Annotated in this window: 45 protein-coding genes; 22 read left to right on the top strand and 23 right to left on the bottom strand. The window is 71.5% G+C overall.

Going from position 1 to position 44,415, the window contains the following annotated elements; all coding sequences use genetic code 11:
* Positions 1-174 precede the first annotated feature (174 nt).
* From lptG to GXW76_RS14185, 3 genes are all read right to left on the bottom strand, one after another.
* The gene (lptG, locus tag GXW76_RS14195; RefSeq protein ID WP_211862737.1) at positions 175-1,299 is read right to left on the bottom strand and encodes an LPS export ABC transporter permease LptG; all 1,125 of its coding nucleotides are present in this window, start codon (positions 1,297-1,299) and stop codon (positions 175-177) included.
* Positions 1,296-2,447 (bottom strand): LPS export ABC transporter permease LptF, encoded by a 1,152-nt coding sequence (gene lptF / locus GXW76_RS14190; protein WP_211862736.1) that lies wholly within the window; start codon positions 2,445-2,447, stop codon positions 1,296-1,298. Before lptF ends, lptG begins: the two co-directional genes overlap by 4 nt.
* Before the next feature lie 99 nt (positions 2,448-2,546).
* On the bottom strand, positions 2,547-3,962 hold the full coding sequence (locus tag GXW76_RS14185) for an FAD-binding oxidoreductase (RefSeq protein WP_211862735.1): 1,416 nt from the start codon (positions 3,960-3,962) through the stop codon (positions 2,547-2,549).
* Positions 3,963-4,084: 122 nt separating this feature from the next.
* Here GXW76_RS14185 and GXW76_RS14180 point away from each other — a divergent pair, with 122 nt between their 5' ends.
* Positions 4,085-4,495 carry a hypothetical protein gene (locus tag GXW76_RS14180; RefSeq protein WP_211862734.1) on the top strand — a complete coding sequence of 137 codons (411 nt, stop codon included), beginning with the start codon at positions 4,085-4,087 and terminating at the stop codon, positions 4,493-4,495.
* A 16-nt stretch (positions 4,496-4,511) separates the two neighbouring features.
* Here the strand turns inward: GXW76_RS14180 and GXW76_RS14175 are convergent, their stop codons facing one another.
* The 3 genes from GXW76_RS14175 to GXW76_RS14165 form a co-directional block, all read right to left on the bottom strand.
* Positions 4,512-4,832 carry a hypothetical protein gene (locus GXW76_RS14175; protein ID WP_211862733.1) on the bottom strand — a complete coding sequence of 107 codons (321 nt, stop codon included), beginning with the start codon at positions 4,830-4,832 and terminating at the stop codon, positions 4,512-4,514.
* 69 nt (positions 4,833-4,901) lie between these two features.
* Complete coding sequence (locus GXW76_RS14170; RefSeq protein ID WP_211862732.1) at positions 4,902-5,426, bottom strand: chromate transporter; 525 nt, start codon at positions 5,424-5,426, stop codon at positions 4,902-4,904.
* On the bottom strand, positions 5,423-5,983 hold the full coding sequence (locus GXW76_RS14165) for a chromate transporter (protein WP_211862731.1): 561 nt from the start codon (positions 5,981-5,983) through the stop codon (positions 5,423-5,425). The genes GXW76_RS14170 and GXW76_RS14165 overlap by 4 nt, the downstream gene beginning before the upstream one ends.
* Positions 5,984-6,131: 148 nt before the next feature.
* On the opposite strand from GXW76_RS14165, the gene GXW76_RS14160 reads away from it, so the two are divergent.
* Entirely contained in the window at positions 6,132-7,112 is a 981-nt protein-coding gene (locus tag GXW76_RS14160; protein WP_211862730.1) for a Bug family tripartite tricarboxylate transporter substrate binding protein, read from the top strand.
* Between the two features lie 78 nt (positions 7,113-7,190).
* Here GXW76_RS14160 and GXW76_RS14155 read toward each other — a convergent pair whose 3' ends face one another.
* Entirely contained in the window at positions 7,191-8,774 is a 1,584-nt protein-coding gene (locus GXW76_RS14155) for an ABC transporter substrate-binding protein (RefSeq protein WP_211862729.1), read from the bottom strand.
* 266 nt (positions 8,775-9,040) lie between these two features.
* On the opposite strand from GXW76_RS14155, the gene GXW76_RS14150 reads away from it, so the two are divergent.
* From GXW76_RS14150 to mltG, 3 genes are read left to right on the top strand one after another with little or no spacing between them, the layout of a single operon-like run.
* Positions 9,041-9,280, top strand: coding sequence for an acyl carrier protein (locus GXW76_RS14150; RefSeq protein ID WP_211845163.1), 240 nt, complete (start codon positions 9,041-9,043; stop codon positions 9,278-9,280).
* 36 nt (positions 9,281-9,316) lie between these two features.
* Entirely contained in the window at positions 9,317-10,600 is a 1,284-nt protein-coding gene (gene fabF / locus GXW76_RS14145; protein ID WP_211862728.1) for a beta-ketoacyl-ACP synthase II, read from the top strand.
* Positions 10,601-10,627: 27 nt separating this feature from the next.
* Positions 10,628-11,635: an endolytic transglycosylase MltG gene (mltG, locus tag GXW76_RS14140; RefSeq protein ID WP_211862727.1), complete on the top strand. Its 1,008-nt coding sequence runs from the start codon at positions 10,628-10,630 to the stop codon at positions 11,633-11,635.
* 137 nt (positions 11,636-11,772) lie between these two features.
* Here mltG and GXW76_RS14135 read toward each other — a convergent pair whose 3' ends face one another.
* The 7 genes from GXW76_RS14135 to GXW76_RS14105 all read right to left on the bottom strand — a co-directional run bounded on the left by GXW76_RS14135 (position 11,773) and on the right by GXW76_RS14105 (position 17,233).
* Positions 11,773-12,573, bottom strand: a complete 801-nt coding sequence (locus GXW76_RS14135; RefSeq protein WP_211862726.1) for a YdcF family protein — start codon at positions 12,571-12,573, stop codon at positions 11,773-11,775.
* An 84-nt stretch (positions 12,574-12,657) separates the two neighbouring features.
* Positions 12,658-13,515: a LysR family transcriptional regulator gene (locus tag GXW76_RS14130; protein ID WP_211862725.1), complete on the bottom strand. Its 858-nt coding sequence runs from the start codon at positions 13,513-13,515 to the stop codon at positions 12,658-12,660.
* 250 nt (positions 13,516-13,765) lie between these two features.
* Positions 13,766-14,539: a DUF2076 domain-containing protein gene (locus GXW76_RS14125; RefSeq protein ID WP_211862724.1), complete on the bottom strand. Its 774-nt coding sequence runs from the start codon at positions 14,537-14,539 to the stop codon at positions 13,766-13,768.
* Between the two features lie 140 nt (positions 14,540-14,679).
* Positions 14,680-15,336, bottom strand: coding sequence for a hypothetical protein (locus tag GXW76_RS14120; RefSeq protein WP_211862723.1), 657 nt, complete (start codon positions 15,334-15,336; stop codon positions 14,680-14,682).
* A gap of 129 nt (positions 15,337-15,465) precedes the next feature.
* Positions 15,466-15,894 carry a CoA-binding protein gene (locus tag GXW76_RS14115; RefSeq protein WP_211862722.1) on the bottom strand — a complete coding sequence of 143 codons (429 nt, stop codon included), beginning with the start codon at positions 15,892-15,894 and terminating at the stop codon, positions 15,466-15,468.
* Positions 15,891-16,400, bottom strand: a complete 510-nt coding sequence (locus GXW76_RS14110; RefSeq protein WP_211862721.1) for a GNAT family N-acetyltransferase — start codon at positions 16,398-16,400, stop codon at positions 15,891-15,893. The genes GXW76_RS14115 and GXW76_RS14110 overlap by 4 nt, the downstream gene beginning before the upstream one ends.
* Positions 16,400-17,233, bottom strand: a complete 834-nt coding sequence (locus tag GXW76_RS14105) for a maleate cis-trans isomerase family protein (protein WP_338150963.1) — start codon at positions 17,231-17,233, stop codon at positions 16,400-16,402. The genes GXW76_RS14110 and GXW76_RS14105 overlap by 1 nt, the downstream gene beginning before the upstream one ends.
* Before the next feature lie 40 nt (positions 17,234-17,273).
* Here GXW76_RS14105 and GXW76_RS14100 point away from each other — a divergent pair, with 40 nt between their 5' ends.
* Positions 17,274-18,245, top strand: coding sequence for a Bug family tripartite tricarboxylate transporter substrate binding protein (locus tag GXW76_RS14100; RefSeq protein WP_211862720.1), 972 nt, complete (start codon positions 17,274-17,276; stop codon positions 18,243-18,245).
* A 196-nt stretch (positions 18,246-18,441) separates the two neighbouring features.
* On the opposite strand, the gene GXW76_RS14095 is transcribed toward GXW76_RS14100, so the two are convergent.
* Together GXW76_RS14095 and GXW76_RS14090 are read right to left on the bottom strand one after the other, a co-directional pair.
* Entirely contained in the window at positions 18,442-19,221 is a 780-nt protein-coding gene (locus tag GXW76_RS14095) for a hypothetical protein (protein ID WP_211862719.1), read from the bottom strand.
* Positions 19,218-19,850 carry an isochorismatase family protein gene (locus GXW76_RS14090; RefSeq protein WP_211862718.1) on the bottom strand — a complete coding sequence of 211 codons (633 nt, stop codon included), beginning with the start codon at positions 19,848-19,850 and terminating at the stop codon, positions 19,218-19,220. The genes GXW76_RS14095 and GXW76_RS14090 overlap by 4 nt, the downstream gene beginning before the upstream one ends.
* A gap of 214 nt (positions 19,851-20,064) precedes the next feature.
* Between GXW76_RS14090 and GXW76_RS14085 the strand changes: the two genes are divergently transcribed.
* On the top strand, positions 20,065-20,691 hold the full coding sequence (locus GXW76_RS14085) for a hypothetical protein (protein ID WP_211862717.1): 627 nt from the start codon (positions 20,065-20,067) through the stop codon (positions 20,689-20,691).
* Positions 20,692-20,712: 21 nt separating this feature from the next.
* On the opposite strand, the gene GXW76_RS14080 is transcribed toward GXW76_RS14085, so the two are convergent.
* The gene (locus tag GXW76_RS14080; protein WP_211862716.1) at positions 20,713-21,909 is read right to left on the bottom strand and encodes an FAD-dependent oxidoreductase; all 1,197 of its coding nucleotides are present in this window, start codon (positions 21,907-21,909) and stop codon (positions 20,713-20,715) included.
* Between the two features lie 76 nt (positions 21,910-21,985).
* On the opposite strand from GXW76_RS14080, the gene GXW76_RS14075 reads away from it, so the two are divergent.
* On the top strand, positions 21,986-22,801 hold the full coding sequence (locus GXW76_RS14075) for a S49 family peptidase (protein WP_211862715.1): 816 nt from the start codon (positions 21,986-21,988) through the stop codon (positions 22,799-22,801).
* Here the strand turns inward: GXW76_RS14075 and GXW76_RS14070 are convergent.
* Both GXW76_RS14070 and GXW76_RS14065 read right to left on the bottom strand, forming a co-directional pair.
* Complete coding sequence (locus GXW76_RS14070) at positions 22,752-23,930, bottom strand: M20 family metallopeptidase (protein ID WP_211862714.1); 1,179 nt, start codon at positions 23,928-23,930, stop codon at positions 22,752-22,754. The genes GXW76_RS14075 and GXW76_RS14070 overlap by 50 nt on opposite strands.
* Before the next feature lie 129 nt (positions 23,931-24,059).
* Positions 24,060-24,473: a ketosteroid isomerase-related protein gene (locus GXW76_RS14065; RefSeq protein ID WP_408904356.1), complete on the bottom strand. Its 414-nt coding sequence runs from the start codon at positions 24,471-24,473 to the stop codon at positions 24,060-24,062.
* A 79-nt stretch (positions 24,474-24,552) separates the two neighbouring features.
* On the opposite strand from GXW76_RS14065, the gene GXW76_RS14060 reads away from it, so the two are divergent.
* The 3 genes from GXW76_RS14060 to ppdK are packed head-to-tail and all read left to right on the top strand — an operon-like array spanning position 24,553 to position 30,560.
* Entirely contained in the window at positions 24,553-25,422 is an 870-nt protein-coding gene (locus GXW76_RS14060; RefSeq protein WP_211862713.1) for a glycine--tRNA ligase subunit alpha, read from the top strand.
* On the top strand, positions 25,415-27,874 hold the full coding sequence (gene glyS, locus GXW76_RS25730; protein ID WP_338150962.1) for a glycine--tRNA ligase subunit beta: 2,460 nt from the start codon (positions 25,415-25,417) through the stop codon (positions 27,872-27,874). Before GXW76_RS14060 ends, glyS begins: the two co-directional genes overlap by 8 nt.
* A 13-nt stretch (positions 27,875-27,887) precedes the next feature.
* Positions 27,888-30,560 carry a pyruvate, phosphate dikinase gene (gene ppdK, locus GXW76_RS14045; protein WP_211862712.1) on the top strand — a complete coding sequence of 891 codons (2,673 nt, stop codon included), beginning with the start codon at positions 27,888-27,890 and terminating at the stop codon, positions 30,558-30,560.
* A gap of 346 nt (positions 30,561-30,906) precedes the next feature.
* On the opposite strand, the gene GXW76_RS14040 is transcribed toward ppdK, so the two are convergent.
* On the bottom strand, positions 30,907-31,677 hold the full coding sequence (locus tag GXW76_RS14040; protein WP_211862711.1) for a polysaccharide deacetylase family protein: 771 nt from the start codon (positions 31,675-31,677) through the stop codon (positions 30,907-30,909).
* 88 nt (positions 31,678-31,765) lie between these two features.
* Here GXW76_RS14040 and GXW76_RS14035 point away from each other — a divergent pair, with 88 nt between their 5' ends.
* Positions 31,766-32,197, top strand: a complete 432-nt coding sequence (locus tag GXW76_RS14035) for a GNAT family N-acetyltransferase (RefSeq protein ID WP_246514301.1) — start codon at positions 31,766-31,768, stop codon at positions 32,195-32,197.
* Here the strand turns inward: GXW76_RS14035 and GXW76_RS14030 are convergent.
* Both GXW76_RS14030 and ygfZ read right to left on the bottom strand, forming a co-directional pair.
* Positions 32,194-32,649, bottom strand: a complete 456-nt coding sequence (locus tag GXW76_RS14030; RefSeq protein WP_211862710.1) for a methyltransferase family protein — start codon at positions 32,647-32,649, stop codon at positions 32,194-32,196. The two genes, GXW76_RS14035 and GXW76_RS14030, sit on opposite strands and share 4 nt — an antisense overlap.
* Positions 32,646-33,470, bottom strand: a complete 825-nt coding sequence (gene ygfZ, locus GXW76_RS14025) for a CAF17-like 4Fe-4S cluster assembly/insertion protein YgfZ (RefSeq protein ID WP_211862709.1) — start codon at positions 33,468-33,470, stop codon at positions 32,646-32,648. The genes GXW76_RS14030 and ygfZ overlap by 4 nt, the downstream gene beginning before the upstream one ends.
* A 204-nt stretch (positions 33,471-33,674) precedes the next feature.
* Here ygfZ and GXW76_RS14020 point away from each other — a divergent pair, with 204 nt between their 5' ends.
* The 9 genes from GXW76_RS14020 to GXW76_RS13980 all read left to right on the top strand — a co-directional run bounded on the left by GXW76_RS14020 (position 33,675) and on the right by GXW76_RS13980 (position 42,952).
* Positions 33,675-34,613 (top strand): glycosyltransferase family 9 protein, encoded by a 939-nt coding sequence (locus tag GXW76_RS14020; RefSeq protein WP_211862708.1) that lies wholly within the window; start codon positions 33,675-33,677, stop codon positions 34,611-34,613.
* 148 nt (positions 34,614-34,761) lie between these two features.
* Positions 34,762-35,541 (top strand): glycosyltransferase family 2 protein, encoded by a 780-nt coding sequence (locus GXW76_RS14015; RefSeq protein ID WP_211862707.1) that lies wholly within the window; start codon positions 34,762-34,764, stop codon positions 35,539-35,541.
* A gap of 14 nt (positions 35,542-35,555) precedes the next feature.
* On the top strand, positions 35,556-36,569 hold the full coding sequence (locus GXW76_RS14010) for a glycosyltransferase (protein ID WP_211862738.1): 1,014 nt from the start codon (positions 35,556-35,558) through the stop codon (positions 36,567-36,569).
* Positions 36,570-36,573: 4 nt separating this feature from the next.
* A complete protein-coding gene (gene asnB, locus GXW76_RS14005; RefSeq protein WP_211862706.1) occupies positions 36,574-38,331 on the top strand; it encodes an asparagine synthase (glutamine-hydrolyzing) in 1,758 nt (585 codons plus the stop codon).
* Between the two features lie 5 nt (positions 38,332-38,336).
* Positions 38,337-38,591, top strand: coding sequence for a hypothetical protein (locus GXW76_RS14000; RefSeq protein WP_211862705.1), 255 nt, complete (start codon positions 38,337-38,339; stop codon positions 38,589-38,591).
* A gap of 1 nt (position 38,592) precedes the next feature.
* On the top strand, positions 38,593-40,002 hold the full coding sequence (gene radA, locus GXW76_RS13995) for a DNA repair protein RadA (protein WP_211862704.1): 1,410 nt from the start codon (positions 38,593-38,595) through the stop codon (positions 40,000-40,002).
* A 33-nt stretch (positions 40,003-40,035) separates the two neighbouring features.
* The gene (locus GXW76_RS13990) at positions 40,036-40,596 is read left to right on the top strand and encodes a CvpA family protein (RefSeq protein WP_211862703.1); all 561 of its coding nucleotides are present in this window, start codon (positions 40,036-40,038) and stop codon (positions 40,594-40,596) included.
* Positions 40,597-40,604: 8 nt separating this feature from the next.
* Complete coding sequence (gene purF / locus GXW76_RS13985; protein WP_211862702.1) at positions 40,605-42,065, top strand: amidophosphoribosyltransferase; 1,461 nt, start codon at positions 40,605-40,607, stop codon at positions 42,063-42,065.
* A 173-nt stretch (positions 42,066-42,238) separates the two neighbouring features.
* A complete protein-coding gene (locus GXW76_RS13980) occupies positions 42,239-42,952 on the top strand; it encodes an SDR family NAD(P)-dependent oxidoreductase (RefSeq protein ID WP_211862701.1) in 714 nt (237 codons plus the stop codon).
* Here GXW76_RS13980 and GXW76_RS13975 read toward each other — a convergent pair.
* The gene (locus tag GXW76_RS13975; protein ID WP_211862700.1) at positions 42,890-43,468 is read right to left on the bottom strand and encodes a hypothetical protein; all 579 of its coding nucleotides are present in this window, start codon (positions 43,466-43,468) and stop codon (positions 42,890-42,892) included. The two genes, GXW76_RS13980 and GXW76_RS13975, sit on opposite strands and share 63 nt — an antisense overlap.
* A 106-nt stretch (positions 43,469-43,574) precedes the next feature.
* Here GXW76_RS13975 and GXW76_RS13970 point away from each other — a divergent pair, with 106 nt between their 5' ends.
* The gene (locus GXW76_RS13970; RefSeq protein WP_211862699.1) at positions 43,575-44,225 is read left to right on the top strand and encodes a tetratricopeptide repeat protein; all 651 of its coding nucleotides are present in this window, start codon (positions 43,575-43,577) and stop codon (positions 44,223-44,225) included.
* Positions 44,226-44,415 lie beyond the last annotated feature (190 nt).

The following is a 44,415-nucleotide window of genomic DNA, read 5'->3' as shown; positions in this document are numbered from 1 at the left end:
GGGCGCACCGGCCGGCGCCGCCCCGGCGGCCGGCGGCTGGCCGGGCACGACCGGCGCGCTCGGCGTCGGCATGGTGATCGGCGGCAAGGCTCCGGTCTGGGCCAGCGCGGGTGTCGCGACGAGGGCCAGCAGGGCGGCAAGGCGGGGCAGCGTCGGTGTCATCGGCATGCGCGCTCAGCCGTCCTCAAGATGCAGCAGCAATGCGGTGGCGAGCAGGAAGCCTGCGGCGGCCGGCGCCCAGGCGGCGAAGACCACGGGCAGGGTGCCCGCCTCCCCGAATTCGCCCGTGACCTTGTCGATCACGAACAGCGCGAAGCCGGCGGCGACGCCTCCGCCGATCATCTGCGCGACGCCTCCGCGCCGTGAGGACCGCATGGAGAAGCCCGCCGCGAGCAGCGCCATCGCCGCGGCAAGCAGAGGCAGCGCCAGCAGGGACTGGAAGTGCAGCCGGTGCCGCACGGCGGAGAAGCCCGCCTGCTCGAGTACCTCGATGAAGTCCGGCAGAAGCCAGAAGGACAGCGTGTCGGGGCTGGCGAAGGAATCCTGGATGCGGACCGGCGTCAGGTCGGTGGGCAGTTCCAGCCGTTGTGCCGCGGTCGGCGTACGGTCCGCGCCGAAGACCACGGCCTCGGGGATCACCCAGCGGCCGGGAGCCAGCACCGCGGAGGGCGCCTCCACCCGCGCGAGCGGCCGGTCGTCGGCCGACAGGCGCCACAGGCTGATGTCGTCGAGGCGAAAGGCCTCCCCCGGCCGGAGGTCGCGCAGCGCCACGGGCCGGCCCGAGAGGATGGCGACGCCGCGCGCGTCGAGCCCAGCATCGGCCTGGCGCAGCCAGAGCCGGCCGCCGGCCAGCGCCGATATGCCGCTGGTGTTGCGCAGGTACTGCGCGTCGAGCCGTTCGGCGCGCGCCAGCATGGCGGAGGAAAGCGGCGAGATGCCCGTGGTCGCGATCGCGCCGAGCAGCACCGCCACCCCTACCGGCCCGGCCAGGAACCCCCAGGCCGAGATGCCCGCCGCCCGCGCCACCACCAGTTCCGAGGAGCGCGTGAGGCGCCAGAAGGCGATGATGCCGCCCAGCAGGATGGCGAAGGGCAGGATCTGCATCGCCATGAAGGGCAGGCGCAGGGCCGCGATCTGGGAGACCAGGCCGAAGGTCACGTCCTGGCGCGTCGCCCCCCGGCGCAGCAATTCGATGAGGTCGAAGAGCGAAACCAGCCCGGCGAGCGCCGCCAGCATCGCGAGCGTCATCGTGGCGAAGCGCCGCGCGACGTAGATCATCAGGGTGCGGGCGATGGTCATGGCGTGGCCGGCACCGGCTGGCGCGGGCGGCGCAGCCCGCTCCCGCCGAATCCGATCCACCAGGCGGCGATGACGGCAGGCAGCAGCGCCTGGACCCAGATCAGCGGCACCCAGGCATTATTGCGCTGCGCGAGGTTGCCCGTGGTCAGGCCGAAGGCGAGCAGCCCGACGACCAGCGAGATGCCGACCGCGATCCTCAGCCCCCCGCCATGGCGGCGGAATTCCCCGGTGAGCGCCACGGCGAGCCCGACCAGCGCGAAGGAGAGCGTGGTGAAGGGGCCAGCGAGGCGCTGATGCGCCTCCGCCCGGAAGCGGCGGATCTCGCGGTCGCGCAGGCCCTCGGTGGGGTCGGGGTCGAGCAGTTCCTCGATCGATCGCTCGCGCGAATCGCGGCTGCGCACCTCCTCCCCGCGTGTTGCGCGGGCAAGATCGACACTGTTCTCGCTGAAGGAGAGGGTGTTGAGGCGCAGCGGCGGCGTGCCCGGCGCCGCATTGGCCGGCGCGCGGTCCACCTGCTGGCGCACCCCGTTCACCAGGGTGACGCGCGGTCCGGACGGGGTGACGGTGATGCGGCCGGCCTCGGCGAGGATCGTCACCGGCGCGCCCGAGTCGCGTTGGTCGTGCACCAGGATGCCGCGCAGGGTGCCGTCCGGATCCCGGTAGCGCGCATAGACGGTCAGGTCGTTGCCGACCTGGGAGAAGACACCTTCCTGCACCAGCACGCCGACCAACTGGTTGCGGATCTCGAACTGCCATTGCCGGAAGGCGGTGTGCGAGACCGGCACGAGCCAGAGGTTGAGCACGAAGCAGGCACCCGTCGCCAGGACCGCGAGCGCGACCGCCGGGCGCGAGAGGCTCCATTGGGACAGCCCGGCCGCACGCATCACCACCAGTTCCCGGTCCGCGGCGAGCCGGACGTAAATGAACAGCACCACGACGAAGGTCGTGATGGGCAGGATGACCGCGAAGAAGGAAGGCAGCATCAGGCTGGTCAGTTCGACGAAGACCAGCAGCGACAGTCCACGATCGAGCACCAGCTCGATGAAGCGGAGCGACTGGGTCAGCCAGACGAGCGCCGCCAGCCCCACCGTCACGGCAATGAGGGCGAGCGAGAGCTGACGAAAGAGATAGCGGTCGATGCGGGTCATGGAGCCGGGGGCAACCTAAAGGGTTCCCCCCCGTGCCGAAAGCCTTGCGGCGCCGGGCCCGGGCGCCCAGATGCGCGGGTCACTTTAGCGCGAGCGGCCTCAGGGCAGGACCTTGCCGGGATTCATCAGCCCGGCGGGGTCGAGCGCCGACTTGATGCGCTTCATCGCATCGAGTTCCGCCCCGCCGCGCCAGGCCTCCATCATGTCGGTCTTGAGACGTCCGATCCCGTGCTCGGCGGAGAAGGAACCGTCGAGGTCGCGGACCACCTCGTTCACCGTGTCCATGATGTCGTGACTGCGGGCGAGGAAGTCTTCCGGCGCCATGCCGACCGGCTGCTCGAGGTTCATGTGGATGTTTCCGTCGCCCATGTGGCCGAAGGGCACGGGCCGGGTACCGGGGATCAGCGCGGCGCAGGCGGCCGAGGCGCGGCGGATCAGTTCCGGCACCTTGGAGACCGGCACCGAGACATCGTTCTTCACCGAGGCGCCTTCCTTGCGCTGGGCCTCCGGGTGTTCTTCCCGGATGCGCCAGATAGCCGTGCGCTTCGCCTCGCTGCCGCCGATGACGGCGTCGAGCACCTCCCCTTCCTCCAGGGCGGCGCCGAGGACCTGCTCGGCCAGGCCCTGCAGGTCGGCATCGGCGCGGGTCGAGGCGAGGTCCACGAGGATGTAGTGATCCGCCCGCTCGGCCAGCGGCAGGGTGACGCCGGGGATGTGCTTCACGGCGAAATCGACGCCGAGGCCGGACATGTATTCGAAGGCGCGGATGGCGGTCTCGTCGGCCTCGCGGAAGCGGCGGAAGACGGCGAGCGCGGCGTCCTCGTCACGCACCGAGCAGAACAGGACCTCATTGGCCCGCGGGCGGGCGAACAGGCGCAGCGTCGCGGCGGTGACGATGCCGAGCGTGCCCTCCGCGCCCACGAACAGATGGCGCAGCGCGTAGCCGGTGTTGTCCTTGCGGAGCCGGCGCAGGCCGTTCCAGACCTGCCCGTCAGGCAGGACCACCTCCAGGCCGAGCATCAGTTCGCGCGCGTTGCCGTAGCGGACGGTGGTGTTGCCGCCGGCATTGGTGGACAGCACGCCGCCGATGGTCGCCGTGCCCTCGGCGCCCAGGCTGAGGGGGAAAAGGCAGCCGCTGTCGGCTGCCGCGTCCTGGGCGGTCTTCAGCACGACGCCCGCCTCGGCCGTCATGGTCATGTCCACCGGGTCGAGGTCGCGGATGCGGTTCATGCGGGCGAGCGAGAGCACGACCGAGCGGCCCTGCCCTTCCGGCGTCGCGCCGCCGACCATGGAGGTGTTGCCACCCTGCGGCACGATGGCGATGCCGGCGGCGGCGCAGATCCGCACGCAGGCGGCGACTTCCTCGGTCGAGGCCGGGCGTAGCACGGCGAGCGCCGTGCCCTGGTAGAGGCCGCGCCAATCCGCCAGCGCCGGGGCAATGTCGGCCGGGTCGGTGATCAGGCCCGAGGGGCCGAGCAGGGTCGCGAGGGCGGCAGGTAGCGCGGTGTCGGTCATGGCGGGCGGAAACTCCCCGCCCGCAGCCTCCGGGTCAAGCGAAGCGATGGCCACTTCCCGGTAGACCGTCGGGCACGACCCCGTCGATCATCGGCGGCAACGGACCGGGACATGACAACAGAATGTTGGATTCGAGCGTATTCCAGAACGCCGAGAAGCGGATCGAAAAGATCGAAGCCGGGCTTCAGCGCCAAATTGGCTGGAACCCGGTGCGTGATGCGCAACTCCCTAGTCTTGCCCAGGAGACGGCGCGCCTGCGGCAGCAACTCGCAGAAGCGCGCGCCGCCTGGGCGGTCGCACCCGAACGGCGAAACTTTCGTGTCGTTGGAATCATCTTCGGGATCTGCGCCCTTGCCGCCGCCCTGCTTGGCTACTTCGGCCTGATCCCGGCCTTCGCCGGCGTCGCGCTCGGCTTCGCGCTGCGGGGATCGATCGAGGCGAATCGCCGCCTGAAACCACTGCACGATGCGATGCTCGAACTGGAAGGCAGGGTCTTCATCACCGTGGAGGTCGTGCAGCCGAACGCGGCGTGACGGTGACTGGCGGGCGTCACCCTTTCCCTGTCATCCGCGCGAAGACCATCCGGTCGCGGTTTTCCTGCATCAGCATGGACAGGCTGGGGATCTTCTCCAGGCCGAGGCCCTGGGGCGGACCGCCCTCGGGGTCGGCTTCGACCTTGCCGTAGGGCTCGCTCGCGACCTTTTCCCACTTCCCGGCAGGCTTCTTCACCTCGATGGTGACGACGGTCGCCTTCAGCAGCATCCGCACGATCGCCTCCTTGGGGGAGGACGGCTTGGTCAGGCTCGGATTCCCGCCGATCGTCTGCCAGCCATTGGCGAGCGCCCAGGCGGCCAGCGCATCCTTGTCCATCTCGGCGATCCTTCGCGTTGCGCGGGACCTATGGGCCGGGCGGGCGGCGGGGGCAATGCGCCCGCACCGTCAGAGGAAGGCCAGCCCCACGATGGCACCCGCGCCAAGCACCCAGAGCGGCGAATAGTCCGTCCGCCAGACGAAGACGGTCGAGGCCGCCGTCACCGCGAGCGGCAGCCACCCCGTCCCCGTCCCCTGCGCCAGGATGATGCCCGAGGCCGCGATCAGCCCGACCGCGATGGGCACCAGCCCGCGCTCGACGATCCTGAGCCACATCCTGCCGGCCAGCCGCGCCCGCAGGCGGGAGAAGCCGAAGGCCATGAAAGAGGTCGGCAACGTCATCGCCAGCACGGCCGTCAGCATCCCGAGGATGCCGCCGACATGCCAGCCGAACAGCCCCACCACCAGCACGTTCGGCCCCGGCGCCGCCTGCGCCAGGGCGAATCGGCGGGCGAAATCGGCGCTGTCCATCCAGCCATGCACCTCGACCACCAGGCGGTGCATCTCCGGCAGCACGGCGATGCCGCCGCCCACCGAGACCAGCGAGATCGCGCCGAAGCCGAGGACCAGTTGCCAGAAGATGGCGGGCGTCATGGCGTGCGGTTCGCCCACCAGGCGGCCCAGATGCCGAAGGGCGCGAGGCCCAGCACCGTGTAGGGCAGCGGCACCCTGAACACCCCCGCCGCGACCAGCGCCGTGAGCCCGACGGCGAGCAGCATGGGCGGCGGCTTCAGCTTCTGCGTCATCTTCGCCGCTGTGCCGAGCACCATCCCCGCCGCCGCCGCCCCCACGCCCGCCAGCACGGCGCGCATGGTCGGCAGTTCCCCATAGGCGTCGTAGAGCATGGCCAGCCCCGCCAGCAGGACCAGCGGCCCGCCGAACATCGCCCCCGGCGCCGCGATCGCGCCCGCAGTGCCGTGAAATCGGTCCCCCACCATGATGGCGGCGTTGAGCGCATTCGGCCCGGGCAGCACCTGTCCGAGGCCGAGGGTCTCGGCATATTCCTGGTCGGTCAGCCAGCGCTTTTCCTCGACCAGGACGCGCCGCGCCCAGGCGTTGATGCCGCCGAAGCCGATCAGGCCGATCTTCCCGTAGGTGAGGAAAAGGTCGAGCAGCGTCGGCACGGGGCGGGGCAAGTCAGTCTCGGTCATGTCGCAGCAGGGGACCCCGCCCCGCGGGCGGGATCAATCCCCCCGCCGCGAGTCGCGCCATCCGGCTTCACCCGCGCGGCGCAACGGCCTAGATGGGCGGACGCCCTCGCCGGGTCACGCCCCGGCCCAGAACAAGGCCAGCCAGACGATGACCACCCGCCGGACCCTGCTCGGTGCTCTCGCCACCGCCCCTGTACTGGCCACCCTGCCCGCCGCGGCGCAGGACGGGCCCTTCCCCAACCGCCCGATCCGCATCCTGCTGGCCTTCGCGCCGGGCGGCGGCACCGACCTGATCGCGCGCACGGTCGCCACGGCGATGCAGGGCGTGCTCGGCCAGCCGGTGGTGGTCGAGAACCGCCCCGGCGCCGGCGGCAACATCGCCACCGAGGCGGCGGCGACCTCCCGCCCCGACGGCTACACGGTGCTGATGGGCAATCACGGCCCGATGAGCGTGAACGTCTCCCTGTTCCGCAACATGCGCATCGATCCCGAGCGGGCGCTGGAGCCGATCGGGCTGGTGGCGGATGCGCCGCTCGTCGTCGTGGTGGGGCCGAAGTCCCGCGCACAGAACCTGCAGGAACTGCTGGCCGAGATCCGCGCGGGGAACGGGCAGACGACCTATGGCTCGGCCTCCAACGGCTCGGCGAGCCACCTGGCCGCGGCGCTGATGCTGCAGATGGCCGGGCTGCAGGCGGAGCACGTGCCCTTCCGCGGCGCCGGCCCGGCGCTGACGGACGTGGTCGCCGGGCATCTGCACTTCATGATCACGACGCTGCCGTCCGTGGTGGGCCTGATCAATGGCGGGCAGGTGCGGCCGATCGCGGTGACGGGCGAGACGCGCATCGCCGTGCTGCCCGAGGTTCCCACGGTCGCCGAGGCCGGGGTGCCCGGCTACAAGGCCACCGCCTGGTACGGGCTGCTGGTGCCGCGCGGCACGCCGGAGCCGGTGCGGGCCCGGCTGTTCGCCGCGATGCGGGAGGCGCTGGCGAACCCGGACGTCATTCGCCGCCTGCGCGACGAGGGTGCCGAGCCTTCGAACCTCGACGGCGAAGGCTTCGCCCGCCTGATCCGCTGGGAGCGCGAGCGCTGGGCCCAGGTGATCCGCCAGGCCAACATCACGGTGGACTGACCATCACGGTCGTCCCCCAATCCCAAAGAAGGTTGAGGGGGCGCGGGGGAGAAGTTCCCTTCTCCCCCGCTTCTTCTTTCAGCCCTTCCGCACGTTCCACATGAACGGCACCGGGCTCGGCAGGATGTCCTGCACGTTCCGGCGGAAGGCGGTCGGCTGCCACATCTGGCCGACGGTCACATGGGGCACGAACTCCATCGCGCGGGCCTGGATCAGCCCGGCGATGCGCTTCTGCTCCTGTTCGTTCGGCGCGTTGAGGAACTGCTCGCGCAGCCCCTCGAGCCCCTCATCGGTCGGCCAGCCGACCCAGGCGGCCGCGCCGTTGGTGCGCAGCGGCGCGTGCAGCGCCGGGTTGGCGAGGTCCGGCCCCACCCACCAGGTATGGAAGATCGACCAGCCGCCCTGGGCCGGCGCGTTGCGGCTGGCGCGGCGGGCGAGCACCGTGCCCCAGTCCGTCGCCACCAGTTCCACGTTCATGCCCAGCCGCTTCAGCAGGTCCTGCGTCACCAGGCACTGGGCGTGGTTCACCGGGATGTCGGTGGGCGAGATGATGACCACCGGCTCATTGGCATATCCGGCTTCCCGCAGCATCTGCTTCGCGCGGTCGAGGTTGCCGGCCATGCGGTCGGTGCCCTCCCCCGACGCGAGCGGCGTGCCGCAGGAGAACACCGACTTGCATTCCCGGTAGTAGCGGTTGTTGCCCACCACGGCGTCCAGGTAGTCGGTCTGGTTCACCGCCATCTGCACCGCGCGGCGGACGCCCGGGTTGTTGAAGGGCGCGTGCAGGTGGTTGAAGCGCATCATCAGGATGGAGCCGACCGGGTCGATCTGCTCGATGCGGATGTCGCGGGAGCGCGAGATCAGCGGCAGCAGGTCGAAGGCCGGCTGCTCGTACCAGTCCACTTCCCCGGTCTGCAGGGCGGCGGCGGCGGTGGAGGCGTCGGGGATGATGCGCCACTCCACCCGCTCGACATGCACGCGCTTGGCGCCGGCGGCGGAGGAGGAAGGCTCGTTGCGGGAGACGTAGCCCGCGAACTTCTCATAGACCGCCTGGCTGCCGGGCACCCACTGGTCGCGCAGGAAGCGGAAGGGGCCGGAGCCGATCGCCTCCGGCACCGGGAGATTCGGGTCGAGCGTCGCGAAACGCTCCGGCATGATGAACGGCACCAGGGAGGAGAGCTTCCCGATCGCATCCACCAGCAGCGGGAAGGGCCGGCTCAGGCGGATGCGGAAGGTGCGGTCGTCCAGCGCCGTCATCTCGGCGACCGCGGCCATCAGGGCCTGGCCGAAGGAATCGCGGGCGCCCCAGCGGCGCAGGCTCGCGATGACGTCCCGCGCCCGGACGGGCTCATTGTCGTGGAACTTCAGCCCCTCGCGCAGCCTGAAGGTCCAGGCCAGGTCGGTGCCCGAGCCTTCCCAGGATTCGACCATCTGCGGGCGGATGCGGAACTCGGCATCGGTCGCGAAGAGCGTGTCATAGACCATGTAGCCATGGTTGCGGGCGACGTAGCCCGTGGTGACGATCGGATCGATGGTCGAGAGGTTGGCGTGGGGCACGAAGCGCAGCACGTTGCGCGCGGCGCCCTGGGCGACGGCCGGGCTGGACAGGCCGGCGGCGGCGGTGGCGGCACCGGCGGCCAGGGCGGAACGGCGGGTCAGCATGGGTTCCCGGAGTCTCCATATGATGATTCGTTGCGCCCTGGATGCCCGCGCCCAGGGCCGGGCGCAAGGCCCGCCGCCGGGCGGGGCGCCGGCCTCACCGAACGGGGCCTTGACCGGGACCGCAGGGACCGCCTAGGCCCCGCTCCACTTCCATGTTAAGCGCCGGGCTCCGCGGGGGCCCGGGGCGCGAGTCCGGCCGGCACCGGGCGGAACGCAGTCGGCATTCAGGTACGGGTCAGGCCCGGCAGAACGGAGATAGTTACGCGATGAGCGACACCGCCGAGAAGGTCAAGAAGATCGTCGTCGAGCACCTCGGCGTCGAGGAAGCGAAGGTGACGCCCGAGGCGTCCTTCATCGACGACCTGGGCGCGGACAGCCTCGACACCGTCGAGCTGGTCATGGCCTTCGAGGAGGCCTTCGGCGTGGAGATCCCGGACGACGCGGCCGAGAAGATCACGACCGTGAAGGACGCGATCGAATACATCGAGAAGCACAAGGGCGAGTAATAGCCTTCGATAGACCGGGGTTGGGGGGTAGAGCGCGTGTTCCAGAACGGTTTCTCGCCGCGACGCGTCGTCGTGACCGGCATGGGCATCGCCTGCCCGCTCGGCCTCGGTGTCGAGCATGTGTGGAAGCGCATGCTTGCCGGCGAGTCCGGCATCGGCAGCATCCAGTCCTTCGATGTCTCCACGCTGCCCGCGAAGATCGCAGGTCAGATTCCGACCGGCGTGAAGGCGGATGGCCGTCTCGACATCAACGAATGGATCCCGATCAAGGACCAGAAGAAGATGGACCGCTTCATCCAGTTCGCGCTCGTCGCGGCTGAGGAAGCGGTCGCCGATTCCGGCTGGGTCCCGCCGGATGAGGAAGCGCGCTGCCGCACCGGCGTGATGATCGGCTCGGGCATCGGCGGGCTGGAGACGATCCACGAGGCGGCGACGCTCGCCGTGCAGGGCAAGATCAAGCGCATCTCGCCCTTCTTCATCCCCTCGGCGCTGATCAACCTCGCCTCCGGGCAGGTCTCGATCAAGTACGGCTTCAAGGGGCCGAACCACTCGGTCGTCACCGCCTGCGCCACCGGCGTGCATGCGCTGGGCGACGCGGCGCGGCTCATCGCGCTCGGCGACGCCGACGTGATGGTGGCCGGCGGGGCGGAAGCGGCCGTGTGCGAACTCGGCGTCGCCGGGTTCTGCGCGGCGCGCGCGCTCTCCACCGGCTTCAACGACACGCCGCAGAAGGCCTCCCGCCCCTGGGACGAGGGCCGCGACGGCTTCGTCATGGGCGAGGGCTCGGGCGTCCTGGTGCTCGAGGAATACGAGCACGCCAAGGCGCGCGGCGCGAAGATCTATGCCGAGGTCATCGGCTACGGCATGTCGGGCGACGCCTACCACATCACCGCCCCGGCCGAGGGCCATGAAGGCGCCTTCCGCGCCATGACGGCGGCGCTGCGCAGCGCCGGCGTCACCCCGGCGGAGGTTCAGTACGTCAACGCCCACGGCACCTCGACGCCGCTCGGCGACGACCTGGAGCTTGAAGCGGTGGAGCGCCTGTGGGGCGATGCCGGCAAGGGCCTGGCGATGTCCTCCACCAAGTCGGCGGTCGGGCACCTGCTCGGCGCGGCGGGCGCGGTGGAAGGGATCTTCTCGATCCTCGCCATCCGCGACAACGTCGCGCCGCCGACGCTGAACCTGGAAAAGCCGTCCCGCGAGAGCGTCATCGACCGCGTCGCGCTGCAGGCGCAGCCGCGGAAGATCGAGGTGGCGCTGTCCAACTCCTTCGGCTTCGGCGGGACCAACGCCAGCATCGTCTTTCGCGCGGCCGCCTGAGTCGCGCGCCATGGCGCGCGGCACCGCATGAGCGGGGAGACGCCGGGGCGGGGACCGCGCACACGCCGGGCGGCGATCGCGCTGGCGGTGCTTGTCGTCCTGCTCGGCGCCGCCGGCTGGGCGGCGCGGGCCGTCCAGCGCGCCTGGTCGGGGCCGGGGCCGCTGGCCGAACCGGCCCAGATCGTCATCCCGCGTGGCGGCACCGAGACCATCGCCGCCACGCTGCTTGAACGCGGGGTCATCCGCGACCCGCGCGCCTTCGCCGTCGCCGCCTGGATCACCCGAGACCGCGGGCCGCTGCGCGCGGCCGAATTCGCCTTCCCCGCCGCCGCCCCGCTGTCGGAGGTGCTCCGCATCCTGCGCGAGGAACGCCCCGTGCAGCGCCGCCTGACCATCGCGGAAGGCCTGACGGCGCACCAGATCCGCGCCCTGATCGAGCGCACCGAGGGCCTGGCGGGGGAACTCCCGCAGATCGGCGAGGGCGAACTGCTGCCCGAGACCTACGCCTTCGAATGGGGCGAAACGCGATCTGCGATCGCCCGCCGCGCCACGGCCGCCATGGACCGCGCGCTGGCCGAGGCCTGGGCCGCACGCACCCCCGACCTGCCGCTCGCCTCCCCGCGGGAGGCGCTGGTGCTGGCGTCGATCGTCGAGCGCGAAACCGGGCGGCCGGACGAACGCGCGAAGGTCGCCGGCGTCTTCGTGAATCGTCTGCGGCGCGGCATGCCGCTGCAGTCGGACCCCACCGTCGCCTATGCCGCGACCGGCGGGGCACCGATGGACCGCGCCATCGGCCGGACGGACCTCGACCGCGACCACCCGTTCAACACCTACCGCAACCGCGGCCTGCCACCAGGGCCGATCGCCAGCCCGGGGCGCGCCTCACTGGCCGCGACGACGCGGCCGGAAGCGACGGACGCACTGTATTTCGTGGCGGACGGGACGGGCGGGCACGCCTTCGCGCGGACGCTGGAAGAGCACAACAGGAACGTGGCGCGGTGGCGAGAGGTCGAGCGGCGGAGCATCGCCAGGTGAAGGACGGGGGGAGAAGAGAACTTCTCCCCCCGTGCCCCCCTCAACCTTCTTTGTCCTTTGGAGACTGACTTCCGAGGCCGGTTCCCAATTGACAAAGAAGGGAGGGGGTTCGGGGGAGGTTCCCCTCCCCCGACCTTCTACCTCGCCGGCAGCACGCTCTCGGTCCGCCCCATCAGGTAGTACGCCACCAGCCCGAGCCACTCGCGGAACGCCCATTCGAACTGCCCGAGCCGTTCGGGGAAGGGCGCATCGTACCAGACGGTCCAGCTGTGTCCGGTGCGGTAGTTGACCGGCCAGGGAACGATGCCGCGCCATCCCGCGCCGCGGAACACTGCCACCGATCGCGGCATGTGCGCCGCCGATGTCACCAGCAGCCAGACCTCGCCCGGCTTCGGGTTCACCAGGCGATGGGTGAAGACCGCGTTCTCATGCGTGTTGCGCGCGGCATCCTCGTAGACCACGCGCTCGGGCGGGATGCCCATGGAGGTCCAGAGCATGCGCGCGACGTCGGCCTCGGTGATCTGGCCATGCACGAACGACCCCTGCCCGCCACTGAAGACCAGCCGCGCATCGGGATAGCGGCGCGCGAGGATGACGCCCTCCGTCATGCGCTCCGCCGCCCCGTTCAGCGAGGGGATGCCGCGCGCCTCGGTGATGTTCTGGTCCACCGCGCCGCCGAGCACGATGATGCCGTCCACATGCTCCGGCGCCTGCGCAGGGCGCGGGAAGCGGTCCTCCAGCGGCAGCATCAGCCACTGGTTGGCAGGCGTGGCGACCAGCATCAGGAAGAAGCCGAGGGAGGCGAGCACCAGCCAGCGCCCGCCCCGCCGCCCGCGCCAGAGCAGGAACAGCCCGATGAACCCCACGATCAGCGCGAAATGCCCCGGCCGCGCCGGGAACCACAGGATCTTGGAGAACGCGAAGAGGATGTCGGTCATGGGCCCCTGTGTCCGCCGCGGAGGCGTCGTTTCTGTGGCCGCCGCATAGCATGGCCGAAGGACTACGGCCGGCGCAGCTTCGAGTCAGGCCGGCGCAGCCTCGAGACTGTCCCGGATGAAGCCGACCAGCGGATCGACCAGGGCGGAGCGCCCCTCGGCATCGCCGAAGAGGCACATCTCCGCCGTGCCGCAGGCGGGCAGGCCCGGCCGTTCCACAAGCCCCGGCGGCAATCCGGTGCGGCCGAGCACCGTCGCCGCGAAGCCCGCCTGCGCGGCGGCCGCAACGCCAAGCAACGAGGCGGAGGTGTAGAGCACCTCGAAGGCAATACCCGCACGCGCGAGCGCGGCCAGCGCGCGGTCGCGGAACATGCAGCCCTGCGGCAGCATGGCGATGGGCAGGGGCCGGTCCGCCGGTGGTTCCCAGCCGGGAGCGGCGACCCAGACGATGGTCTCGGTGAAGACCGGCCGGCCCTCCGTCTCGCCATCCCGCCGCTTGCCGAGCACCAGGTCCAGCGCGCCGTCGGTCATTGCCGCGCGGAGTTCGTGGCTGCGCCCGACCTCCACCTCCAGCCGCACCTCGGGGTAGGTCTGGGTGAAGCGGGCCAGCACCGGGGCCAGGTTGCGCGGAATGAAATGGTCCGCCACGCCGAGCCGCAGGCGCCCCGCGACCGGCGGCGCGATCATGCGGCGCACCGCTTCATCGTTCAGCGCGAGCATGCGGCGGGCATAGGCGAGCAGCGTCTCCCCTTCCCGCGTCAGTGCCACCGCGCGGCCACCACGCTCCAGCACACGCTTGCCGAGGATGTCCTCGAGCCGCTTCACCTTCAGGCTGATCGCCGACTGCGTCAGGCCGAGGGCATTGCCGGCTGCGGTGAAGCCGCCGCGCTCCGCCACCGTGACGAAGCCGCGCAACAGGTCGAGATCGAGATCGGGGACGCGCATGGCATGAGTGATCATCATGCCGCCCCGCGCGTCAATGAGGCATGCCAATGAGTCCGTCGCGCCGCCCCTGCCCCGACGACAGGAGGCGTTCCGGGGCAAAGTCTCGGGGCGGGACCGCAAGGCACGATGGCGGGCTGCCGCCCACCGGCACCGCTGCGCCATTCCAGCGTGAAGAAGAAGCACCGGACGGCGGCCGCCCGGTGCCCGAAGACTGGAAGGAAGCGACCGCGGCTGGCAGCCGCTGCCGCGCTCAGATCTCTTCGTCGCCGCCCCAGTCGCCGCCGTCGTCCTGGGCGCCCCAGGCATCCTGGTCCTGGTCGGCCGCCGCGGCGTCCTGCTGGCCCCAACCGCTGTCCGCCGGAGCCTTTGCCCCGCCGTCCGAGGCCGCCGTCGCGCCGGGGTCGGTCCAGGGGGAGGAGACGGGTGCCGCATCCGCCCCGCCGGTGCCAAAGGGGCTGGCCGCCTGCGCGGCACCACCGCTACCGCCGAAGGCGCTCGTCAGCATGTTGCCGAGCAGCATGCCGCCCGCCACGCCCGCCGCGGCAGCGGCCGCGGTGCCGAGGAAGCCCATGCCGCCGCGGGACTGCTGCTGCAGCGCGGCCGGGTTGTAGCCCGCCGGGTATTGCGGCTGCGGGCGGGGCGGCATCGGCGGCGGCATCGGCGCGTTCGAACGCCCGCCGAACAGCCCGCCGAACATGCCCCCGCCGCCAGCCTGCGCGGCCGTCGCCTGGCCCTGGCGGCGTGCATTCTCGACTTCCCACTCCAGTTGCTGGATGCGGTTGTTCGCCTCGATCAGCGCCGCCTCCTGCACGAAGGCCGTCTGGGTGATGCGGTAGCGGGCCTCCGGGTGCCGGGCGAAGAGGTCTGCGATCAGGCGGTCGGCGTCCTGGTCCACCGGCGGAAGGTTCGGCAGTTGCGGGGCGGGTGCGGCGCCCCAGGGGCCGCTCGGCGCCTGCGGCACAGCCGCCGCCCCGCTGATCCGCTCCACGAAGGCGGTGATGATCCGCCGTTCCTCGTCCGTCATTCCTCGATCCTCTCCCGGCATGGCACTGGGGCGCGGCCCTCGACCGGGCGCGCCGCCCCGATGCGCGGCGACTTGGCCCCGCAGCGGGACGGTTTCAATACGCGCCACGGAAGCTTCGCCGAACGCCTCCCTGCCTTCGTTCAATCCGATGCGAGGAGCATGAAGATCTCGACATCGCTCAGCGCCTGGTCGCCGTAGTTGGCGAGATGGAGCGGCAGCATCTCGGGCTCGACCCTTTCCATGTGGTCGATCTCGGCGCCGTCCTGCAGGCAGAGGCGCTTGATGTTGCCCAGGTCGAGATTGAGCATGCTGTAGCCGAGACCGAGCGTCTTCAGCACCATCCCGCCTCGCCCGCCGGTGCTGCCCGAGACACCTTCCGCCACCGCCATCGGCAGTGGCGACATCAGGTCGAAATAGTCCGACGTCTTGATCAGCGCCTCGGGCACGAATTGCGCATCCGGATTCGTCGCGCGGAAATGGTCCCGCCGGCCGATGAGGGAGGCCATCACTAGATAGGAGGTGAGCCCGCTATAGGCGAAGGCCTTGAGAGATCCGCCGCCGCCCAGGCAACCGAAGAACAGCGCCGCGCTGCCGAAGGCGGCCTCCTGGCCCGAGTTCCTGCCCTCCCGGTAGTCCTGCACCTGGTTGAAGATGCCGAACGCGGCGGTGCCGGTGGACGCGAAGGTAAGCGCCTTGCCGAATCCCTTGGCGAAACCGCCACCGCCCATCGGGCGGAGCAGATTGTAGAAGGCGCGGTTTCCCGCACCGAAGAAGAACTTGCCGGACGTACCCGACATGCAGCGGCCTCCGAATCACGCACGCAGAACGCGCGACACCACAGGCCTGGGCGAAGCGCCCGGCCCGACAGACATCACGCAATGACGCGGGTTACCGGACCACCAATGCGCGGACAGCCAACAGGTCGATCAATTGTGCCCGGGGATGCGGGGCGGCAGGTCCAGCCTCCGCCACTCGATCGCCGGGCAGCGATCCATCACCGCGATGAGCCCGGCGGCGCGGGCGCGGGCGGCGGCCGCCTCGTCGATCACGCCGAGTTGCAGCCAGACGGCGCGTGCGCCGAGGCGGATCGCCTCGTCCACCACCGCGCCCGCTTCGGCGCTGCGGCGGAACACATCCACCATGTCGAGCGGTGCCGCCTCCGCGAGCGTCGCGACCGAGCGGATGCCGTGCACCGCGCGCCCGGACAGCGCCGGGTTCACCGGCACCGCGTCGTAGCCGCGGTCGAGCAGGAAGCGGAATACGCCATGGCTCGGACGCCCCGGCCGGTCGGAGGCGCCGACCACGGCGATGCGGCGCGTGCTCAGCAGCAGGTCGCGGATCTCGGCGTCGGTCATCGCGGCGCTCCCGGCGCGTCGAGGAATTTCTGCATCAGTTCCAGGTCCAGCCAGCGGCCGAACTTGCGCCCGACCTCGCGCAGCACGGCGCCGCGCTCGAAGCCGAGGCGCTGGTGCATTCGGATCGAGCCTTCGTTCGCCGCGTCCACGCCCGCGATCATCACATGCTTGCCGAGCGCGAGCGCGGGTTCGAACAGCGCCGCCACCAATGCGCTGCCGAGGCCCCGGCCCCTCGCATCCGCACGCACGTGCACGGAATGCTCGACCGTGTGTCGGTAGCCGGGGAAGGCCCGGAAATCGCCGAACGTGGACAGACCGAGCACCTCCCCGCCTTCCTCCGCCACCAACACCGGATAGCCCGCGGCGCGCCGTGCGGAGAGCCAGGCGCGGCGGTCCTCGATGGTCAGCGGGTCGTCGGCGTAGATGGCGGTCGAGGTCGCGATCACCTGGTTGTAGATGGCGGTGATCGCTGGCAGGTCGGCCTCGGTCGCGGCACGGATGGGCATCAGAATTCCTCGAGCAGGCGCCCGCAGCCTTCGACCTTGTCCATGATCCCATTGGCGCGCAGCGCATGCCAGTAGGTCGCGGTGTTGATCGCGATCACAGGCTTGCCAAGCCAGAGTTCCGCCATCGCGGCGAGCCTCACCATCGAGAGATTCGTGCCCACCTGCACGATCGCATCCACGTCATCGCCATCGAGACGCCTGAGCGCGTCCACGCACTGCTTCGGCGCCACCTGCGCGATGCCGGTCCAGGACCGGCATTGCAGCGCGATGTCGCGCACCACCTTGAAGCCCATGTCGCCGAAGTAGCGCGCCACTTCGGTGTTCATCGCCGGCCAATAGGGCGAGAGCACCGCGAGCCGCTTCACCCCGCCATAGGCGTTCAGCGCCGCCGTGCAGGCATGGCTGCCGACGGAGATGTCGAGGCCCGAAACCTCCTTCACCTGCCTGATGAAGCGGTCCGCCCCCTTGGCGCCGTCGAAGAAGGTGACGGCGGACATGCCCATCACCAGGTAGTCCGGGCCGCAGGTCATCACGCTGCGCACGGCGTCGAGCGTATTCGCGCCGATCAGTTCGGCACCGGCGCGGAAGGTCTCGTTGGACACGGCGTCGGCATTCGGCGTGTAGATGCGGGAATAGTGGTTGGTGACGCCGGCCGGCCGCATCATGTCGAAGTCCGGCTGCACGACGGTGTTGGTGGAAGGACCCATCACGCCGAGGAGTTTCCTCCAGCCCAGCACGTCCCTGCCCATCGCGGACCTCCCTGCGTCGATACCGGCGGGCGCAGCCTGCCACAGGCGCGCCGCCGCGCCAGCCCTTGCCATCGTTTCGCTCACGCGGAACACTCGTTGCGCTTCACGCCGGAGAAGGATGGGGATGAACGGTGTGCTCCGCCGCGCGCTGCTTGGCGCGCCCGTGCTGGCCCTGCCGGCCGTCGCGCGCGCGCAACCGGCCTGGCCCGACCGGCCGGTGCGATGGATCAACCCCGGCCCGGCGGGCGGCGCGGGGGACGTGCTGTCCCGCCTGGTCGCCGACCGCGTCTCCGCGCGCATCGGCCAGCCCGTGGTGGTCGAGAACCGGCCGGGTGCGGGCACCAATATCGGCATGACCGCGGTCGCGCGCAGCGCGCCGGACGGCTACACGGTGGGGCTCGCCTCCATCGCCTCCAACGCCGCGAACAGGTGGCTCTACGCCAACATGCCCTTCGATGCAGAGAAGGACTTCGCCGCCGTCGGGCTGATCGCGCTGGTGCCGAACATCGTCGTCGTGCCGCCGCAGAACCCGCCGCGGACGCTGCAGGACTTCATCGCCTGGGCGAAGGCGCTCGGGCGGCCGCTGAACTTCGGCTCGGTGGGCATCGGATCGTCGCAGCACCTCGCCGCCGCGCAGTTCGGCCGGATCACCGGCATCGAGATCATCCACGCGCCCTACAACCAGGCCGGCCAGATGAACACGGACCTGATCGAGGGCCGGCTCGACGTGCTGTTCCAGTCGATCTCCGCCGTCGCGGCGATGGCGCAGGGCGGGCGCATGCGGCCGATCGCCGTCAGCGGACCGGATCGGGTGCCCGCCTTCCCGGATCTGCCGACCATGCGCGAGCAGGGCGTGGACGTGACCACCACGGGCTGGTTCGGCCTGGTGACGCCGGCGGGCGTGCCGGAACCGATCCTCGCGCGGCTGGACGAGGTGCTGGCCGCCTGCCTCGATGAACCGGCGCTGCGCGACCGGATCGGCGCCGGCGGATCCATCCCGCGGGTCATGCGGCGCGCCGATTTCGCGCGCTTCATGAGCGAGGAAAGCGAGCGGGTCGGCGCCATCATCCGCGCCACCGGAGCGAGGCTTCAGTAGCCCCCGCTGTCCGCACCGCGGCTTCCGTCGCCGCGGCTGCGCCTTCCTGATGCGCTTCGGCGACGCGCAGCAGGAGATGCGAATCGCGGTGCCGCGCCCGGCCCGCGGTGCGGAGCGCGCGGGGTCCGGATGCATGGCAGCGACTCGCGTGCCGGATGCAGGGACGCCCTGCCGGCTCCGGCGTTTCTCGCGGCCGTCATCGCCCTCCGGCGAAGGCCCGCCGCAGGGCGAGGCCGACCGGGACCATGCCGGGGATGACCTCGCGGGTGAACAGCGCCAGCGTCGGCAGGAAGACGGCGAGCGCTTCCGGCGCCGGCGGCGCGGCGCCAAGCGCGGCGATCAGACCGGGTGCCTCGGCCTCGGCGGCGGCCACGGCGGCATCGCGCGCGGTGACGAGGCCCCCGCCCGCGAACAGCGGTGCGAGCAGCGCCGGCAGGGCGCCAAGCACCACGGGCCACTGCGCGAGATGCAAATAGAGGCTCGGCACCACCGAGGCATCCGACAGCCCGTGCCGCGCCGCCAGCGAGCGCACCGCATCGGCGAGCGGCGCGGGCAATTCCGCGAGGCGCGGCAGCGGCGGTGGCTCGGGCAGCATCGTCCCGACCTCCGCCGCGGCGCCCGCCACGCCCGGCACGACGCCGGCCGCGCGCAGCCGCACCGCCGTCAGCACCGCGAGGTTCGTCAGGTTGCCGCGGTTGTAGGTCTCGACCAGCGCGGCGACATCCGGCGGCGCATCCGCACGCGGCATCGCCGGCAGCGGCACGTGCGCGGCGATGCGGTCCCGCGCGCCCGCAGCGGCGCCGCTTTCCAAGGCCGGCCGCACCTGCGACCAGAGCCAGTCCAGCACGCCAGGCAACGCCGCGGCATGGCGCCAGATCAGGTTCACCTGCGCCACGCCCACGCCGGCGCGCAGCCCGGCATAGACCGTGGCAACCTCGGGCGAGGCCTCGGCCTCGCGGATCTCGGGCAGGCTCACAGCCGCGACATCCAGACCGCTTCGAGTTCCGCCCGCGTCATCAGGTCCGCATACTTCTGGCCAATGTCGAAGAGGTTGGCCTCGTGCGGCGCGATGGCGCGGTCGCCGACGCAGTCCGTCACGCAGACGGTGCGGAGATTGTGCTGCATGGAATCCACCACCGTCGCGCGCACGCAGCCCGATGTCGTGCAGCCCGCCACCGCGAGCGTGTCCGCGCGGCGGAAGACGAGCCAGCCCGCCAGGTTGGTGTCGAAGAAGGCCGAGGCGCCCTGCTTGCGCACGACCAGTTCGCCCGGCAGCGGCGCGAGTTGCGGCACGATCTGCGACAGCGGGCTCGTCTCGGTCAGCTTGCGCAGGCTCGGCGCCTTCATGGTGAAGACGCCAGCGTCGGAACCGTCCTCGGCATAGACCACGCGGGTATGCGCGACCGACCAATGCTGACGGCGGGCGAAGGCGAGCAGCCTGACCGTCTCCTCGATCGCCGGGCCGATGTTCCCGCCGCCGAAATGCGCCGGGTCGCTGAAGCCCACCACGAAATCGACGATGACGAGGGCCGGCCTGTCGCCAATGCCCGACAGGTTCCCCATCCCCTGGCGATGATAGATGTCGGCTTCGGGGTGTCCGCTCATGCGGGGTCTCCTGGCGGCATGGCTGGGGGCTGACGTCCGTGCCGTGAAGCATCGGCGGGGCGGCGGCCCGTCGCAAGCCGCCTCCGCGAGATACCGTCGCGCCGCGCAACGCTGATCGTAACGTAAATGTTACGAGATCCTCCCCGGCCCGCAATACAGAATTCGTGCCTCCCGCGAACCATAGGCAAGGCACCGGCTCGGTGGAGGGACTCTCATGCCGCTGTTCCAGCACGACCAGAACGGGATCACCCAGACCCAGCAGAATCTCGGCATCAACGGCGACAAGGCCTGCGGGGCGTCGTGCATCCTGTGTTCCGCCGCGGAGTTCGGGACCTATGCCGGCCAGCCGAACGATTCCGATGCGAAGGATGTCTACCAGCGCATCTGGCGCGGCCAGAACGACGAGTCCGAAGTGTCCAAGATCGTCGGCATCCTCTCGGGCGACTTCAAACTGAAGGCGGCGCTCATCGAGGATCGTTCGAAGACGGGAAAGTCCGGGCTGCGCGCGCTGTCCAGCGACTTCGACAACGCCTACCTCGCCTACAAATCCGACGTGCAGGGCCTTCCGCGCGACCGGCGGGCGGCGACGGACCCGTTCACCGAGGCGGATTTCGACGGCGACGCGCGCCTCATGCTCGTGGTGGTGCTGCCCAATGGCCTGACGCACTGGGTCCTGGCGCGCCGCTGGAACGGGAGCATCAGCGTCATGAACCCCGACGGCGGCAGCGAGGACACGTTGCCGGGCCTGGTCGCGTGGATGAACGCGCCCTTCGGCACGACGCAGACGATCGGCGCCGTGGACTACAACTTCGCCGGCATTGTCCTGCGGGTCACGCAGTAGGCCCAGGCCGGCCGCGTGTGGTCACGCCACCGCCTCCAGATCGCGCAGGGACTGGATCATCGAGCTGCGCAGCAGGAATGCGCGGTGCTTCGCAGGATCGGCGGCGGTCGCGCGAAGGTCGTCATGGTAGGCGCGGCGGATCCCGGGATCGCGCTGGTTCAGGATCTGACGGTTCCGCAGCGCGGTGGCCTGCACCGTCTCCAGCGCCACTTTCCTGCGCTGGCGGGAATAGCGTTCCATCAGCGCGGGGTCGGCGCCGCGCCAGACCTGCGCCAGCTTCTCCGCCAGGTTGAAGGCGTCGTGCACGCCGCCGTTCATGCCCATGCCGCCGAGCGGGTTGTTGATGTGCGCCGCATCGCCCGCGAGGAAGCAGCGGCCCTTCGCATAGGTGTCGGCGACGCGCTCGTGCACGCGGTAGGCAGTGCGGTGGCGCACCTCGTAGCCTGCCGGGTTGGGCACCACTGATTGCAGGCGCCGCTCGATGCGCGCGGGGTCGAGCATCGTCTCCTCCGACTCGCCCGGATCGGTCGGGAAGAGCACGCGCCAGAGCGAGGCCGTGCGCAGCAGCACGAACCATTCCTCCGGGTCGGAGATGTAGGCGATGTTCGTGAGGTCCGCGATCGCCTCATGGAAGGGGAAGGTGGTGGAGAGCGTCAGGAATATCTCCGGGATGGTCATCCCGTCGAAGCCGACGCCGAGCGACTTGCGCACCACGGACGACGCGCCGTCGGCGCCGATCAGGTAGCGGCCGCGCAGCGGCTCGCACGAGCCGTCGGGGCGCTCGACGGTCAGCGTCACGCCGTCCGTATCCTGCGCCACCTCGACCGCGCGCGCGTCGTAGAGGAAGACCACGTCCGGGTTCGCCGCCAGCCGGTCGCGCAGCATGCGCGTCAGCCGCCACTGCTCGCATTGCAGCCGGTAGGGGTGGCGCGTGTCGTCCTTCAGGTGGCCGAGGTCGAAGGTGGCGATGACGCCCGCGTGCCGGTCGCGGAACTGCCAGGTCGGGCAGATGAGCCCCTGCTCGATCATCGCCCCGGTCACGCCGAAGCGGTCGAGCATGTCGAGCGTCGGCGGGTGGAAGGTGGAGGCGCGCAAATCATCCGGCAGGTCCCGCGCCTGCTCGACGATCAGGACGGGAATGCCTTCCTCGGCGAGGGCGGCGGCGGCAACCAGCCCGGCGGGCCCGGCGCCGGCAATCAGGACGCGGTCAGGGGTCATGGCGGGGATTGCAGCGCGGGTGGCGGCCCCCGGCAAGGCGACTTGATGCCGGGGCGCGGCACGGCATTTATGGTCCATGGCATTCTTCCTCTTCGACCGCGCGCCGCGCGTGGCGCTGGTGCGCCTCTCCGGCCTCATCGCCGCCCGGCCCGACCCGCTGTCGGGCGGGCTGAACGCCGCCGCGACCGGGCCGCTGCTGGACCGGGCCTTCGGGATCAAGCGGCTCGCGGCGGTGATGCTGGTGGTGAATTCGCCGGGTGGGTCGCCGGTGCAGTCCTCCCTGATCGCCCAGCGCATCCGTCGCCTGTCGGATGAGAAGAAGGTTCCGGCCATCGCGGTGGTCGAGGATGCCGCGGCCTCCGGCGGCTACTGGATCGCCTGCGCGGCGGAGGAGATCGTGGCCGAACCGGCCTCGATCCTCGGTTCCATCGGGGTCATCAGCGCCGGATTCGGCTTCGACCAGGCGATCGCCCGGCTCGGCGTGGAGCGGCGGCTGCGCACGGCGGGCGCGGAAAAATCCTTCCTCGATCCCTTCCGGCCGGAGCGCGAGCAGGATGTCGCGCGGCTGGAGGACCTGCTCGGCAAGCTGCACGAGGAATTCAAGGCCTGGGTCCGCGCCCGCCGTGGGGATCGGCTGAAAGCGGCGCAGGAAGCGCTGTTCACCGGGCGCTTCTGGACCGGGCGCGAGGCGGTCGAACTCGGCCTGGCCGACCGGCTCGGCGACGCGGAAGGCGAGGCGAAGCGCCGCTTCGGGGAGAAGGTGAAGATCCTCCGCCTCGGCCCGCGGAAGCGGCCCTTCCCCTGGCGGCTGGTCCCCGGCGTGCGGGAGGGTGTCGAGGCCCTTAGCCACACGGCCGAGGAACGCGCGGCCTGGGCGCGGCTCGGCCTATAGCCCCGGCCGTCCCCGGCCCCAGCGTCTCGAACAGCCGCGCCAGCAGCCGCGTGCGCGGGACCAGGCAGTCGATGTCGAGGAATTCCTCGAGCGTATGCGGCCCGCCGCCGATGACGCCGAGGCCGTCCAGCGTCGGCACCCCCAGGGCGCCGGTGAAGTTGCCGTCGCTGCCGCCGCCGGCGACGCGCTCGCCGGCCACCTCGAAGCCGATCTCGCGCGCCAGCGCCGCTGCGTGGTCGTAGAGCGCCTGGATCGCCGACGTCTTGGAGAATGGCGGGCGGCCGAGGCCTTCGGTCACCTCGGTACGCACGTCCGGATCGTGCTGCGGCAGGGCATGGACGGCGTCACGCAGTTCCTTCTGCTCGGCCGCCGTCGGCACCAGCGCGTAACAGATGGCGCGGCATTCGGCGGGCACCATGTTCTCATGCGTGCCGCCCTGCAGGATGCCGATGTTGACGTAGAAGTTGCGCGGATGGTCGGTCAGCGCCTCGAGCGCCAGGATGTGGTGCGCCATCTCCCGCACCGCGCTGCGGCCTTCGGCGTGGTAGGCGCCGGCATGCGCGGGGCGGCCCAGCGTGCGCAGGTGCCAGCGCGCGATGCCGTGGCGGGCGATGGTCAGCTTCCCGCCCTCGCCTGACGGCTCGACCACCAGCGCCGCGCGGTGCCTGGCCGCCTCGGCCTCGATGGCGGCGCGGGAGGAAGGGCTGCCCACCTCCTCGTCCGGGATCATCATCACGCTGACCGGAAGGCGCGGGCGGCGGCCCATCGCGTGCAGGTGCTGCAGCGCGGCGAGCGCGATCGCGTTGCCCCCCTTCATGTCGTAGATGCCCGGGCCATAGGCGCGGCCGCCCTCGACGCGATACGCGAAGGTTCCGCGCTGGTGCACCGTGTCCATGTGGCCGAGCAGCAGCAGGCCGGGGCCGGCTTCCTCCCCCGGCACGCGGCCGATCAGGATATCGCCGAAGCCGTCCCGGCCCGGGGTGCGCTCGATGGTGGCGCCAAGGCCGCGCAGGAGGCCCTCCGCATGGTCCGCCACGCGGTTGACGCCGGCGGCGTCCTGCGTCGGGCTTTCGATGTCCACCCAGGCGCGGACGGTGGAGAGAAGGGCATCTGAGGTCAGGGTCTGCATGGCGTCCGGTGGAACAAGGTCGGGGGAAGATGAACCTCCCCCGAACCCCCTCCCTTCTTTGTCTTTTGGAGACTGACTTCCGAAGTCAGTTCCCAAGGACTCAAAGAAGGAGGGGGGATCGGGGGGAGTTCACTCCCCCCGACCTTCCACCTGCCTGACCCAATCCTGCAAATTGTAGAACATCGTCACTCGGGCGATCCGCCCTCCGCGGATCTCGTAGAAGGCGCCGGCCGGCAGCCGGTAGCGCTGGCCGGTCGCGGGCGGCAGGCCCTCGTCGGTGGCGAGGTATTCGCCTTCCACCACGAATTCCGCCGCGGCGCGGGACCCGCCTGTCTCCATCATCACCACGATGTCCACCAGGCGTTCCCGGTAGCAGCGATCCATCCGGGCCATGAAGGCGGCGAAGGCATCGCGGCCCGTTTCGCGGCCGCCCTGATTGATGTCGTGGGCGACGTCCTCGGTCAGCAGGGCCAGCATCGCGGGGCGGTCCGCCCGGTTGAAGGCATCGAGGTAGGAGCGGATCAGGTCTGCGGCGGTATTCAAGGCGGTTTCCTTGCCGGGTCCGGGTCTGGCCCGTATAGGTGCGCTGCAACACAGACAAGCGCCAGACCCCGGACCGCCCATGCCGCAGAAGCCCCCGAGCTTCCAGGACATCATCCTGCGCCTGCACCGTTTCTGGTCCGAGCAGGGATGCGTGATTCTCCAGCCCTATGACATGGAGGTCGGCGCCGGCACCTTCCATCCGGCCACCACGCTCCGCGCCCTGGGTCCCAAGCCGTGGAAGGCGGCCTATGTGCAGCCCTCCCGCCGGCCGGCAGACGGCCGTTACGGCGAAAACCCGAACCGGCTGCAGCACTATTACCAATACCAGGTGATCCTGAAGCCATCCCCGGCCGACCCGCAGGCGCTGCTGATCGAATCCTACCGCGCGCTCGGCATCGACCCCGCCCTGCACGACATCCGCTTCGTCGAGGACGACTGGGAAAGCCCGACGCTGGGCGCCTGGGGCCTGGGCTGGGAGGTCTGGTGCGACGGGATGGAGGTGACGCAGTTCACCTACTTCCAGCAGGTCGGCGGCATCGCCTGCGAGAGGCCTTCCGCGGAACTGACCTACGGCCTCGAACGGCTCGCGATGTACATCCAGGGCGTGGAGAACGTGTACGACCTCGCCTTCAACGACGATGGCGTGAAGTACGGCGAGGTCTTCCTCCGCGCCGAGAAGGAATACTCCGCCCATAATTTCGAGCACGCCGACGTGGCGATGCTGTTCCGCCACTTCGAGGACGCGGAGAAGGAATGCGCCGCGCTGCTGGAACGCGGCCTCGCCCTGCCGGCCTATGACCAGTGCATCAAGGCGAGCCACCGCTTCAACCTGCTCGACGCCCGCGGCGCGATCAGCGTGACGGAGCGCGCGGCCTATATCGGCCGTGTGCGCAACCTGGCGAAGGGCTGCTGCGAGGCCTGGCTCGCGGGGGAGACGGCGCGTGGCTGAACTGCTTCTCGAACTCTTCTCCGAGGAGATCCCGGCGCGCATGCAGGCGCGCGCGGCGGAGGACCTGGTTCGCCTGTTCTCCGAACGCTGTGCCGCGCTGCTGGACGGCGCGCCGCGTGGCTTCTCCGGCCCGCGCCGCGTCGGCCTGACGGCGAGCCTGCGCGCAAGCGTGACGACCGAGGGCAAGGAGGAACGCGGCCCGCGCGTCGGCGCGCCCGAGCAGGCGCTGGACGGATTCCTCCGCAAGCACGGCGCGACGCGCGATGCGCTGAAGCAGGAAGGCCAGTTCTGGGTGCTGGCGAAGCCGGGCGAGACGGTGGAGGCGCGCGCGCTCGTCGCGGCTGCGGTCCCCGCCGTGATCCGCGCCTTCCCCTGGCCCAAGTCGATGCGCTGGGGTGGACGTTCCAGCATGGCCTGGGTGCGGCCGCTGAAGCGCATCCTCTGCGTGCTGGACGGCGAGGTCGTGCCCTTCGACCTGCGCGCGAACGAGGATGACGGCCACGGGCTGGCTTCCGGCACCGAAACCGAGGGCCACCGCATCATGGCGCCCGGCGCCTTCGCGGTGCGTGGCTTCATCGACTACGAGGCCGGGCTGCGCGAGCGGAAGGTGGTGCTGGACGGCGCCGAGCGCGCCGCGCTGATCCGCGACGGCATCGCTGCGCTCGCTTCCACCGAGGGCCTGACCGTGGTCCCGGACGAAGGCCTGGTGGCCGAGGTCGCGGGGCTGGTGGAATGGCCGGTGCCGCTGCTCGGCCGCATCGACGACGCCTTCATGGACCTGCCGCCCGAGGTCATGCGCACGACGATGCGCGTGAACCAGCGGTATTTCGCGCTGCGGCGCGCGGACGGGTCCGCCGCGCCGCGCTTCGCGCTGGTGTCGAACATCGCCGCACCCGACGGCGGCGCGGCCATCGTCGCGGGCAATGAGCGCGTGCTGCGCGCGCGGCTGGCGGATGCGCGGTTCTTCTGGGACCTCGACCGCAAGCAGTCGCTGGAATCCTTCCTGCCCAAGCTCGATTCCGTGGTGTTCCACGCGAAGCTCGGCACCCAGGGCCAGCGCGTCGCGCGGCTCGAACGGCTGGCGCGGCTGATCGGGGAGAAGGTCGGCGCGGAACCGGCGCTGGCCGCGCGCGCGGCGCGGCTGGCGAAGGCCGACCTCGCTTCCGGGATGGTGGGCGAGTTCCCCGAGTTGCAGGGCGTGATGGGGCGCTACTACGCGCTCGCTCAGGGGGAGAACCCACGCGTGGCGGAAGCCATCGCCGCGCATTACCGGCCGCTCGGCCCGCAGGACGAGGTGCCGTCCGAGGCCGTGGCGATCGCGGTGGCGCTGGCGGATAAGCTGGACCAGCTCGCGGGCTTCTTTGCTGTGGGCGAGAAGCCAACCGGCTCGGGCGATCCCTTCGCGCTGCGGCGGGCGGCACTGGGCGTCATCCGCATCGTGCGGGAGAATGGGCTGCGGCTGAGCCTGCAGTCAGTACTCTTTGAGGCCGTGCGCCTGCTGGCTGAGTCTCTTGCTGGTTCCCAGTTCAAGCTCATGGACGACTTGAGCCGTGCGCTCAATGAGGGAACTGTTACGCCGGGCCAGGAAGTCCTCGCCACGCTACGGACGTCACCAGCTGCCATTCTCGCAAATGCCGACGGCCTACTCGATCGAGCGATTGCCGATACCAATAATGCCGACGCCTTGAACGAGATTGCAGCGCGCTTGTCGCGGTTCAACGATCTCAATCCGAAGTCGTGGATCTATAGCGAGAACCCGGTTGACGATCTCGTGCAGGCGCCATCTGACCAAGTTTTCGCATGGGCTGCGAACGTGCTTGCAGAGCACGGTGTCGATGAAGGCGACCTTCCGTTCGCGATCGACACGCGCATGATGTACGTGCGAGCGGTGAAGATTGCCCACGAACTCTTGGCAAAGCCGACTGCCGCAGCAGTCCTCGACTTCCTCACCGACCGCCTCCGCGTCCAGCTCCGCGCCGACGGCCTGCGCCACGACGTCGTCACCGCCGTTCTCGGCGCCGCCCCGGACGACGACCTCAACCGGCTGCTGCGCCGCGCCGACGCCGTCCGCGCCTTCGTGGAATCGGAGGACGGCGCCGACCTCCTCACCGCCCATCGCCGCGCCGCGAACATCCTCCGCATCGAGGAAAAGCGCGACGGCCACGCCTACGACACCGGCTATGAGCGCCACCTGCTCAAGGCGCATGAGGAAGAAGCCCTCGCCGCCGCGCTGGAAGCCGCCGCCGCCCGCATCGAACTCGACATCTCGGCCGAGGATTTCGAGCGTGCGATGGAAGCCATGGCCACCCTGCGCGCACCGGTGGACGCCTTCTTCGACAAGGTGATCGTCAACGATCCCGCGCCGGAACTCCGCCGCAATCGTTTGAAACTACTCGCCCGCCTTCGTGCCACAATGGACGCGGTGGCGGATTTCTCGAAGATCGAAGCCTGAGGGGGAGCCCCCGATGACGCAGTGGGTCTATTCATTCGGTGCCGGCCGCAACGAGGGTCGCGCCGACATGCGCAATCTCCTCGGCGGCAAGGGCGCGAACCTGGCCGAGATGGCCTCCATCGGCCTGCCGGTCCCGCCGGGGTTCACCATCACGACCGAGGTCTGCACCTGGTACTACCAGCATGAGCGGCAGTACCCCGCCGACCTGGAAGCGCAGGTGCAGCAGGGCCTCGCCCGCGTCGAGGAAGCCGTCGGCACCCGCTTCGGCGACAACCACAGGCCGCTGCTGGTCTCGGTGCGCTCCGGCGCCCGCGTCTCCATGCCGGGCATGATGGACACGGTGCTCAACCTCGGCCTGAACGACGCCACCGTCGAGGGCCTGGTCACCGCATCCGGCGACGCCCGCTTCGCGTGGGATTCCTACCGCCGCTTCATCCAGATGTACGGCTCGGTCGTGCTCGGCGTGGATCACCACCGGTTCGAGGAAATCATCGAGCACGTGAAGCTCGATACCGGGAAGTTCGAGGACACCGAGCTTACCGCCTCCGAATGGCATCGCGTGGTCGATGGCTACAAGGAGATGGTCCGCGAGGTCACCGGCAAGCCCTTCCCGCAGGATCCGTGGGAGCAGCTCTGGGGCGCGGTCGGCGCGGTGTTCGGCTCCTGGCAGAACCAGCGCGCCGTCACCTATCGCCGCCTGCACGACATCCCGGCCGAATGGGGCACGGCGGTGAACGTCCAGGCGATGGTCTTCGGCAACATGGGCCAGGACTGCGCGACCGGCGTCTGCTTCACCCGCGACCCGTCCACCGGCGAGAACATCTTCTACGGCGAGTACCTGATCAACGCGCAGGGCGAGGACGTCGTCGCCGGCATCCGCACCCCGCAGCCCATGTCCATGGCGCGCTCGAAGGTGGGTGAGCGCAGCATGGAAGAGGCCATGCCCGCCGCCTACGCGGAACTCGTAAAGGTGCGCGAGACGCTCGAGCGCCACTACGCCGACATGCAGGACATCGAGTTCACGGTCCAGTCGAACAAGCTCTACATGCTGCAGACGCGCAACGGGAAGCGCACCGCTGCGGCCTCGCTCAAGATCGCCGTGGACATGGCGCGCGAGGGGCTGATCGACCACGCGGAAGCCGTGAAGCGCGTGAACCCCGCCGCGCTCGACCAGTTGCTGCATCCGACGCTCGACCCGAAGGCGCCGCGCAAGGTGCTGGCGAAGGGCCTGCCGGCCTCGCCCGGCGCGGCCTGCGGCATCGTCGTGTTCTCAGCGGATGAGGCCGAGGCGCGCGCGCAGAAGGGTGAGTCCGTCATCCTCGTGCGCATCGAGACGTCCCCCGAGGACATCCACGGCATGCATGCCGCCAAGGGCATCCTGACCACGCGCGGCGGCATGACCAGCCACGCCGCCGTCGTCGCCCGCGGCATGGGCCGCCCCTGCGTCGCCGGCTGCGGCGGCATCTCGGTGGACTACAACAACCAGGTGCTCTCCTCCGGCGGCGTCCAGGTGCGCGGCGGCGAAGTGCTGACCATCGACGGTGGCACCGGCGAAGTCTTCGTCGGCTCCGTCGCCATGGTCGAGCCGCAGCTCTCCGGCGACTTCTCGACGCTGATGGGCTGGGCGGACGAGGTGCGGCGCCTGCGGGTGCGCGCCAACGCCGAGACCCCGCTGGATGCCGAGACGGCGCGCAAGTTCGGCGCCGAGGGCATCGGCCTCTGCCGTACCGAGCACATGTTCTTCGACCCCGAGCGCATCGGCGCGGTGCGCCAGATGATCATGGCGGAGACGGAGTCCGGCCGCCGTGCGGCGCTCGGCCGCCTGCTGCCGTTCCAGCGGCAGGATTTCGTGGACCTGTTCCGCATCATGGCGGGGTTGCCGGTCACCATCCGCCTGCTCGACCCGCCGCTGCACGAATTCCTGCCGCACACGGATTTCGAGATTGCAGAGGTGGCGAAGTCCCTCGGCGCGGATGTCGAGGCGATGCACCGCCGCGCGCAGGAACTCGGCGAAGCGAACCCGATGCTCGGCCACCGCGGCTGCCGCCTCGGCATCTCCTACCCCGAGATCTACGAGATGCAGGCCCGCGCGATCTTCGAGGCCGCCTGCCAGATCGGCAAGGAAACCCACAAGGCGCCGCACCCGGAGGTCATGATCCCGCTGGTGGCCACCCGCCGCGAGCTCGAGATCACGCGCGCCCTGGTCGACCGCGTGGCGCAGGAAGTCTTCGCCGAGACGAAGTACCATGTGGAATACAGCGTCGGCACGATGATCGAACTGCCGCGCGCGGCCCTGACGGCCGACGCGATCGCGGAAGCGGCCGACTTCTTCTCCTTCGGCACCAATGACCTGACGCAGACCACCTTCGGCCTGTCCCGCGACGACGCCGGCAAGTTCCTGCCGCTCTACGTCGAGAAGGGCATCTTCCCGAAGGATCCGTTCGTGTCGATCGACCCGGACGGCGTCGGCGAACTGGTCAGGATCGCGGCCGAGAAGGGCCGCCGCGTGAAGTCCACGCTCAAGCTCGGCATCTGCGGCGAGCACGGTGGCGACCCGTCCTCGATCGCCTTCTGCGAGAGCGTCGGGCTCGATTACGTGTCCTGCTCGCCCTACCGCGTGCCGGTGGCCCGGCTTGCCGCGGCGCAGGCGGCGCTGGCAGGCGGAGGGACGGATCGCACGGCGTAGGGCGTGCGACGGGAAGGGCCGAGGGACGGCGTAAAGCCTATGTCGTCGGCCCTGCCCACCGCGCCATCATCCCGCGCCCCGCCTTCACGCTGACAAAGGCGACCTCGGCGGAGCCGCGCAGGCGCTGTTCCACGCTTTCGAAGACGGCCCGCCGGGCGGCGGTCAACGGCGCGTCCGGTGGACCAGGCAGCGTGTCAGCGCCTGCTTGAAGTCCAAATGCTTCTGCACGCGTGCGGGCGCGACGCCCGGGACCGGCGGATCGGCCAAGGGCTGGGCGGCCGGGCTGGTCATGGCCGGCACGCCGTGTCGGGCAAACGTCACCGGTCGATAAACTGGGCGGGGTGGCCTACGCCTCGACCATGGCCTCCCCGTCCAGCCAGGCGAAGGCGGTGCCCCGCGCCTGGAGCATCGCGGCGCCTTCCACCACGCCCGGCCCGCTCGGGCGGTCGGGGCGATTGGTGTGGGCGATGATGACATCACCGTCGCGGGCCGCGGCGATCCGGCGCGCCACCTGCGCCGCCGGCAGCGACGCCCCCTGGTCGGCGTTCACCGAGAAGCCCGCGACACGCAGCCCCATGCCGCGGATCTCGGCGAGCGCGGCAGGGCTGTAGAGCGCCGTGGCGCCGCGATACCACCCCGGCGCCGGCGCGCCGGCGGCGACGATGGCCGCGGCCCCGCCCTCCACCTCCCGCCGCACCCCCTCGAGCGTGCCGGCGACCGGCTGTCCGAAGAGCCGCCCCGCCCCCAGCACGGCGGCGACGTGCCGCTCGCCGTGGTTCTGCAAGGCAAAGAGGTCCTGCCGTTCCCGCAGCAGCGCGACCGTGCCGGGGTTCGCGCGCAGCCAGCGGGCGGTGACGAAGACCGTCGCCCGGACGCCCAGCCGCATCAGGCCGCCGAGGACGCGCATGTCGGCCGCGCCGGCGCAGGCATCCAGCGTCAGCGCCACCCTCGCGCGCCCCGCAGGGGCGGCCGCCAGGTGCAGGCGCGGCGCGACATGATCGTCGGCCCTCGCTTCGGGGGCCGCCAGGCCGGCGGGCGCCAGGGCGGCGGCCAGCAGCAAGCGGTGGACGTCGCGGCGGCCGGGCAGAGGCGGGATGGAGGGACAGCACCGGCACATGGGATGGCGCCTCCGGCGTCATGCGGTGGACGGGGGCGCGTAGCATCCGGCGGCGCCATGGTCGATGATCCGTTTCAGGATGACAGGCATGGACGAAGACTGGCCGGCGGGCCTCGCGATGACGCTGGACCCGGATCCCGACCCCGGCTTCCGCGCGGAACTCGGCCGCCGGATCAACGCGTTCCACGGCGAGACGGTGCCGCACGCGGCCAGCCGCTTCGGGATCGCGCTGCGGGATGCGGAGGACCGGCTGCTCGCCGGCCTGTCCGGCGTGATGTCCTGGGGCTGGCTCTTCATCGAGGCGGTATGGGTGGATGCCTCCCTGCGCGGCCGCGGTGCCGGGCGCCGTCTGATGGCGCAGGCCGAGGCGCATGCCGCGGCGGCAGGCTGCCACGCCGCCTGGCTCGACACCTTCCAGGCCGAGGCCTTCTACCTCGCCCTCGGCTACGAAAGGTTCGGCGTGCTCGAGGACTACCCGGCGGGCCAGCGGCGCTCCTTCCTGCGCAAGCGGCTTGGCTAGAGCCAGCGACGGACGCGGCGGCGATAGCCCTCGTAGGCGGGTCCGAAGCGGGTGGCGAGGTAGGCTTCCTCCTTCGCCACCACCAGGCGGTCGAGCATCAGGTGGCTCGCGATCACCGCCAGCCAGCCCCAGAGGTCCCCCCAGCGCAGCGCGAAGCCCACCGCCGCGACCAGGAAGCCGAGGTAGATCGGATTGCGGCTGAAGCGGTAGGGCCCAGCCTCGACCAGCGCGGTGTCGGGCTTGTCCGGGCGGGGATCGTTGCCGGCCTTCATCATCACCAGCACCGCCATCCCGATCAGCGCCAGGGCGGCGAAGACGACGAGCAGGCCGAGTTCCGGAAGCGGCGGGCCGAGCGGCACCGGCACCACCCGATGCAGCCCCCAGGCAGCAATGAGCGCCCCCGCCACCAGGGCCGGCGGCGGGATGCGCACGCCCGGGCCGTGGTCGCTCATGCTTCCTCGCGCGCGGGCAGGCGCATCCAGGCGGGGATGCGGGGCGTCAGCATGGCTTCGCCGGCGCGGAACGGCGCGCGGTCGAAGGCATTGAGCCGGACCAGCGCAAGGCCCAGCCCGTCGCGCCCGGAGCGCATCTCGCCAGCCTCGGCCCCGTCGGGACCGGCAAGGATTGTGCCGCGAACGGGCAGCGGCCCGTCCACCGCCACAGGCACCAGGCGCCGCTTCACCAGGCCGCGGTAGCGCGTCCGTGCCGTCAGTTCCTGGCCCATGTAGCAGCCCTTGGACCAGGAGACGCCGTTGAGTTCGTCGAAGCCGGCCTCGAGCAGCACCGACTTCTCGCTCTCCATGTCCTTCGACCCGTCGGGCAGGCCGAGGGCCAAGCGATGGAGGTCGTAGTCCTCGGCCGACGCATCCGAGGCCAGCGGCGCGGGGTCCAGGACGCGCCAGCCGGCCTCGGGAAGGCGCGGGTCGGGGATGACCAGACCCTCGGCCGGCGGCGCGCCGCCCCAGGCGGCGTGGACATGCCAGTCCTCGGAGGCGTCGCGCAGCGTCACCTTCGACCGCAGCCGGAAGCGCGTCAGCCGCTGGACGAGGCCCGGCACCTGAGCGCGCTCGGCGTCGAGCAGCAGGGCGTCGCCGGCCGGGATGACGAAGAAATCCGCCAGCCACTTGCCCTGGGGCGTGAGCAGGGCCGCCCACACCGCCTGGCCGGGGGCGATGCCGGTGACGTCGTTGGAGACGAGGCCCTGCAGGAAGGCGGCCCGATCCGGGCCGGCCACCTCCAGCACGCCCCGATCGGGGAGGTAGGCGAGGCTCATGCCGTATCAGGTGTGCCGGATGGGGCGGCAGTGCAACCTCCCCCCGCGCGGGCGAGGCGTGGCCGCCGCCGCCGCGACGCGGGAATTGCGCCCGGGGAGTGCAACCTCGCCCCCACGCGGGCGGGGCGTGGGGCAGGCTGCCGATCCCCACTCCGAGATCCACGCAACCTCCCCCGCGCGGGCGGGGCGTGGTAAGCGCGGCGCGTGCACATCCTCTTCATCACCTCGACCCGGATCGGCGATGCCGTGCTGTCCACCGGGCTGCTCGACCACCTGATGCATGCCCATCCGCAGGCCCGCTTCACCGTCGCGGTCGGGCGCGTGGCGGAAGGCGTGTTCCGCCGGATGCCGGCGCTCGAGCGCATCATCCCGATCGAGAAGAAGCGGTTCGGCCTGCACTGGCTGGGGCTGTGGTCGCAGGTGGCGTTCCGGCGCTGGGACCTGGTGGTGGACCTGCGCGGTTCGGCCATCGCCTGGCTGCTGGCGGCGCGGCGGCGCGCGGTGATGCGCGGCGGGCGGCGGCCCGGGCACCGGCTGCTGCACATCGCCCAGACCCTTGGCGTCAGCCCGGCACCGCGCCCGGTCGCCTGGTTCGGGCCGGAGGAGGCGGCGCGCGCCGAAACGCTGGTCCCGCCCGGCGGCCCGGTCTTGGCGCTCGGGCCGACGGCGAACTGGGCGCGCAAGGTGTGGCCGGCGGACCGCTTCCTGACGCTGGCCCGGCTGCTGACCGGGCCGGGCGGTGCATTGGAAGGCGCGCGCATCGTGGTCCTCGGCGGCCCCGGGGAGCAGGAGCGCGCCATGGCCGCACCCGTGCTCGAGGGCCTGCTGGGCGCGGTGGACCTGGTCGGCGCGCTGGACCTGCCGGAGGCCGCGGCCGTCCTCGCCCGCTGCGCGCTGTTCGTGGGCAATGATTCCGGCCTGATGCATCTCTCGGCCGCGACGGGCACGCCGACCATCGGGCTGTTCGGGCCGACCCCGGCCTCGGAATACGCGCCGGTGGGGATGCGGGCGCTGGCCGTCCTGGCCAAGGGCCCGCGGGGTGCGGCGCCGATGGGGTCGCTGTCGGCGACGCGGGTGGCGGAGGAAGCCACGGCGTTGCTCGCACGGCCCGAACCGGTGCCGCTCGGGGAGGTCGCCGCATGACCGCGCGCGGAGTGCCGGCGCATCGCGCCCCCCTCGCCCCCGAGCCGAACGGCAACCCAACGTCGGGAGCGGGCCTCATGTATCGGTTCCCAAAGGCCTTTCGGCCTTTGGCGGGAGGGCGGCGGCGCCCTCCCCGGAGCGTCGCGCCGTGACCGCCCCTCGCCTCTCCGCCCTGATCGTCGCCCGCAACGAGCAGGAGCGCCTGCCCGACTGCCTCGCCTCCGTCGCCTTCGCGGATGAGGTGGTGGTGGTCCTCGACCGCAGCACCGATGCCAGCGCCGAGATCGCGCGCGCCACCGGCGCGAAGGTGGTCGAAGGCGCCTGGGAACTGGAAGGCGAGCGCCGCAACACCGGCATCGCGGCCTGCACCGGCGACTGGGTCCTGGAAGTGGACGCGGACGAACGGGTGGACGCCGCGCTGGCGCGGGCCGTGCGCGCGACCATCGCGACCAGCACCTTCGCCTGGCACCAGGTGCCGGTGGACAACTACGTCGGCGGGCGGCTCATCCGGTATGGCTGGGCGGGGTCCTTCGGCACCACCTCGGTGCCGCGGCTGTTCCTGCGCGGCGCCAAGAAGTGGCGGGCGCAGCGGGTGCATCCGGGCCTCGACTGGACCGGCAAGGAAGGGCCCAAGGTCACCGAGGGCGCGCTGGTGCACCTGGTGGACCGCGACATCTCCGACATGCTGCGGCGGCTGGACAAGTATTCGAACGCCAAGGCGGCGGACCTGCTCGCGAGCGGCAACATCGGCTCGCTGGCGTCGAACGTGCGGCGGTTCTTCTCGCGCGGGTTCAAGTCCTACGTCTCGCGCAAGGGCTACCGGGAAGGCGGCTGGGGCGTGCTGCTGGCGCTCTGCACCGGGGCATTCCCGCTGCTGTCCTACCTCAAGGCGAAGCTGGAGCCGGAGAAGCACGGGGGCGCCCGGTGAAGGTCGCGCAGGTCATGGCCGGCGCGCATCACGGCGGGGCGGAAGGCTTCTACGAACGGCTTTGCCTCGCGCTGCATGCAGCCGGCGAGGAGGTGCTGCCCGTCATCCGCCGCGATGCCGAGCGCGCGGCCCGGCTGCGCGCGGGCGGGCTCGCGCCGGTGGAACTCGGCTTCGGCGGCGCGCTCGACCTGCTGACCGGGCCACGGCTGCGCGGCGCGCTGAACGCCTTCGGCCCCGCCGTGACCGTCGCCTGGATGAACCGCGCCGCGCGCTTCGCGCCGAAGGGGCCGTGGACGCTGGTCGGGCGGCTGGGCGGCTACTACGACCTGAAATACTACCGGCGCTGCGACCACCTGGTCGGCAATACCCGCGGCATCGTGCGCTGGATCGCCGAGCAGGGCTGGCCCGCCGCGCGCGCCCACTACCTGCCGAACTTCGTCGAGGACCTGGCCGGCGCCGCCCCCGCCGCCCTGCCCGCGCCGCCCGGTGCGCGGCGGCTGCTCGCCATGGGGCGGCTGCACCGCAACAAGGGCTTCGACATCGCGCTGCGCGCGCTGGCGCAGATCCCGGCCGCCCACCTGTCCATCGCCGGCGAGGGTCCCGAGCGCGCGGCGCTGGAAGCGCTCGCGCGCGAACTCGGCGTGGCGGACCGCGTCGCCTTCCTGGGATGGCGGCGTGACACCGGCGCACTGCTTGCGGGCTGCGAAGCCTTCGTCTGCTCATCCCGCCACGAGCCGCTGGGCAACATCGTGCTGGAGGCCTGGTCGGCCGGCCGGCCGGTGGTGGCGATCGCCTCGCAGGGGCCGGGCGAACTGATGACCGACGGTCGCGACGGCGTGCTGGTGCCGGACCAGGACCCCGCCGCGCTCGCCGCCGCCGTGGCCCGGCTGCTGGATGACCCGTCGCGCGCCGAGGCGCTCGGCCATGCCGGCCGCGCCGCCTACGAAGGCGGCTTCACCGAGGCCGCCGTGGTGGCGCGCTGGCGGGACTTCCTCGCCGCCGTCGCGCCGCAGCGGCAGGCGGCCTGACGCCATGTGCGGCATCGCCGGACTCGCGCTGAAGCCCGGGGAGGTGCCCTCCCCCGCCGTGCTGGACGCCCTGGCCCGGGCGCTGGCGCATCGCGGACCCGACGGGCACGGGCACCATGTGCAGGGCAATGTCGCGCTGTCGCATGCGCGGCTCGCCATCATCGACCTGACGACCGGCGATCAGCCGCTGCATTCGGGCGCCGCCAGCCTGGTCGGCAACGGGGAAGTCTACAACTACCGCGAGCTGCGGGCGGAGAACGCGCTCGACTGCGTCACGCAGTCGGATTGCGAGCCGCCGCTGCATCTCTTCCGCCGCGATGGCGCGGCCTTCGCCGACAGCCTGCGCGGGATGTATGCGCTGGCGATCCATGACCGCGCCTCCCATCACGTCGTGCTGGCGCGCGACCCCTTCGGCATCAAGCCGCTGTATCTCGCCGAGACCGGGCAGGGCATCGCCTTCGCCTCGGAGCCGCAGGCCCTGATCGCCGCCGGCCTGGTCACGCCGCGGCTGCGCGAGCCGGCGCTGCATGAACTGCTGCAACTGCAGTTCACCACCGGGGCCGAGACGATCTTCGAGGGCATCACCCGCCTGCTGCCCGGCGAAACCATCGTCATCTCCGACGGCGCCATCGTCGAGCGCCACCGCCGCGCCGCCCTGCCCGAAGGCGGGCCCGAGAGCATCACGGAGGAGGCCGCGCTGGCCCGCCTCGACGCCGCGCTGGCCGAGAGCGTGGACCTGCACCAGCGCAGCGACGTGCCCTACGGCATGTTCCTCTCGGGCGGGACGGATTCTGCCGCGATACTCGCGATGATGGCGCGGCTGAACGAGAAGCCTGTGCTCGCCTTCACCGCCGGCTTCGACGTGCCCGGCGCGGCCGACGAGCGCGAGGCCGCCGCCCGCGCCGCCCAGGCAGCGGGCGCGAAGCACGTCACGCTGAACGTCACGCGGCAGGAGGTGTTCCGCCACCTGCCCGAGATCGTCGCCTGCATGGACGACCCGGCGGCGGACTACGCCATCATCCCGACCTGGTTCCTGGCGCAGCGGGCGCGGCAGGAGGTGAAGGTCGTGCTCTCCGGCGAGGGCGGGGACGAGATCTTCGGCGGCTACGGCCGCTATCGCTCGGCCATGAAGCCCTGGTGGCTCGGCGGCAAGGCGATGCGCGCGCACGGCGCCTTCGACCGGCTGGACGTGCTGCGGGAGGCACCGCGCGGCTGGCGCGACGGGATCGAGGCCGCCTCGGCCGCCGCCGCCACCCCCGGCCGCACGCGATTGCAGGCCGCGCAGGCGCTCGACGTCGCGGACTGGCTGCCGAACGACCTGCTGACCAAGTTGGACCGCTGCCTGATGGCCCATGCGGTGGAAGGGCGCACGCCCTTCCTCGATGCCGGCGTCGCCGCCGCCGCCTTCCGCCTGCCGGATGCGATGAAGGTGCGCAACGGTCAGGGCAAGTGGATCCTGCGGCAATGGCTGGCGAGGCACTTCCCGGCCTCCGAGCCCTTCCGGAAGAAGCAGGGCTTCACCGTGCCGGTCGGCGCCTGGATCGCCGAGGCGGCCGACCGCCTCGCGCCGCTGGTCGCCGCCCAGCCGGGCGTCGCGGCGATCGCGAAGCCCGACCGCATCCTGCCGCTGTTCCGCGCCGCCGCCGGCAAGCGGGAGGGCTTCGCCGCCTGGCACCTGCTGTTCCACGCGCTGTGGCACCGCCGCCATGTCGAGGGGCGGCGGGCGGAAGGCGACGTCTTCGCCTTCCTCGGCCAGGGGTGACCGCGATGCGCGCCATGCTCGTCCTTGCCACGCTGTGCCTCGCCGCCCCGGCTACGGCGCAGACCGGCGCCGACGCCTTCGCGCGCGGTTGCGGCGGCGGGTGCCACCATTCGGAAACCCGCGTGCTGCGTGCCATCCCGCGCGGCACCGATGCCGAGCGCCGCGCCTGGATCGAGGCCTTCATGGCCCGCCACCCCTGCCATAGCGACAACATGAAGCCCGCCATCCTCGACTACCTGACCGAACGGACCCGCCGCTGACATGGCGAAGGAAAAGACCCGCTTCGTCTGCCAGTCCTGCGGCGCCGTGCATCCTAAGTGGCAGGGCCGCTGCGAGGGTTGCGGCGAGTGGAACACACTCGCCGAGGAAGCCCCTCCCCCCACCCGCGGCCCCGGCCCGGCGGCCAAGGCCGGCGGCGGGCGGCGTGTCGAATTCGTCGGGCTGAAGGGAGAGAGCGCGCCGCCGCCGCGCATCCCGACCGGCATCGCGGAACTGGACCGGGTGCTGGGCGGCGGGCTGGTCGCGGCCTCGGCCGTGCTGGTCGGCGGCGATCCGGGGATCGGCAAGTCCACCATCCTGTTGCAGGCGGCGGCGCGCATCGCGTCCGCCGGGCGTCGCGTGCTCTACATCAGCGGGGAGGAGGCGGTGGAGCAGGTGCGGCTGCGCGCCGCACGCCTCGGCCTGACCGACAGCCCCATGGCGCTCGCGGCGGCCACAGCGCTGCGCGACATCGTCGCCAGCCTGGAAGGCGAGGCCGACGCCGCCCTGGTGGTGATCGATTCGATCCAGACCGTCTGGCTCGATGCGCTGGAATCCGCGCCCGGCACCGTGGCCCAGGTGCGCGCCTGCGCGGCGGAACTGATCCGGCTCGCGAAGGCGCGCGGCTTCGCCATCGTGCTGGTCGGGCATGTCACGAAGGAAGGCACGCTGGCCGGCCCCCGCGTGCTCGAGCACATGGTCGATGCGACCCTTTATTTCGAAGGTGATCGCGGCCACCAGTTCCGCATCCTGCGCGCCGTGAAGAACCGCTTCGGCGCCACCGACGAGATCGGCGTCTTCGAGATGACCGGGACCGGGCTGGTCGAGGTCGCCAACCCCTCCGCCCTGTTCCTCGCCGAGCGTCGGGGCAATGTCTCCGGCTCCGCGGTCTTCGCGGGCATCGAGGGCACCCGCCCGGTGCTGGTCGAGATCCAGGCGCTGCTCTCGCCCTCCTCGGGCGGCTCCCCCCGCCGGCAGGTGGTGGGCTGGGATTCCGGGCGGCTGTCCATGCTGCTGGCGGTGCTGGAGGCGCGCTGCGGAATGTCCCTGGGGCAAAACGACGTCTATCTGAACATCGCCGGGGGCCTACGCATCGCCGAGCCGGCGGCAGACCTCGCGGTAGCGGCCGCGCTGGTCTCGGCGGCGACCGACCGGCCGACCGATTCGGGCGCCGTCTATTTCGGGGAGGTCGGACTCTCGGGGGAGGTCCGCCAGGTCGCCCAGGCCGAATCGCGCCTGCGGGAAGCGGCGAAGCTGGGCTTTTCCGCCGCCACCCTGCCCCGCCGCGTCGCCCGCGGCGGCAAGGCGGCGGCACCCCCCGCCAGCATGGCGCTGAACGAGACGGGCCACCTCGCCGACCTCGTCGCGGTCTTCGCGGAAAAGTCCGTGAAGCCCCGCCGCGCCGGCCCGTGACGGCGCCCGGCCCGGCCGCTATAGGAACTGCCCATGACATGGGTTGATGGCGCCCTCGCGGCGGTGGTGCTGATCTCGGCGGCCGTCGCGTACTTCCGCGGGCTGGTGCGCGAAGTGCTGAGCCTGGGCGCCTGGGTCGGCGCCGCGGCGGCGGCGTTCCTCGCGCGCCCGCACCTGCTGCCGGTCACCTCCGGCTGGATCGAACCGGCGTGGATCGCGGATGCGGTCGGCACCGGCGCCGTCTTCCTCGTCGTGCTGGTGATCCTGAAGGTGATCACCAACTTCCTTGCCGATCGCGTGCAGGATTCGGCACTGGGCGGGCTCGACCGCGTTCTGGGTCTTGCTTTCGGCGCGGTACGGGGTGCGGTCCTGCTGGTAGCCGCCTATATCCTAGCCGGGATGTTCGCCCCCGAGACCGCCGCCTGGCCCGCCGCCGTGAAGGAGGCGAGGAGCCTGCCCTTCGTCGCCGAAGGCGCCCGCCGCGTGGTCGAACAGGTGCCGGAGGCCTACCGCCCGCGGCTGGTGGACCCGCCCGGGGCCAACGGCCCCACCGTCGATGACCTGCTGCGTCCCCCCGCGCGCAGCCGAAACTGAGGACCACCATGGACGCCACGCGCGACTGGGACGACGACAAGCCGCATGAGGAATGCGGCGTCTTCGGCGTCTGGAACGGCGGCGACGCCGCGGCGCTGACCGCGCTCGGCCTGCACGCCCTGCAGCATCGTGGGCAGGAAGCGGCCGGCATCGTCACCCTCGACGAGAAGGGCCTGTTCCACGCCCACAAGGGCCTCGGCCTGGTGGGCGACAATTTCGGCGAGGCGAAGATCATCGCCTCCCTCCGCGGCGGCGCCGCGGTCGGCCACAACCGCTACGCCACGACCGGCGAGACGGCCCTGCGCAACGTGCAGCCGCTCTATGCCGATTTCGAGTTCGGCGGCTTCGCGGTCGCGCACAACGGCAACCTCACCAACGCCAACGCGCTCAAGCGCGCGCTGGTGCGGCGCGGCTGCCTGTTCCAGTCCACCACGGATTCGGAAGTCTTCGTCCACCTCATCGCCATCAGCCTCTATTCGACGGTGCTGGACCGGCTGATCGACGCGCTGAAGCAGGTGCAGGGTGCCTATTCGCTGGTGGCGCTGCACAACGGCGCGCTGATCGGCGCGCGGGACCCGATAGGCGTGCGGCCGCTGGTGCTCGGGCGGCTGGCGAATGGCGGCTGGGTGCTGGCATCCGAGACCTGCGCCCTCGACATCGTCAGCGCCGAATTCGTGCGCGACATCGAGGCCGGCGAGATCGTCATCATCGACGACAGCGGCGTGCGCAGCGTGAAGCCCTTCGGCCGCAACGACAGCCGCTTCTGCATCTTCGAATACATCTACTTCGCCCGCCCCGACTCGGTGATGGAGGGCAAGCCCGTCTACGAAACGCGCAAGCGCATCGGCGCCGAACTCGCCCGCGAATCCGGCGTGCCGGCCGACGTCGTGGTGCCGGTGCCCGATTCCGGCGTTCCCTCCGCCATGGGCTACGCGGCGGAAGCGGGCATCCCCTTCGAGCTCGGCATCATCCGCAACCACTATGTGGGCCGGACCTTCATCGAGCCGACCGACCAGATCCGCCACCTCGGCGTGAAGCTGAAGCATTCGGCGAACCGCCCGATGCTCGAAGGCAAGCGCGTCATCCTGGTGGACGATTCGATCGTGCGCGGCACCACCTCGCGCAAGATCGTCGAGATGGTCCGCCAGGCCGGGGCGAAGGAGGTGCACATGCGCATCTCCTCCCCGCCGACGACGCACTCCTGCTATTACGGCATCGACACGCCGGAGCGCTCGCAGCTCATGGCCGCCAAGCATGACGTCGCCGAGATGGCGAGGATCATCGGCGCCGACAGCCTGGCCTTCATCTCGCTGGACGGGCTCTACCGGGCGCTGGGGCGGCCGGCGCGTGATCCTGCGAAGCCCGACTTCTGCGATGCCTGCTTCACGGGGGACTATGTGATCCCGCTGACGGACTGGGAGGACAACGCCGACCGGCAGCTCTCCCTGCTGCAGCCCGCCGGGGAGTGACGCCCGGCGGAGAGGGGTGCCCCCCTCTCCGCACTTCTCCCCCTCCCCCCCAAGGGCTCGAGCGCCCTTGCAACCCGCCACCCAAGTCCCGGTTTCCAAAGGCCCTTCGGCCTTTGGCGGGTGGGGTCCGGGGAGGGCAGAGCCCTCCCCGCCCGCTGTCCCATGAGGCTTCGATGACATCCCTTTCCGGCCGCATCGCCCTGGTCACCGGCGCGTCCCGCGGCATCGGCGCCGCCGTCGCCGTCGAACTCGCCCGCCGCGGCGCCCATTGCGTGCTGGTGGCCCGCACCCAGGGCGGCCTCGAGGAAACCGACGACGCCATTCGCGCCGCCGGCGGCCCGGCCGCGACGCTGCTGCCGCTCGACCTGCAGAGGAAGGCGCAGGACGTGGACATGCTTGGCCCGTCCATCGTGGCGCGATTCGGCCGTCTCGACATCCTGGTCCATGCCGCGGGCGTGCTGTCCAAGCTGACGCCGGTCGCGCATATCCAGCCGCGGGACATGGAGGAATCGCTGGCGGTGAACCTTTCCTCCGCCTGGCGCCTGATCCGCACCTGCGACCCGCCGCTGCGCGCCGCCCCCGCCGGCCGCGCCGTGGTACTGACGGACGCGGTGGCGGGCACGCCGGCCGCCTATTGGGGCCTCTATGGCGCCGCCAAGGCCGGGATGGAGCACCTGGTGCGCTGCTGGGCCGCCGAGACCACGAATTCGCCGCTGCGGATCAACCTGGCAGACCCCGGCCCGGTCGCGACGCAGCTCCGCGCCAATGCCTATCCGGGCGAGGATGCGGCGGCCCTGCCCTCCCCCGCCGACATCGCCCCCGCGCTAGTTGCCCTGTGCGGGGATGAGGAAATCCGCCACGGGGCGCTGGTCCGGCTGCGCGGCTGAACCTGGCGCGGCCGATAGGGCGCGCGCGGCGGCGTCCTCGGCCACGCTCCGCATCGTCGGCGCCCCGGGGCCGGGTTCGACCACCGGGACGGCGGGCGCGGACGGTTCCGCCGGCCGGCCCGCTTCCACCAGCGCCCGGCCGATGCGCCCGGTCCAGCCGATGCGGTTGTTCTCCTGCGCCTCGTTCAGCGTCGATGGCCCGTCGGCCACGCCGCGATAGGCCGGATACGCCGCCGGCGGCACGGTCCAGCAATCCACCGATCCCAGGCTGCGGGTGCAGATCGGCGGCGGAGCGGGCGCGTCGTCCCGCCCGCAATAGGCCTCCCCCCGCCCGATCCGGGCGATCGAGCAATCCTCCCCGGTCACGAGCGAGACCAGCACATCCCCCGTGGTACGCCCGAAGGCGCGCAGCGAAAGCCCTTCCACCGCCGCCGGAATGGCGAGCAGCGGAGCCCCCGGGGCGCCCACGGCCTGGCAGCCGGGCAGGAGCAGGACGGCGAGGAGAAGGCGGCGCATGGGCGAAGGAAACCCCGGCCGGGCTTAACGCCCCGCCAACAGGCCTGTATGGTCCGGCGCCTTTCCGGGCCGGGACCATGCCGGCCGGCAACCAGGGATGCCACACTTGCCCGATATCTTCGACGAGGTGGAAGAGGACCTTCGCGCCGAGCGCGCCCAGCGCCTCTGGCAGCGCTTCGCCACGCCGTTCCTTGCCGCCCTGCTCCTCGTGGTGGCCGGCGTCGGCGGCTGGCAGGCCTGGCAGTGGCATGAGGCCCGCCAGCGCGACGCCGCCGCCGCCGCCTTCATCGCCGCCCATCGCGCCGCCGAGGCCGAGGGCGCCGACCTCGCCACCATGGCGGACAGGTTCGAGGCGCTCGCCCCCTCCAGCCCCGCCGGCTACCGGGCCCTGGCCCTGCTGCGCGCCGCCGCCCTGCGCGCCGAGACCGGCAACCGCGACGCCGCGCTCGCGCTCTATGACCGCGTCGCCTCCGACACATCGGTCGAGCAGCTCTACCGCGACCTCGCCTCGCTGATGTGGGCGCTGCGCGCGCTCGACACGGCGGACCCGGCGACGCTGGCGGCGCGCATCGCGCCGCTCGCGCGGCCGGACCAGCCCTGGAGCGCCTCGGCGCGGGAAATGGCCGCCCTGGTCGCGCTGCGCGCCGGCCAGCGGGACGAGGCCAAGCGCTCGCTGGAGGCGCTGGCCGCCGACGTCACCGCGCCACGCGGCATCCGCGAGCGCGCCCAGCGCATCGCCGCGGGGCTCGCCGGCTGATGCGCGGGACGATGACGCGCCGAGGGGCGCTGCTCGGTGCCGCCGCCCTGCTGGGCGGCTGCGAGACCTTCGACGACCTCTTCGGCGAGCGCCGCGAGCGCTTCGTGGGCGAGCGCCGCGCGGTCATGACCGTGCCCGAGCGCGCGCTCGAGGCCGATTCCGCCGCCCAGGGGGCCAGCGTGGTGCTGCC

Origin of the sequence: Neoroseomonas soli (genome assembly GCF_018129065.1) — a bacterium.
GTDB classification, from domain to species: Bacteria; Pseudomonadota; Alphaproteobacteria; order Acetobacterales; family Acetobacteraceae; genus Neoroseomonas; species Neoroseomonas soli.
The sequence above is the reverse complement of the archived record's forward strand: the minus strand, read 5'-3'. Positions and strand labels throughout refer to the sequence as shown.

Coding starts and splice junctions, on each gene's coding strand:
- lptG (WP_211862737.1), bottom strand. CDS start 1,299: ATGACCATCGCCCGCACCCTGATGATCTACGTCGCGCGGCGCTTCGCC.
- lptF (WP_211862736.1), bottom strand. CDS start 2,447: ATGACCCGCATCGACCGCTATCTCTTTCGTCAGCTCTCGCTCGCCCTC.
- GXW76_RS14185 (WP_211862735.1), bottom strand. CDS start 3,962: ATGACCGACACCGCGCTACCTGCCGCCCTCGCGACCCTGCTCGGCCCC.
- GXW76_RS14180 (WP_211862734.1), top strand. CDS start 4,085: ATGTTGGATTCGAGCGTATTCCAGAACGCCGAGAAGCGGATCGAAAAG.
- GXW76_RS14175 (WP_211862733.1), bottom strand. CDS start 4,832: ATGGACAAGGATGCGCTGGCCGCCTGGGCGCTCGCCAATGGCTGGCAG.
- GXW76_RS14170 (WP_211862732.1), bottom strand. CDS start 5,426: ATGACGCCCGCCATCTTCTGGCAACTGGTCCTCGGCTTCGGCGCGATC.
- GXW76_RS14165 (WP_211862731.1), bottom strand. CDS start 5,983: ATGACCGAGACTGACTTGCCCCGCCCCGTGCCGACGCTGCTCGACCTT.
- GXW76_RS14160 (WP_211862730.1), top strand. CDS start 6,132: ATGACCACCCGCCGGACCCTGCTCGGTGCTCTCGCCACCGCCCCTGTA.
- GXW76_RS14155 (WP_211862729.1), bottom strand. CDS start 8,774: ATGCTGACCCGCCGTTCCGCCCTGGCCGCCGGTGCCGCCACCGCCGCC.
- GXW76_RS14150 (WP_211845163.1), top strand. CDS start 9,041: ATGAGCGACACCGCCGAGAAGGTCAAGAAGATCGTCGTCGAGCACCTC.
- mltG (WP_211862727.1), top strand. CDS start 10,628: ATGAGCGGGGAGACGCCGGGGCGGGGACCGCGCACACGCCGGGCGGCG.
- GXW76_RS14135 (WP_211862726.1), bottom strand. CDS start 12,573: ATGACCGACATCCTCTTCGCGTTCTCCAAGATCCTGTGGTTCCCGGCG.
- GXW76_RS14130 (WP_211862725.1), bottom strand. CDS start 13,515: ATGCGCGTCCCCGATCTCGATCTCGACCTGTTGCGCGGCTTCGTCACG.
- GXW76_RS14125 (WP_211862724.1), bottom strand. CDS start 14,539: ATGACGGACGAGGAACGGCGGATCATCACCGCCTTCGTGGAGCGGATC.
- GXW76_RS14120 (WP_211862723.1), bottom strand. CDS start 15,336: ATGTCGGGTACGTCCGGCAAGTTCTTCTTCGGTGCGGGAAACCGCGCC.
- GXW76_RS14115 (WP_211862722.1), bottom strand. CDS start 15,894: ATGACCGACGCCGAGATCCGCGACCTGCTGCTGAGCACGCGCCGCATC.
- GXW76_RS14110 (WP_211862721.1), bottom strand. CDS start 16,400: ATGCCCATCCGTGCCGCGACCGAGGCCGACCTGCCAGCGATCACCGCC.
- GXW76_RS14100 (WP_211862720.1), top strand. CDS start 17,274: ATGAACGGTGTGCTCCGCCGCGCGCTGCTTGGCGCGCCCGTGCTGGCC.
- GXW76_RS14090 (WP_211862718.1), bottom strand. CDS start 19,850: ATGAGCGGACACCCCGAAGCCGACATCTATCATCGCCAGGGGATGGGG.
- GXW76_RS14085 (WP_211862717.1), top strand. CDS start 20,065: ATGCCGCTGTTCCAGCACGACCAGAACGGGATCACCCAGACCCAGCAG.
- GXW76_RS14080 (WP_211862716.1), bottom strand. CDS start 21,909: ATGACCCCTGACCGCGTCCTGATTGCCGGCGCCGGGCCCGCCGGGCTG.
- GXW76_RS14075 (WP_211862715.1), top strand. CDS start 21,986: ATGGCATTCTTCCTCTTCGACCGCGCGCCGCGCGTGGCGCTGGTGCGC.
- GXW76_RS14070 (WP_211862714.1), bottom strand. CDS start 23,930: ATGCAGACCCTGACCTCAGATGCCCTTCTCTCCACCGTCCGCGCCTGG.
- GXW76_RS14060 (WP_211862713.1), top strand. CDS start 24,553: ATGCCGCAGAAGCCCCCGAGCTTCCAGGACATCATCCTGCGCCTGCAC.
- ppdK (WP_211862712.1), top strand. CDS start 27,888: ATGACGCAGTGGGTCTATTCATTCGGTGCCGGCCGCAACGAGGGTCGC.
- GXW76_RS14040 (WP_211862711.1), bottom strand. CDS start 31,677: ATGTGCCGGTGCTGTCCCTCCATCCCGCCTCTGCCCGGCCGCCGCGAC.
- GXW76_RS14035 (WP_246514301.1), top strand. CDS start 31,766: ATGGACGAAGACTGGCCGGCGGGCCTCGCGATGACGCTGGACCCGGAT.
- GXW76_RS14030 (WP_211862710.1), bottom strand. CDS start 32,649: ATGAGCGACCACGGCCCGGGCGTGCGCATCCCGCCGCCGGCCCTGGTG.
- ygfZ (WP_211862709.1), bottom strand. CDS start 33,470: ATGAGCCTCGCCTACCTCCCCGATCGGGGCGTGCTGGAGGTGGCCGGC.
- GXW76_RS14010 (WP_211862738.1), top strand. CDS start 35,556: ATGGCCGGCGCGCATCACGGCGGGGCGGAAGGCTTCTACGAACGGCTT.
- asnB (WP_211862706.1), top strand. CDS start 36,574: ATGTGCGGCATCGCCGGACTCGCGCTGAAGCCCGGGGAGGTGCCCTCC.
- GXW76_RS14000 (WP_211862705.1), top strand. CDS start 38,337: ATGCGCGCCATGCTCGTCCTTGCCACGCTGTGCCTCGCCGCCCCGGCT.
- radA (WP_211862704.1), top strand. CDS start 38,593: ATGGCGAAGGAAAAGACCCGCTTCGTCTGCCAGTCCTGCGGCGCCGTG.
- GXW76_RS13990 (WP_211862703.1), top strand. CDS start 40,036: ATGACATGGGTTGATGGCGCCCTCGCGGCGGTGGTGCTGATCTCGGCG.
- purF (WP_211862702.1), top strand. CDS start 40,605: ATGGACGCCACGCGCGACTGGGACGACGACAAGCCGCATGAGGAATGC.
- GXW76_RS13980 (WP_211862701.1), top strand. CDS start 42,239: ATGACATCCCTTTCCGGCCGCATCGCCCTGGTCACCGGCGCGTCCCGC.
- GXW76_RS13975 (WP_211862700.1), bottom strand. CDS start 43,468: ATGCGCCGCCTTCTCCTCGCCGTCCTGCTCCTGCCCGGCTGCCAGGCC.